We start from the raw sequence: 57671 nt of genomic DNA, 5'->3' as shown, positions 1-57671 counted from the left end.
CGAGGTGCGCACGATGCCCAGCGGGTCGCCGTCGTGAACGGCGGATGCACTCCAATCGGGGTCGAACCGCGGGTCGAGCGGGAAGGGGAACGTCTCGAAGAACTGGTACCGCATCCCGGCATCCTCGGCCAAGGAGTAGAAAGGTGACGGTCCGCCGCTCCAGTCTTCGTCGTCGAGCGCCTCGTCACGCGCATCGACGAGGCGCACGCCGGCCGACCGGAACTCCTGGTACAGATCTTTAACGCCATCGACGTACCAACCGATTGCGTTCAGGTGGCCGGTGTCGATATCGGGATACCGCTGGACCCCGCCCGTGAAATACCGCTTCGGCTCGAGGCTGTCGATGAGGACGTCTGCGACCATCGTGTAATTTGAGTAGTCGGTTGAATGGCCCGGAGCCGGCGGGGACGTCATGACGGTGCCGATGTTTGTGCTCGGCCGCCCGAAGACGCGGGTGAAGAAATCCTCCGCCGCGTCGAGGCTTGGCACGTGGATGGTCGGATGAAACACCGACTTCACGAGGAAGGCTTGGTCAATTCCGGTCATGCCGCTCTCCTTGAACTGGATGGTGCCTGCAGCGCTGCCACGGGGTTCAGCCGGCTGCCACTGTCTCGTGGGCCGAGGAAAGCGCGCCTCCGTAGTTTTCCGTCGCCGTGACCCCGTCCAGGATCTCGTGCAGTTTCCCGCGGCCGCCCGGGTTGAGCAGGAACTTGCGCGGCTTGTTCTCGACGTTGGCACCGTAGTAGTGGCTGTGTTCGGCGGAGAAGATCGACAGGGGTGCGAGCGTCTCCACCATCGTCATCCAGATCGCCTCCTGCGCGGCCGTCGGCTCGAAGCTGTGATAGCCCTGTTCGCGTGCGTAAATGATCGTGTCGAGGATCCAATCGACCTGGTCCTGCGAGTACCGCGGGTAGTTTCCGCCTCCCGCACCGTGCGGACCTCCCGGGAAAAAGAAGTTCGGCAGGCGGTTTGCGCTGAACCCGCAGAAATCGGACGGGCCCTCCGCCCAGTCGGTACTCAGGTCGAGTCCCTCGCGGCCCTTGACGCCCATCCGGGTGAGGGCGCCCGTGCCGAAGTCGAATCCGGTGGCGTACACGATGATGTCGTAGTCCCGGTGTCCCTCCGTGGTCTCGATCCCGGTCGCGTCGACCCGCACGATCGGCGTTTCCTTGAGCGAGATGAGTCCGGCGTTCGGATTGTTGAACGACTCGAAGTAATTTGTCACGAAGGGCGGACGCTTCGCGCCGAACAGGTGATCCTTCGGAATGAGGCGGTCGGCCGTGACGGGGTCCTGTACGATGCCGCGGATCTTGGTGGCCAGGAACTCGCAGAACTCGAGGTTTACTTCCCGGTTGGTGGTCATGTCGTAGTAGTTCGAGGTCAGCTTCGCGAAGCCGGGGCTCGTCCAGATCTTCTCGTAGAACTCCTGGCGGGCTTCCGCGGAGTCCTCGGTGGAGAACTTCCCGGCAGGTTCGTGGAGGAACCCCGACGGCGACGTGCTGAGCACCTTCACGATGTCCTCGAAGTTATCGTGGAGCCATTCGTACCGTTCGCTGGTGATGGGGGCGTTGTTCAGGGGTGAGGTCCACGTCGGGGTGCGCTGGTAGAGGTCGACAGATTCGACGACGTCGACAATTGCCGGCAGCAGCTGGGCGCCGCTGGGGCCGTTGCCAATGATCGCCACGCGCTTGCCGGTGAAATCGATCGGCGTGTGCGGCCACGCGCCGGTGTGGTGTCCTTCCCCCTGGAAGTCGTCCAGGCCCTCGATCTCGGGGAGGTGCGGCACCGAGAGGCCGCCGGTGGCGGAGATGACCCAGCGTGCGCGAGTGATCTCGCCCGCTTCAGTGGTTACAACCCAGATGGCGTCTGTCTCGTCGTACACCGCCGAAACGACGCGCTGCCCAGTGCTGATGTTCTTGCGCAGGTCGAAGCGGTCGACGACAAAGTTGAGGTAGTCCTCGATTTCGGGCTGCGTCGCGAATTCTTCCTGCCAGCGCCACTCGCTGAACAGCTCCTTCGAGAAGATGTATCCGTAGGTGTAGCTCTCCGAGTCGAAGCGTGCCTCCGGGTAGCGGTTCCAGTACCAGACGCCGCCTACGCCGTCGCCGGCTTCCAAGGTGCGTGCGGTGAATCCCGCATCGATTGCCCGGTAGAGGGCGTAGATTCCGACGACTCCAGCGCCGATCACCAGTACGTCTACATCGACTTCGTTGTCTGACTTCACTGTCATTCTTCTTGCTCCCACTCCATCATGAGGATACTCTTGGGCTATCTGCAATATATAAGCACTAGTGCTGAAAAAAGACAATACACCCCGAATTTGCTGGCCATCAATGATTGCGGAATATGAGCACGTGTGATGATATCTGCTCAGGATCACTTCAAAGGAGAATGATGAACGCTATCCATGACCTTCGGTATGACGGACGAGTTGCCATAGTGACCGGAGCGGGACGCGGTCTTGGTCGAGCCCACGCGCTGCTGCTCGCCGAACGAGGCGCGAAGGTAGTAGTCAATGACCTGGGCGGCAGCAAGGAGGGCGAGGGGAACGACGCTGGCCCCGCCAACGACGTTGTCCAGGAGATCATCGCCGCCGGCGGTGAAGCGGTTGCCGACACCAATGACGTCGGCAGCGAAGGCGGCTGCCACTCGATCGTTGAGACCGCGGTGAAGGAGTTCGGCCGCATCGACATTGTGGTCAACAACGCCGGTATTTCACGGTGGGCCACCTTCCCGGAAGCAGATGCGGACAACCTCGAGCGCACACTTGATGTGCACCTTCGGGGTACGTGGCACACCACCCGCGCTGCCTGGCCGTACATGGAGGAACAGGGCTACGGGCGCGTCATTACCACCACGTCCACGGGCATGCTGGGCCTGGCCGACAACCTCGCCTACGCGACGGCGAAGGGGGCCCTCATTGGGTTTACCCGCAGCCTCGCTGTGGCCGGCGCCCCAAAGGGAATCCTCGTCAACTGCATCGCACCGAATGCGGTGACGAGGCCGAGCGAGTCGGCGAAGAAGCCCAACATCGTTACCACAGCAGCTGTGGACAAGGCGCGCATGCAGGCCATGGACACCGCCCACGTCGCGCCCATGGTGGCCTATCTTGCGCATGAGTCGTGCCAGGTGAACGGCGAGATACTCGTCGCCGGAGGCGGCCGGTTCGCGCGGTGGTTCCTCGGCATAACGCCGGGGTGGGTCCACGAAGGTGACGGTGTAGCCCCACTGGAGGACGTCGTCGAGCACTGGGATGAAATCAATGACAACGCGGACTACTACATCCCCGCCAGCCTCCACGACTGGGCCTCGAAGTTCATGGGGCACCTCAGCGCCTGAGCGCCAAGGGCCTGATCAGTGGGCGCGCGGGTCGGTGTCCGCAAGCGGGGCGATGAGTCCCGCTGACAGGAATGCCACCAGGTCATCGATCAGTACTTCGATCTTTGCGGGCAAGTGCTCGCGTTTCTGCTGTGCAGACTGGTACCGGGCGAGCGCGTGCACCGCGCTCGTCCGGGCCAGCGACCAGCGCTCGTCCAGCACTGCGGGCGGCAGTTCTGTCACAAGGCGGCCGAGCAGCGTGCCCAGAGTGATTACCGACGCACCCGTGTGAATGTCGCGGTTATTTAGCCCCTCGTAACCGCCCTGCCCTGTGATCAACAGGGAGAGGAACGCCAGGTAGTGATTGTTGGGCTTTATGTGGATGGCGAGAGGGCGAACGAAGGCGTCGACGACGTCCGAGATGGTTGGCGTTCGGTTGCCCATCATCAGACTGGTTACAACCTGCACGCGGTGCGCTTCGCTTTCGGCGCCACGTGACTCCATGATCGCCTTTACCAGCTCGTCGCGGTCACCAAAGTGGTACTGCACCGCCGCATGGTTGCGCTGACCAGCGGCGATACCGATATCGCGGAGCGGCACTGCCGTGATGCCGCGTTCGGCGAAAAGGCGTTCGGCAGCCGCGAGAATCACCTGGCGGGTTGCCTCACCACGCACGTTGTTGCGCTCCGTGGGTGGTCGACGGTCGCTTTGGATCGGCCGCGGTTCGGGCGCATTTCGGGACATAACTACGAATCTATCGTGATCCGGATACCGAGGGGTGCCATTGGAGTACCGGCGGGGTACACCGTGCCGAACATGTCGACCGCGGAGCCGAGCAATTTGGAGGGCACGGCATCCCAGACCAGCAAGTCGCCGTCCTCGGTGGGTGTCGCGGCTCCCAACTCAACGATGGAGGTGAGTTCAGCGGTGTCCACATGGGTGCGGGCGAGCAGGGCTCCGCTTGTCGGCCGGACGACGATCTCGGGGTCGATGATCCGGATGTCGAGGAGGCCATGGTGCGCTGTGAAATGGATGGAGCCGGAGAACAACAGGCGCCAGCCGTCGTCCGTGGGCACCGCGCGGACTAGCGGGAACGTGAACACCCCGCTGCCGTCGACTGAGGCCGGTCCGTCGATTTCATATGAGCCGCCCGCGATCACCGTGACATAACGCATCAGGGAGTCTCGCACTGCCCAGGTCAGTGAGCCGATCGAGTTCGCGTTCGTTGTCGACATCGTCAGTCCCGGCTTTCCGTGCTGTGGCTCTGAGGGAATCCTTGCATGCCTGGCTCAAGCTGCAAGCCGAGGGTAGCAAACGCCATGGCGTGCATGTCGTAGGTTCCCACCGTAAACACGAGGTCGAGGAGCTGCGGCCGCGTGAACTGTGCCTCCAGTTCGGCCCACACCGCTGCCTGGACGTTCTTGGACTGGACCATTTCGTCGATCGCCCGCACCACGGCGGCATCGTTGGGCGACCATTCCAGAGCGTCCGGACCGACGGACAGTGCTTCGAGTTCGGGTTCAGTTAGCCAGCCGTTCGCGCGGCTCATGCGTACATGTTGTGCCCACTCGTACTCCCCATGGCTGAGCCACGCCGTTCGGATAATGGCGATCTCGCGGATGCGGTCGCTGAGCGACGAGCGGCGCAGATGGTTGGAAAAGGGCATCCACCCACGGATGAGATCCGGATGCCACGCATAGATACCGATGATGTGCGAGGTTGTCCGCTGCGGCTGGCCGGATGGCGAGCCGTGGCCCTGCACGGAGAGTATCGACAATGCCTGGTCGACCTCGTCGTCCCACTCGTCGACGGGACGCGGGGGGATTCGGGGCTGGTTCGCGGTCATCCGATGAACGACCCGCCGTTGACGCTGATGGTCTGGCCGGTCACGTACGAGGCCCCGTCCGACACCAGGTACCCGACGGCTGCGGCAATGTCGTCGCCGGTTCCGACCCGACCTACCGGGATGTACTTCGCCATGTCGGCCGCCGAAGGCATTTTGCCGGCGTCGCGCTTCTTCTGCACGCTGGGCGTGTCGATGGACGATGGCGCAACCGTGTTCACGGTGATATTCGACTTGGCGAACTCCATCGCGAGCGCCTTGGTGAGGGCCATCTGTCCACCTTTCGAGGCGGCGTAGTGGGCCATGTTGGGCGCCCCGCGTTGGGCACTCGAGGAGGAGATGAGCACGATCCGCCCCCAGCCGTCCGCAACGAGATCAGGGAGCGCAGACTGGACGACATTGAACGTGCCGGTCAGGTTGATCGCCAGGGTGCGGTTCCACTGCTCCAGGGTCATGTCGAGGAACGGCTGCTGGATCGCCACGGCGGCGTTCGCAATAATGGCGGAGATGGGCCCGAGCTCATCGCGTGCAGCGTCTATCGCCGCATCCACCTCTCCGCGGTCGCTCACGTCGGCGCGATATCCCCGGGCAACTCCGCCCGCTTCGGTGATCGACTGCGCGGCACTCTCAGCCGAGCCCTCGCCGATGTCGAGGATAACCACAGCGAATTCGGCCTCGGACAGTCTCTGCGCGATCGCGAGCCCAATTCCTGCGCCGCCCCCGCTGACGACGGCGACACGCTTGCCGGCGCTCAATTGGCAACTCGTCTGTTGAATTTCTGCTGCGCCGTGATCATGACCCGTGTCCTCTGTTCTTTGCGACGGGGCGGCGACTGTCGCATTGCTATCGGCCCTGTCGACATTATGGTGGTGGTGAACTAACGTCGTACACAACGGAACAGTCGTTCTGTTATGTAACCCAAGATTGCTGGCACCGCCGAGGAAAGTCAAGCGGCAGGGCCGGCGCCAGCGGGAGTAGTGAATGATGAACCCACAGTCTGATGGCCAGCAGCGCGTCGCCGTAGACGAGCAGCGGCTCCGCCACCCCCTTGCGCGCGGCATTGAGTTGCTCACGCTCATGGTCGACAGCAACCAGGAGGTGCATGGCGTGCGCGAACTGGCCGGTCGCCTGGGGGTGAGTCCGAGTACCGTGCACCGGCTCGTTACCGACCTTGAACGAATCGGCCTGGTGAGTCGCACCTCGCATGGGTCGTATCGGCTCGGTCTCGAATTTCTCCGGATCGCCTGGACGACGACGGCCCGTTTTCCCCTTCATGAAGTTGCCAATGACACTCTGCGCGAACTCGCGGAGGAGTCCGGTGAATCGTCCTTTTTTGGCGTTTACGGGGAGCGGCGGCGGGAAATGATGTTTACCCTCACCGTCGAATCACCCCATCCGCTCCGCTACACGCTGCCGGAAAATATCTGGCTTTCCCTGCATGCCGGCGCGAGCGGGCTGGCGATTCTCGCGTTCCTGCCGGAGGGTGTGCGGGATGAAATCGCGCGCGGCCCGCTCGGTGCGGCCACCAGCCGCACGGTAGTCGACGCCGAAACGCTCCTCGTGCGCCTGGACAAGATTCGCGAAGAGGGCTACGCCATCACCCATGGGGAGCGCATTGAGGGCGCGATCGCAATCGCGGCGCCGGTTTTCGGACCCTCGGGGGCGGTGGTGGGCGCCACCGGCATCACCATCCCCGAGGCGCGGTTCAACGCTGCGCACTCCTCGTCGCTTGCTGCGGCCGTCCGAGAGGCCGCAAAGCGGCTCACGGGATACATCAGCGGCACAAGCAAGCCTGGTTCGGCCATCGCCCGCTGACCGCCGTCGGCCGCTTGGGTTGACACTGCTCTCCCGCAGGATCAATACTAGGGATGTTGCGTTATAGCGACTCAGCGTTCCGTTCAACGGTTCGAACCGAGTTGTCTACGCCTCGCGAAGGTGCCCGGCGTGCCGGCCTCGCGAACTCGATGAAGAGGAGAAGGACTCGGATATGGCCACAACAGTTGACCGTCACGTCGTTATAGTCGGGGCTTCGCTCGCGGGAACCCGTTCCGCGCAGGGCCTCCGAACGCTCGGCCACACCGGGCCGATCACCCTGATCGGCGCCGAGAAGGATCTCCCTTACGACCGGCCGCCGCTGTCGAAGCACCTCCTGGCCTCCGACTGGTCTGACGAGGTGATCGAGGGCAACCTCCTGATCACACGCGCCGAACTCGACGAGCTCGCCATCGACATCCGGCTCGGCACCACCGCCGTCGCGCTCAATGCGGCGGCCCGCACCGTGGCCCTCGCCGACGGCTCGAGTGTGCAGTACGACGTGCTGATCATCGCCACCGGAGCGGCCGCCCGGCCATCGCCGTGGAATCCGCCGTCGGGCGTGCTGCAGCTCCGTACCCTTGACGACTCACGCGCCATCTCCGCGCGTCTCGCTCTCAAGGAGCCCGTCGTCGTCGTCGGCGGTGGCTTCATCGGCACTGAGATCGCCGCGGCGGCGCTCAAGGCCGGCTGCCAGGTCACCGTCGTCGACCCCGTAGCGGAGCCCATGGCACGCCTGGTCGGCCCCGAGATCGCCGACATCCTCGTCGACCTTCACCTGCGTAACGGTGCAGAGACACGATTTGGGGTTGGGGTCGTCGACATCCAGGGCGAGGCGGGCGCGCTCACTGTGGTCCTCGACGACGGCACACGGCTTGAAGCCTCCACCGCAGTGGTCGGTATCGGTTCAATCCCATCGACCGGCTGGCTCGTCGGCTCCGGCCTCACCGTTGACAACGGAGTCCTGACCGACCCTTTTCTTCGTGCGATCGGGGCCGACGACGTCTATGCGATCGGCGACGTGGCCCGGTGGCCCCATCCCGGCCGGGGCCTGGATCACCGCGCCGAACACTGGACCAACGCGAGTGACCAGGCGCGGTACGTTGCGACGACGATCACCGGCGGCGACATGCAACCGTATGACTCGAACGACTACGTGTGGTCCGACCAGTATGACTGGAAAGTGCATTCCGTAGGCTGGCGCGACTCCGCGGGCAGCTCGATCGTTCTCGGCGACCTGGTCGAAGACGGACGCGTCGCCGTTATCCACGCGAACGCCGATGGCATCGCCTGCGGCGCCGTCACTGTGAACTGGGTGCGCGCACTCAACCAGGCTCGGCGACTGCTCGCTGGCCGCGGAACGGCCACCGCACTGGTCGAAGAACTGCAGCAACGGGCCTGACGCCCGGCCACAACGAGAAGTGGCCACTACGAGAAGTACAGAGAGGAAGTCATTATGGTCTACGTGGTTACCGAAGCTTGCGTCGACGTCCAGGACAAGAGCTGCATGGAGGAATGCCCGGCCGACTGTATCTTCGAGGGCGGCCGCATGACCTACATCAATCCGGACCTGTGCATCGATTGCGGGGCCTGCGTCAGTCTGTGCCCCGTCGAAGCGATCTATTACGACGCCGAGCTCCCCAGCGATCAGGAGCAGTACATCGAACTCAACGAACGCTTCTTCGCCGGGATCCAGACCCCCAAGAGTGGCCGTAAGGCCGGCAAGATCGCGTTCGATGTTGACGAGATCCTCGCCCTCTCCCGACGTGGGGGGCAATGACCATGGCTGCACTCAGGGTCGCCGTCATCGGCTCGGGTCCTTCGGGCTCGTACTCCGCCCAGCTCCTCACCGAGGAATCAGAATCTCCCATCGAGGTGGACGTCTTCGAGCGTCTCCCGGCGCCGTTCGGTCTGGTGCGCTATGGCGTGGCGCCGGACCACCCGCGCATCAAATCCATCACCACCTCGTTCGCCGAGGTGTTCGAAGAGACGCCTGGCGTTCGGTTCCTGGGCAACGTGCTGGTGGGCAGCGACATCACGCTCGACGAAATACGCGCCCACTACGACGCCGTGGTCTTCGCGACCGGGGCCCCGCTCGACAGGTCCCTGGGCATCCCCGGCGAAGACCTGGCAGGCGTCCATGCCGTGCGCGAATTCGTGTCATGGTACGGCGGACACCCGGACAGCGACCCGCAGTCGTTCACCCTCAGCGGTCAGCGCGCGGTGGTCATCGGCGTCGGCAACGTCGCCCTCGATGCGGCGCGGATGCTGATGCTCAACGTCGAGGAGCTTCGGGCCACCGACGTGCCCGAGCACATCGTCAACGCCTTCGCCGCGAGCAGTTTCCGGGAGGTGGTCATCGTCGGCCGCCGCGGCCCCGCCTTCGCCAAGTTCACCAACAAGGAATTCCTGGAGTTTCTCGAGGTGGAGAGCTGTGACGTTATCATCGACCCTGCAGATCTCCTGCTCACCTCCGAGGAGCAGGCGCACCTCGATTCGGATCCCGCCGCGAAGCGCCTGTTTAGTTCGTTCAGGAAGGCGGTGGACCGTGGAGTGCTCGGCCGCGACCGGCGCGTACGGTTCGTGTTCGACCGTTCACCGGTGGAGCTTCTCGGTGAAGACGGGACCGTCACGGCGATCCGTCTCGCCCAGACCAGCGACCCATCAGTCACCGAAACCCTTGACACCCAGCTCGTGCTCCGCTCGGTGGGGTATCGCGGAAAGGCCCTCGCCGGCTTGCCGTTCAACGAGATGACCCACACGGTGCCCCACGTCGAGTCCCGCGTCCACGACGGCGACGGCGTTGTGGACGGGGTGTACATCGCCGGGTGGATCAAGCGCGGGCCTACCGGCGTCGTGGGCACAAACCGGCGCTGCGCACTGGACACCGTGACATCGCTCCTCGAGGACGTCTCCGCGTCTGGGCGCGTCTCAACGGCCACAACAGCGGCCGACGTCGACGCTCTGCTCGAGTCCCGCGGCGTTCACGTGGTTGATTGGGCGGCCTGGAAAACGATCGACGCCGCCGAGGTCGCCGCAGGCGAATCGGTAGGGCGTGAGCGCGTGAAGCTCCACGACCGCGATGAGATGCTGCGTGTCGCCCTTGGGACCGGCGTGGACGCCTGATGACCCAGGCAGCCCAGTCCGGTACCGGCGAACAGATCGAGGTCGCCGTCCGCGCCGCCGCCGGCGGCGTCATCGACCCGGAGCTCCGCAGGCCGCTCGCCGACCTGGGCATGATCGACGCCGTCGCCGTGCGCGACGGCGTCGCAGCCGTCGTCGTCCTGCTCACGATCGTCGGCTGCCCGGCAGCTGACAGGATCAAGCACGATGTGCGCACCGCCGTGCTGGCAGTGCCCGGAGTCCATGACGTGAACGTCGAGCTCGGGGTCATGACGGACGAGCAGCGGGCCGACATGGTGACACGGCTTCGGAACGGCAAGCCGCGTGCCACCACCACCTTCACGGCCGACTCCCTCACCCGGGTCATCGCTGTCACGAGCGGCAAGGGCGGCGTCGGTAAGTCCACGGTCACCGCGAATCTGGCCGTTGCGTTGGCCCACCTTGGCCTGCGCGTGGGGCTCATCGACGCCGACGTGTACGGCTTCTCGATCCCCGGGCTTGTGGGTCTCGTGGCGCCGGATGGCCGGATCGCACGGCCCACGCGCGTCGGTGAACTCGTGCTGCCCCCGGTCGCTCACGGGGTAAAAGTAGTGTCGATCGGCATGTTCCTACGTGAAGGGGCCGAGGGCACCGCCATCTCGTGGCGTGGTCCGATGCTGCACAAAACACTTGAACAGTTCCTCACGGATGTGTTCTTCGGAGACCTCGACGTGCTGCTGGTCGATATGCCACCGGGTACGGGCGATGTGGCGATCTCGGTGGGGCATCTGCTTCCGCACGCCGACGTGCTCGTGGTCACCACACCACAGCCGGCGGCTGCCGGAGTGGCGGTACGCAGTGGCCAGCTCGCCCGGCAACTCGGCCAGCGCATCATCGGCGTCGTCGAGACGATGTCCCCGGTGGGTCTTGCCGACGGCTCGACCTTTGAGCCGTTCGGCGCAGGAGGTGCCGATGCCGTTGCCGCGGCGCTGTCCACCGAGGACGAGACGATCACACGGATCGCCTCCATCCCCTTCAGCACGGTGCTGCGGGCCCACGGCGACGAGGGCATCCCGGTGGCTATGGAACAGCAGAACGATCCCGCCGCGCTCGCATTTGCCGGGCTGGCGGATCTTATTGCCAAGCGACCGCGCGGGCTCGCCGGGCGCAAGCTGCCGCTTTCCGTGGGCTGAATGGTTCCGCCAGGCAACACACGCCGGTCCGGCAAATAATGCCTAAGCAAAGAAGTGGGGGCCCGTCATGGACGGGCCCCCACTTTGCATCTGGTGATGCGTCCTAGCTCACCCGTTCCACCACGGCCTTGGCTGCTCCCACAACTCCGTCGGCCACAAGTGAAGCAATGACTTCCTCGCTCAGCCTGAGTCGGTTGCGCAGGATGTCGAAGGTATCCGCGCCCAACTCGGGCGGGTACGTCGGCGCGATGTCGACGCCGTCAACGAAGCGGATAGGCGTCGCGACGTTCTCGAACGTGTGGAGGCCGTTGCTCACGGTGACGAGGGAGCCGTCGTCGGCATTCTGCGCGTCGGTGAGCGCCTCAAGCACGTTCTTGACGAGCGCCACCGGCACGGACTCCGAGGTCAGCAGGTCCACCCACTCCGCCGCGGGCTTCTCCGAGACCCGTTCTTCCAGGATGGCCCACAGAGCTTCCTTGTTCTGCAGCCTCCCCGCGGCGTCGACGAAGCGTTCGTCGATGATCAGATCGTCGAGCGCGAGGACGTGGCAGAGGCCCTCCCACATGCGCGGCGTGTTCGCGGTGACCACAAACTCCCGGCCGTCTCCGCCGCGGAACGAACGGTACGTCGCGATCGAGTCGTGTGCGGCACCCTGTGGTTCCGGAGCTACCTGGTTGATGAACGTATACAGGGCCTGGTAGGACAACATCGCGAGCTGGCCGCGCAGCATTGAAATGTCCACCATGCCGCCGCGGCCGGTGTCGTTCCGGGCGTGGAGGGCGGCGAGGATTCCGATGACCGCGTACAGCCCCGCCACCACGTCGCCGGCGGGGATGCCGAGGCGGGCGGCGGGGGAGCCCGGGTGCCCCGTGAGGCTCATGACGCCGCTCAGGGCCTGGACCACCATGTCGTAGGCGGGCCGGTCCCGCAGCGGGCCCTCTTGACCGAATCCGCTGATCGAGGCCCAGATCAAGGCAGGATGTTTCTCGAGGACGACTTCGGGCGCCAGCCCCAGCCGCTTCGTGACCCCTGGCCGGAAGTTCTCGATCACAACGTCGGCATCCGCGATGAGTGCGCGCATGACATCGAGCCCCCGCGGCGACTTGAGGTCGATGGCGATGCTGCGCTTGTTGCGGTTGTTGGACAGGAAGTAGGCACTCTCACCACCCAGTTTCGGGCCCGCGATAGCCCGGCTGGAGTCGCCTTCGAGGGATTCCACCTTGATGATCTCCGCCCCCAGGTCGCCCAGGAGCTGCGTGGCCGACGGGCCGGACAGGAATGTCGTGACGTCGACGACCCGGATTCCTTTGAGCGGCCGTTCTGTCATGGCGCTCATGCTGCTTCGAAGATGTGGATGGTGCAGGCGCCGTGGTCCAGGCCGGCGGTGCCACCGCCGGTCACGTGTGTCATCGCCCAGCGCGCATCGTCAATCTGCCTGCCGCCGGCCTGGCCGTTGAGCTGCCAGAATGCTTCGGCAACCTGGGCGACGCCGCTTGCCCCCACCGGGTGGCCCTTGGACAGCAGTCCGCCGCTGGGATTTACCACCACGTCACCGCCGAACGTGGTCTTGCCGTCACGAATCAGATCGGCCGCGTGGCCACGCTTCGCGAGCCCGAACGCCTCGTAGTAGACGAGCTCGGCGATGGAGAATGCATCGTGGAGCTCGATCATGTCGAGATCCTTCGGTTCGATGCCAGCGAGCTCGTACGCGTCCTGGGCGGATCGGGAACTGATGTCGGGCCTGGTCATGTCGCGGAAGCCTTCCTCAACATGACCGGAGTGCAGTACTGATGCCGCGATGCGCATCCCGCCGGAGGTGCCGAGCCGCTTCCGGGCACGTTCGGAAGCGAGGACGACGACGGCGGCGCCGTCGCCGGTGGGGCAGCACATTAACAGCGTGAGCGGGTCCGCCACTGCGCGGGAGGCCAGCACCTCTTCGACGGTTACTTCCTTGCGGAACTGCGCGAAGGGGTTCAGCGCCCCGTGCCTGCGGGCCTTGACGCTGACGAGCGCGAGGTCCTCGGCGGTCGCCTCTGTCTCATAGAGGTACCGGGTGGCCCGCATGGCGTAGACGGCGGGCATGATGATGCCCTGCTTCACCTCGCGGTCTTCCGGGGAGAGCGGCAACGCGCCGCCGCCGAACTGCGTCAGCTTTTCGACACCGATGACGACGGCGATGTCCACCAGCCCCTGGGCTATGGCTGTCGAGGCCTCGTGGATCGCGGTTGCACCGCTCGAGCAGGCGTTGTCGACGTTGACCGTGGGCACATCGCCGAGACCGATTTCCTTGCAGATCCGCTGCCCGGTCATCATGCCTCCGTAGGAGTGTCCGACGTAGACTGCATCGACATCGGACTTATCGACGCCCGCGCTGCGCAGTGCGTCGATGAGCGGCGGCACAGCGAGACCGACGTATGAGGATGTGCGATATTTCGCGAACGGAATCATCGCGGCTGAGATTACGAAAACTTTTTCAGTCATGGTGTTGCCCTTTCGTCTCGCCGGCTGCGCGTGCGAAGAACCAGGTGTCGCCCTCCACGCCGAGCTCGACGCGGATGCCCGGCTCAAGGGGTGTGTCGCCTTCGCGGATGTCGGCAAGCGTGCGCACGTCGTTGTCGAGGTCGACGTAGCCCATTGGGCGGACGCCTTCCCCGCCCACGTGCAAGCGGGTGAATGAGTATAGGGTTCCCGTCGAGGGGAGGGCTATGGTCCTGACGTTTGAACTGACGCACGTGCTGCAGACCACCCGTGTGCCGATCATTTCCCGGCCGCAATCACCGCAGCGGGTGCCCAGGAGCCTTGGCCCTTCGGGGAATGTGCTGAGCAGCTCATCGGTCTCCATGTCGGCGATGACCACTGACACCCTCGCTGCGGACTCCGTCTTCACGTGTGATCTCCTTCCCCATTGGCCCGCGCGATGGCACGCGTCGGACAGACCTCTATTGCCATCAGGATCTTGTCGTCGCCATCGCCGTGATCGTCGACGACGATGGCAATACTGTCATCGTCGAGATCGAAGGTGGCCGGGGCGTAGAAAGTGCACTGGCCTGACCCCATGCAGCGGTCCCGGTCAACGCTGAGCTTCGCGGACATCAGGACCCTGCCGGAGTATAGGTCAGGTGGAGCTTGGTGTGTCCACGGAACTTGTAGCTGCGGATCAGGTCCCACTCCCGCGCTCCAGCCGGTCCATGGTGCTCTTCGCTCACCTGGATGCTGCTCGTGCGCTCAAGGAGCCTTTGGATGGAGAAGACGGCCTCGGCCCGTGCCAGCGGCGCACCCGGACAGGTGTGGATTCCGCGGCCAAAAGCGAGATGCTGGCGCGCGTTGGCGCGCAGGATGTCGAAGTCCTCGGGGTTGTCGAATACCCGCGGGTCGCGGCCGGCCGCGCCATGCAGGAGCATGACGTTGGTGCCGGGCGGAAGATCGAGTCCGCCGAGGCTGGTCGCTGTCTTGGTGATGCGGAACGATCCCTTAATCGGCGCCTCGATGCGGAGCGTCTCCTCAAGGAACTTGGGGATGAGCGCGGGCTCGCTGCGCAGCAGGTTCTGGACCTCGGGGTTGTCTGCGATCCGTGCCACCGAGATGCCAAGCAGCTGAACGGTCGTTTCCTGGCCCGCGGAGAAGAGGTTCGCGGCGATGCGTGCCACCTCGATTGGCTCGGGGAGCGAGCCGTCGGGGAAGGTCGCCACGGCCATTCCGGTCAGGATGTCGTCCTTGGGGTCGTCGCGCCGCTCCACGATCTTCGCGATGAAGTAGTCGTACATCTTCTCGAGGCCGGTCTGGTGGTTGCTCATCTGGAGCTCGAGATTGCCGAGCACCGGTCCCGGTGCCGAGGCAAGCAGATCGAGCAGCATCTGGTGGTCTTCCACCGGGACGCCGAGGAGATCGGCGACGGCAAGGATCGTGTAGCCCTTCGCATAGTCCCAAATGAACTCTGCGTTCCCCCTGGGGATGAGCTCGTCTAGGAACCGGTCCGCGGTGTCCTTGAGGAACTGCTCGTTCTCCTTGAGCCGCTTGGGGGTGATGAGGCCCATGAGGATGGCGCGGTGGTCAGTGTGCACGGGCGGATCGAAGGTGACGATCTGGTCGCTGGCGCCGAAGTACTCGCGGTGTTTCTCCAGGATCTCGGTGATGTCGTCGCCTACGAGTTCGACCGGAAGGTCGATGACCGGACCGCCCACCCGGTTGATCGAGGAGTACACCTCGGGCTGGTGGTAGACCTGCAGGGCCTCTTCATAGCCGGTCACAATGACGACGCCATACTTGGGCTCCCGGAATACCGGGTGGTTCGCGAGCATGTGGTCGAAGTAGGGCTCGGCTTTGGATGCGACGTTGGGGTCGGTGAAAAAGTCGACCTCGGTGGGGTCGATCTCAGTGGTTGTCATAGGTCTGTCTTTCTGTCTGTGCGGGCAGCGCGGAGGGTCACTGGAAGCGTGAGGGGGCGCCGTCGAGCAGTACCGTCTTCGATTCCAGGTAGGGGAGAAGGCCCTGCAAGCCGCCTTCGCGGCCCACGCCGGACTGCTTGAAGCCACCGACGCCCATCAGCTGGTCCGTCTTGAAACCGTTGTGGCCAACCGTTCCGGAACGAAGCCGGCGGGCCGCGTAATATGCCCGGTCATTGTCGTTCGTGAACACGGCCGAGTTAAGTCCGTAGACGGTCGCGTTCGCGAGCTCAACCGCGTGCTCTTCGTTGTCGGCAGCGATGACCGACAGGACCGGGCCGAAGATCTCCTCCTGGGCGATCGTCGAGTTGTTGTCAACATTCGCGAAGACGGTGGGCTCAACGTAGAAGCCGCGCTCGAGGTGTGCAGGACGGTGACCGCCGGTGACCAGGTTCGCGCCCTCGTCGATGCCCTTCTGGATATACCCCAGCACGCGCTCCTGCTGGCGTCCGAGCGCCAGCGGACCAAGCTGGCTGTCCGCTTCAAACGGGTCTCCGACCCGCACCGAGCCGAAGATGGATCCGAGCGCTTCCGCCATCTCGTCGTGGCGCGCCTTCGAGACGATCACGCGGGTCAGCGACATGCACACCTGGCCGTTGAGCGAGCATTCCGCGGCGGAGAGGGTCTTGGCGGCGGTTTCAATGTCGTAGTCGTCGAAGATGACCGCCGCGGACTTTCCGCCGAGCTCCAGCGTGTACCGGGCCACCCGCTCGCCGGCCAACGAGGCGATCCGCCGGCCCACACCGCTGGACCCCGTAAACGAAATCTTGTCGACGCGCGGGTCACGCACGAGCTGCTCGGAAACTTCGCGGTCCGCGGTCACGACGTTGAGCACGCCGGGTGGCAGGCCGATTTCTTCGGCGATCTCTGCCAGCACGTACAACTCGCCCGGCGCCTCAGGGGGTGCCTTCAGGACAACGGTGCAGCCGGCGAGAAGGGCCGGGGCCAGCTTGTGGATCGCGAGCGACAGCGGCGTGTTCCAAGGCACGATCGCGCCGACGACGCCGATCGGTTCCTTCACGACGACGCCGAACGGGGCGAACTCCGGTGTCGCCAGGGCTTCGAACGGATACGTTGCCGCGAGGTCTGCGTGGTAGTCGAGGGTGTTCGATACCCGGGTGATGGCCATCTGCGACATGGAGAACAGCACGCCGGCCTGCCGTGACCAGAACGTCCCGGTCTCCGATGAACGCGCGCGCAGGCCCGCCCCGAGTTTGCGGAGGTACTCACCACGCACCTGCGGTTCGAGGAACGGCCATGGGGAGTGGTCGAACGCGTATCGGGCGGCGGTGATTGCCGCATCCATGTCCAGGGGCCCTGCCTCCGCGACACGGAAGAAAGCCTCCTCTGTGCCGGCGTCGATGATGTCGAAGCCGGAGTTGATCGTGGGAAGCACCCATTCCCCGTTGATGAAGAGGCGGTCAGCGTGCCGGATGTTGACCGGGGCGCCCCGCTCGACGAGTACGTCAGCCATGTTGGTCTCCTGTTTTCTGAAAGTCTTGTGAATTCTGTACCGAAAGGTGTCGGGTGCTGCGGGTGTGTGGTGCTCAGCTGCTCACGCCGACTGCTTGGAGAGGACTCCCCGCAGAGTCCACGTGGTCCGGTCCGGGGCGAGGCCGGCGAGTGCCATTGAGTTCATGCCGAAGTCGACCGAGAGGTGCGCGCCCGAGACGTAGCTCGCGAGATCGCCACCGAGGAAGACGAGTGCGCGCGCCATATCCACCGACTCCGCGAGGCGGCCGGCGGGCCCGAGATCGGCGTCCACTGCTTCCCGGCCGCCCTTCATCTCCGCGAACTCGTCGAACATGCCGGAGATGGTCATGGCGGGCAGCAGGGCATTGATGCGGATCTTCCGCAGGTCCGCGAACTTCACGGCTTCTTCCGCGACCCAGAGGTTCAGCATTCGCTTGGACAGGATGTAGCCCAGCGATCCGGGAATGCCACCGAGCTCGGCGTCGATTCCCTTCGCGAGACCGAGGAGCTCATCCCAGCTCGTTCCATGGATGAGTGCTGCCGTCTCCTCGCGCACGTCCGGACGATCCCACCGAAGGCCACCGTTCGAGGTGACGAACGTTAGCGATCCCTCAGCGACGACGCGGTCGACGAGGTACGTGTCGGCGATGTACTTGTTGGCGATGAAGTTGATCGTGACGGTCTCCAGGAAGTCCGTGTGGACGCCCGACACACCCGCGACGCCGAAGAACCGGTCGATGGATTTGGGAAGCCGTGCGAAGGCTGCGTCGATCGAGTCCTTGTCGCCGAGGTTCGTGACGATGGACGCGGACAAGCCTGCGACGGGCGATTCGACCCGGTCGAGGGCGTGCACTTCGGCGCCCAGGTCGACGAGGATCTCAGCCAGGGCCCTGCCCATGCCCGATGCTGCTCCCGTAACAACGCATGTCTTGCCGGAATATCCGAGGTAGTCGGTCACTGTGTGTACTCCTTCTTCTGGTGCGAGCCAGGTCGACATCATTGTCTGTCGTAATTGCTTCGAGAGGTTCTGTTCCCTACAAGAGAACGAAGAGTCTGTATTGCGAAACGCTAGCTCGAGTCTGCCATCAGTACGATGCTGCGTCAATGCGTCCTTCGCCTCGCTGTGCGCTGGTGCCGCAGCTATCCGGGGGAGGGTTGACAGCAGTGCTGTGAAACGTGCAGACTCACTCCCGAAACCATATTACGCAACGACTGTTCTGTCTAAGGCGACAAACTCGCGAGGACGGCGCAATCCCGGCGGCGCGGACTATCTCCAGACCCGATCCAAGGGCGTCCGGTGCTGCAATTCATGGAGTAAACGACGAAGGAGTCGAAATGAGCAATACGCGACCCGATCGCCAGGGTGGTGATACGCCCGCCTTGGAAAGCGGACGTACTTTCGGTAGACCGTCTCATGACTGATGTAATGCGCCGAGTGGGCTATGCGGCGCTCGTGATCGTGCTGGTCACCTTCGGGGTGAGCCTGCTCCTGCATTTCTCGCCAGGTTCCGTTGCCCAGATCGTGCTCGGCGAAGAGGCGACCCCCGAAAACATTGCTTCGCTTGAGCGCGAACTCGGGCTTGATCGCCCTTTCTTTATGCAGTACCTCGATTGGCTCGGGCATGCCGTCCGGGGTGACCTGGGAACGTCGCCCATTACGGGCCGCTCCGTAACGCAGTCCATTGCCGAGCGGTTGCCGGTCACATTGGAGATCGCCGCGCTGGCACTTATCATCTCGCTGTCGGTCGCCGTGGTCCTCGCCGTGTTGTCCGCGACCGCACCCAACAGCCCTCTCGACCGCGGAATCAATGCTGTCACGTCCGTGATTCTGTCGATACCCACCTTTGTTGCGGGCCCGCTCCTGATCTTTCTGTTCGCGATTACCTTCAAGGGATTCCCCGCGCTCGGCTGGACATCGATCGAGGCTGGCCTGGGGCCAAACCTCCGCGCAGCGTTCCTGCCCGCCCTGGCCGCAGGGCTCGTGGAGATCGCTTCGTTCCACCGCGTGCTCCGGGCAGACCTTATTGGGACGCTGCGCGAGGATTTCGTCGCGGCCGCAAGGGCCAAGGGGATGGGGCGCGCTTATGTGCTGTTCAGGCATGCATTCCGCCCGTCCTCCTTCTCGCTGCTGACCGTCTCCGGGCTCAGCCTCGCGCGGCTGATCGGCGGCACCATCATCGTTGAGGCCTTGTTCGTACTCCCGGGTCTCGGGCAACTCATCACCCAGTCGATTGCCCAACGAGACGTCATCACTGTGCAGGGGGTCGTGGCGTTCATAGCCATCGTGTTCGTGGTCATCAATACCCTCGTGGACGTCGGGTACGGCCTTATCGACCCACGCGTGCGGCGGGCCCCACGTGTCCAGAGAAGGCCGAAAGCGACTACCAAGAAGGAGGCCGCCGTATGACTGCCAGAGCCATCCCGCGCGAACGGGGCATCGAGACCGCGGCGCGCACGCCGGTAGCAACGCCCCGGGTTTCGATGCCCCGCAAGCGACTGTCCATCCTGGTGGTGTTTTCGTACGTATGGATCGCGCTCATCGTGCTGCTCGCCATGTTTGCCCCGGTTCTTCCCATCGCGCCGTATGACCAGTCAATAGGAGCGCCACGCCAGGCTCCGCGCCTCGGCGAGCTCAATACCCTCCTTGGCACTGACCAGGTGGGCAGGTCCCTCCTGTCCCGTGTCATCTACGGCGCCCAGGTCTCGCTGGTGGTCGGAGTCGTCGCAGGCTTGTCCGGCGCCATCCTGGGCACGGTGTTCGGGCTGCTCGCAGGATACTTCCGCAAGGGGACCGACTGGGTGACCACCCTGGTCGCCGACGTCTTGCTGTCGTTCCCCGTGCTCGTTCTCCTCCTGGCGATCACCGCCATTTTTTCGCCCAGCATTCCGGTACTGGTGGTGGGCCTCGCCATCGCCGGCACGCCCACGTTCATGCGCCTGGCGCGGGCCAACACCATGGCCTGGTCCAACCGGGAGTTCGTGCGTGCCGCGCGGAACATGGGCGCCTCGAGTGGCCGGATCCTCATCCGCGAGATCCTTCCGAACGTCGTGCCGTCACTCGCTGCCTACATGCCGCTCGTCATCGCCGCACTCATCGTCGCCGAGGGTTCCTTGAGCTTCCTTGGCCTCGGTGTTCCGCCGCCAACTCCCAGTTGGGGCGGGCTCATCAGCTCGGGTGCCGTCGACCTTCGCACGGCTCCCTACATGGTGTTCGTTCCAGCCACCGTGCTGTTCCTCACCGTCTTCGCCCTGAACCAAGGCGGAGAACACCTCCGCCACCGCTTCGACCGCACCTTGCAGGACTGAGGGCCGCGGCCCGCCGGCACAGTCTTCGTGTCGAGGTCCCAGCGGCGCTCGTTCCACCCAATAGCACCAAGAAAGAGGAAACATGATTTCAAAGGGGAGATCCATGTTCGTCGCACTCGCGACGGCAACTGCAGTCCTGCTGGCCGGATGCGCCGGCGCGGACACCGCCGGAAGCTCCGGTGCGCCCGCGGGCGCACCGGTATCGGGAGGCACGCTCCGGGCCCTCGAGTTTTCGCAGCCGAAAGGCTTCGACCCGGTCCAGGTCTTCAGCTCCACGTCGATGCCGCTCACCTACACGGCCCTGTACGGTCAGTTCCTGATCCCAAACACCGAAACGGGCGAGTACAACTGCGGACTCTGCAAGTCGTTCTCCACTCCTGACAAAGGGGCAACATGGGAAGTCGTCACTCGAAAGGGCCTGACGTTCTCGGACGGCACACCGTTCGACGCCGCCGCCCTCAAGTACAACTGGGATCGCATGAAGGATCCGAAGTTCGGCTCCGCGAGTGCGGGCATCGCAAGCCAGATTGACCACATCGAGATCGTCGATAAGCAAACAGCAAAGCTCGTGATGACCGTTCCAAACCCGGGTTTCAAGGGTCTGATGCCCATCTACGCGCTCCAGTGGATTGCGTCGCCCACCGCGCTGGAGAAGGGCCAGGCGCAATTCAACAAGAACCCGATCGGCGCCGGTCCGTTCCTCTTTGACAGCTGGGTCCCCAACGGAACGCTCAAGCTGAAGAAGAACCCGGGCTACTACGACGCGCCGAAGCCCTACCTGGACGCCCTCGAAATCCAGGGCGTTGCTGACAACGCACAGCGCCTCAACGCGCTCATCTCCGGCCAGGCGGACACCATCCTCAACAGCGAGGCCTCCATCTTCGCCGAGGGTGAGGCCGCAGGATTCAAGAAAGTCGAATACCAGTTCAACGGCGGCGTCGGGCTGATGCTCAACAACGCGAAAGCGCCCTTCAATGACGTACGTGCGCGTCAGGCACTGGCCTACGCGCTCGACCTGAATGCAATGTCGGATTCCATTACGCGCGGCTACCCCTCTGCCCCAAAAACGCTGTTCACGGAAAACTCACCGCTCTACGAGGACATCCCGCTTACTGCCCACGACCCTGAAAAGGCGCAGAAGCTCTTCGACGAGCTCGCCGCGGAAGGCAAGCCGGTGAACTTTTCCTACACTGTCTTCCCAGGCAGCGGGCAAATCGTCTTCGACGCGCTGCAGTCACAGCTCCAGAAGTACAAGAACGTCACCGTCACCCCCGACCAGCGGGACACATCGCAGCAGGGCGTCGTCGGCACCACGGGCGACTACCAGGCGCTCACCTCCTCTATGGCGTTCGTCGACCCCGGGTCCAGGCTCTGGGGACAGCTCAATGGCTCCGCCAACCGCACCAACTACTCCCGGTTCAACGACCCCGAGACGAACGCGGCGCTTGACGCTGGATTCTCGGACGATCCCAAAGCGCAGAAAGACGCGTACAAGATCGTGCAGGAGCGGCTCTCAGAGCTGCACCCGTACATCCTGTACACGTCCTACCTCAACGGGATGCTGTCTTCCGACAAGGTCCATGGCGGCACTGTCTTCGGCTACACCTCGCCGTCGGCCGCTGAACTCTGGCTCCAGCCCTGAGCCAACCGGGGCATCGCGGGTCCTCCTCGCGGTGCCCCGGCCTCTCTCCCTTATTTGAACTAGTGAAAGCTGCGACATGAGCGACGGAGCACTACTCGAGGTCACCGACCTCCATGCCTACATCGGCTCCCCCCGTGGAGTCGTCAGGGCTGTGGACGGCGTGTCCTTCACCCTTCAGCACGGCGAAGCGCTCGGCGTCGTCGGCGAATCCGGTTCGGGCAAGTCCGTGATGGCCCGGGCGGTGATGGGCCTGATGCCTGCCCGATCGGGGCGTACAGGCCAGGTCCTCTTCCAGGGGCGCGAAATGCTCACCATGAAGCCAAAGGAGCTCCAGGGCATTTGGGGCAAGCAGATCGCGATGGTGTTCCAGGATCCCGGACGCTCACTCAGCCCAGTGGTCCGCGTAGAGCGCCAGCTGACCGAGGGGATGCGCCGGCACCTGGGGATCTCCCGTTCGGAAGCGAATTCCCGCGCGCTGGACCTCCTCCAGGAAGTCGGTGTGCCCGACCCCGAGCGGCGGTTGCGCGCCTATCCGCACGAATTGTCCGGCGGAATGCGCCAGCGCGTGATGATTGCCGTCGCGCTGGCGTGCGAGCCGGACCTGCTGATCGCCGACGAGCCCACAACGGCCCTCGACGTGACCATCCAGCGGCAAGTACTGGATCTGCTGCGGCGGGTACAGGTGCAGCGTCGGATGTCGCTCATTCTCATCTCCCACGACCTGCACGTCGTTGCGGGAAGCACGGACCGCACCGCCGTCATGTACGCGGGCCGCATCGCTGAAATCGGTGCGAGCGGAACAGTGTTCCAGGACCCGCGCCATCGCTATACCGATGCGCTGCTCTCGGCAACTCCAACGATCAACCATGAGCGCCACGCGCCGCTCAACGTCATCCCCGGTTCGCTTCCCTCGCCGACCGCCCCGCCAGAGGGTTGCCGCTTTGCGCCCCGGTGCGCGGCATCAACGCCGGACTGTCTCGAAGTGCAGCCTCCCATGCTCTCGTTTGCCGATGACCATGAAGCCGCGTGCACCCACCCCGTGAACACGAAAGAAGGTGAGCTCGTTGGCCGGTAGCGGTAGCGCGCACCTGCGCGGCGACGCGGCAGTCCTGTCCGTCGAAAATCTTGAGGTCGAATATCACACATCGGGAGGGAGCTTCAAAGCAGTCGCCGGCGTCAGCTTCGATCTCCTGCCCGGCGAGACGCTCGGCATCGTCGGTGAGTCCGGGTGCGGGAAGTCGACGACGGGACGGGCCGTCCTGCGGCTCGATCCAATCGCCGGCGGGCACGTCCGGTTCCGCGACGAGACGATCGAAACCGCCACCCACAAGCGGATGCGGGAACTCCGGCGTGACATGCAGATGATCTTCCAGGATCCGGTGAGCTCGCTCAACCCGCGGCGCCTGGTGAAGGACATCGTCACCGAAGGCCTTGCCATCGGTGGGCAGGGCGCGAAGGAGCGGGCGGCCGTCGTCGACGAGCTGCTCGATCAGGTGGGCCTGCCGACGGAACGGTTCGCCGAGATGTCACCGCGCCAGCTATCAGGTGGTCAGGCGCAGCGTGTCGCCATTGGCCGGGCGCTCGCCGTCCGCCCCGGCCTGCTCATCTGCGATGAGCCGGTATCCGCGCTTGACGTATCGGTGCAGGCACAGATTCTGAACCTGCTGGAGGACCTGAAGAGCAAGTACGACCTCACGATCGTCTTTATCGCCCACGACCTTGGCGTGGTGCGCAGCTTCAGCGACAAAGTTCTCGTAATGTATCTCGGCAAGACCTGCGAGTTCGGTGATTCCGTCGAGGTCTACGAGCGGCCGGCCCACCCCTACACGCGGGGCCTGTTGGACTCGGTGCCGTCACCCGAAGTGGAAGGTGGATTTGTCGGACCCGCCCTCTACGGCGATCTGCCCTCGCCGCTCAACCCGCCGTCGGGCTGCCGTTTCCGCGCACGGTGCCCGAACAGCCAGGAGAAGTGCGCCGTTGAAGAGCCGTCCATGCGCGAGGTCCGCCCGGGCCAGTTCGCGGCCTGCCACTTCCCCCTCGTCTAGCTTCCCAGCCCCAGAAGTTTCGTTTCAAAGAATTGGAGTACCCACAATATGTCTGTTGACCTCGCCCCCGACCCGGTCGCCACCTGGCTGCGAGAGATCGGAGCAGTCCACGACGCGGCCCGCCATGTCGACGGAGTCCAATGCCGCGGCTCGGTGACGCTCATCGACGAGGCAGCCCGCCTACGCGGAATCGCTGCTGTGTCCCTCGGCAAGGCGATTTCGCTCGAGCGCGAGATCGAAACCCGGGCCAAGCAGCTTGAAGCCCTCGCCGCTGTGGCCGAGGAAGAAAAGCTGCAGTGGCAGGCACTCGCCGTCGCTGAGATCCCTGATGGTCACGGAAGCGTGGACCTAGATGTCAGGATCGGAATCCACGGCCGGTCAGCACACGGCGGTGACTTCATCCGCTACGACGCGCACGGCATCCACAACACGCACATGGACGGGCTCGCCCACCTGGGTGCCGATGAGAGCTGGCACGGTCCCATCCCGGCACGGTCCTCGGAGACCGACGAAGACACCATGGTCAACTGGGCCCAGCACGGAATCGCCACCCGGGCGGTACTGCTCGACATCCCGGCCGTGCGCGGCGTTGATTGGGTCACAGCTGAGTCACCGGTAACTGCGGTGGACCTCGATAATGCCCTTGACGCCACCGGAGTCACACTCAAGCCCGGCGACGCGCTCCTCATCTACCAGGGCCGGGATCGCTTCGAGGCCGCGGGCCACCGCTACACGCCGGGGGCCGTACTCCAGCCCCGTCCCGGGATCGGAAAATCCGGCGCGCAGTGGATAGCGTCGAAAGACCCGGGCCTGGTGTCGTGGGATTTCCATGACGCACGGTTCGACCCACCCCACGCGCTCGAAGTGCACGGACTCATTTATGCCATCGGCCTCTGCCTGATCGACAACAGCCTTCTCGGCCCCGCCGCAGCTGCGCTCAGGGCCGCAGGCACGTCCACCGGGTTCTTGGTTGCCGCTCCCACAGCGATTCATCGCTCAACGGGCGTCATCATCAACCCTCTCCTCATCTACTAAAGCGCTGAGCACCACAGTCCTGATCTGACCCCTACCCGAGGAGATGCCGATGCGAATCGGAATTATCGCCGAACGTGCGGATGGCGAAACACGCGTCGCCGGCACCCCGTCCACCGTCCCCCATTTAATGAAGCTCGGCTACGAGGTGGTGATCGAGCGCGGTGCAGGGGCCGGATCTGCCTTCCCTGACAGCGACTACGCGAATGCCGGAGCGGAGATCGTCGATCAAAGCACCGCCTGGAGCGCGGACGTCGTACTCACAGTGAATGCCCCGTCCGATGACCACCTCGCCCTGCTGGCCGAGGGCGCCACGCTGGTGTCCTGGCTTAGTCCGGGCCTGAACCCACACATCGTGGACAAGCTCGTCGCGCTGCCCATCACCGCACTCGCCGTGGACGCCGTTCCGCGTCTGTCGCGGGCGCAATCAATGGACGTCCTTTCCTCCACCGGCAACATCGCCGGGTACCGTGCCGTCGTCGAGGCGGCGAACCAATTCGGGCGGTTCTTCACCGGACAGGTCACGGCTGCGGGTAAGGTTCCGCCAGCGAAGGTCCTTGTGGCCGGTGCCGGAGTCGCCGGGCTTGCCGCGATCGGTACCGCATCGAGCCTTGGGGCAATCGTTCGTGCCACAGACCCGCGCCCCGAAGTAGCCGAACAGGTGAAATCGATCGGCGGCAGCTACCTAGCCGTCGAAGTCGCCGAGAGAATGGAGTCGACCGACGGCTACGCGAAGGCCACGAGTGAGGCGTACGACCGGCGGGCGGCCGAGATCTACTCGGAGCAGGCCCGGGATGTCGACATCATCATCACCACCGCCAACATCCCCGGACGCGCGGCCCCGAAGCTCATCACCGCTGCCGACGTCGCGTCGATGAAGTCAGGCAGCGTCATCGTCGACCTCGCGGCAGCCAACGGCGGCAACGTCGAGGGTACCGTGCCTGGTCAGCTTGTTGTCACCTCCAATGGTGTAACGATCATCGGCTACACCGACCTCGCGCGTCGGCTGCCGGCGCAGGCGTCGCAGCTCTACGGGCAGAACCTGGTCAACCTCCTGAAACTGCTCACGCCCGGGGAGGACGGCGTACTGGTCCTCGATCACGGCGACGTGGTGCAGCGCGCCATCACAGTGGCGCAGAATGGCCAGAAGCTGTGGCCACCGCCCCCCGTGCAGGTCTCGGCCGCGCCCAAGCAGATCACCACTGACGAAGTGTCGGCCACGCCAGTGAAGGCGGAGAAGAAGCTATCGAAGCTGGCGCGCGCCGCGCTCACGGTTGGCGGCATCGGTGCCCTGTTCGGGATCATTGCCATCGCTCCCGCGCCGTTGCCGCAGCACATCACCGTTCTGGTACTTGCAGTGGTGATCGGGTTCTACGTGATCGGCAAGGTACACCACGCGCTTCACACTCCGCTCATGTCAGTGACCAACGCCATCAGCGGCATCGTCGTGGTCGGTGCCATGCTGCAGCTCGCGATCGACGACCCCGTCACGAAGGTGCTCTCCGCCGCCGCCGTGCTCCTAGCCAGCATCAACGTCTTCGGCGGCTTCGCCGTCTCCCGCCGCATGCTCCGCATGTTCTCGAAGGACTGAACGCCATGACTCCCGATTCTCTCTCCGCGGTAACACTCGCGATTTCCGGCGCCGCCTACATTGTGGCCGCGCTTCTCTTCATCCTGAGCCTCGCCGGTCTCTCGAAGCACGAGACCGCCCGCGGCGGTCTCACCTACGGCATCGCGGGTATGGTCATCGCGATGGGCGCCACGTTTGGTCTTGTGGTCCGGGGCGCCGATCAGCTCGGCATCATTCTTCTCCTCGGCGCCGTGGCAACCGGCGCCGCCGTCGGTCTGTGGCGTGCGGCCAAGGTGGAGATGACCGGGATGCCCCAGTTCATTGCCCTCTTGCACTCCTTCGTCGGGCTGGCAGCGGTGCTCATCGGCTGGAGCGGCTTCCTCGATAGCGCCCACACCTCCTCCGACCTGGTCGGCATCCATCGCGGCGAGGTCTTCGTCGGCATCTTCATCGGTGGAGTAACGTTCACGGGCTCGATCGTGGCCTTCCTTAAACTGTCGGCGCGTATCAAGTCCGCTCCACTGGTGCTTCCGGGCCGCAACGCGCTGAACGTTGGTGCGCTCGTGGTCTTCATCGCGCTGACGGCATGGTTCGTCATCACGCCGTCCATCTGGCTGGTCGTTGCCGTCACGGCGCTGGCGCTGCTCCTGGGGTGGCACCTGGTCGCGTCGATCGGCGGCGGCGATATGCCCGTCGTCGTCTCGATGCTCAACAGCTATTCCGGCTGGGCCGCGGCAGCGAGCGGCTTCCTGCTGAACAACGACCTCCTCATCGTTACCGGTGCGCTCGTGGGATCCTCAGGCGCCTACCTCAGCTTCATCATGTGCAAGGCGATGAACAGGTCCTTCATCTCAGTGATCGCCGGCGGGTTCGGCATTGCCGCCCCGACCCAGGGCAGCGAGGAGACAGGGGAGCACCACGAGATTTCCGCGGAAGAAACGGCGCGGCTCCTCGCCGATGCCAAGTCGGTCATCATCACACCCGGTTTCGGCATGGCCGTTGCACAGGCGCAGTACCCGGTCGCGGAACTCGTGCGCTCACTCCGGGAACGGGGAGTGGACGTCAGGTTCGGCATTCACCCGGTTGCGGGCAGGCTCCCCGGACACATGAACGTGCTGCTCGCGGAGGCGAAAGTGCCTTACGACATCGTGCTTGAGATGGACGAGGTGAACGATGATTTCCCGGAGACGAGCGTTGTGCTGGTGATCGGCGCCAACGACACGGTGAATCCGTCTGCGGCGGAAGACCCGAGCAGCCCGATCGCCGGGATGCCGGTGCTGAAAGTGTGGGAGGCCGAGGAGGTCATCGTGTTCAAGCGGTCCATGGCGTCGGGCTACGCCGGCGTCCAGAACCCGCTGTTCTTCCGGGACAACACCCGGATGCTGTTCGGCGATGCGAAGGAACGGGTGGAGGACATTGTGCACGCCCTGAGCGGGGCACGCGTCTTCTGATCATGCAGACCGTGACCCTGAATAATGGCGTCGAGATGCCGGTCCTCGGCTTCGGTGTCCTGCAGATCCCCGACGACGAGACCGAGAAAGCAGTCCTGACCGCCCTGCAAGCCGGCTACCGCCTGATCGATACCGCCGCGCTCTACCGGAATGAGGAGGCCGTCGGCAGGGCTATTGCCAAAAGCGGTATCCCGCGGGACGAGCTGTTCGTCACCACCAAGGTCTGGGTGCAGAACTCGGGCGAGCACAACACGGTCCGGTCCTTCAACAGCTCGCTCCAGCGCCTGGGACTCGACTACGTGGACCTTTACCTGATCCACCAGCCTTACGGCGACTACTACAGCGAGTGGCGGGCCATGCAGGACCTCCATCAGGACGGCCACGCTAAGGCAATCGGCGTGTCCAACTTCCACCCGGACCGCCTCGTGGACCTCATCACGCACAACGAGATCACTCCGGCCGTCAACCAGATCGAAACCCACCCGTTCTACCAGCGCGCCGAAGACCAACGCATCATGAACGAACACGGCGTGCAGATCATGTCGTGGGGGCCCTTCGCCAGAGGGAAAAATGACCTGTTTACCCACCCTGGACTCACTCCGATTGCCGAGGCGCACGGCAGGTCCGTGGCACAGGTGGTTCTCCGCTGGCTCAACCAGCGCGACGTCGTCGTGATCCCCAAATCCGCGGACCCTGAACGCATCACGCAGAATATCCAGGTCTTCGACTTCACCCTCACCGGCGTCGAGATGGCCCAAATTGCACAGCTCGACGCCGGCAGGTCCCTGTTCTTTGACCACCGCGACCCCAGCATGACCGCCAAGATTGGATCAATTCGCTTCAGCTAACCCTGCCGCTGCAGTCCCGACGAACAGTTACACAAGGAGAACGCCCATGCCGGCAAACGTGATTGACGAGCAAACCGCCCTGATCGTGATCGACTTGCAGGCCGGAACTGTCGCCGCCCCAACGGCGCATCCCATCGGTCAGGTCGTTTCCCGGGCAGGCGACCTGCTGTCCGCCTTTCGCCAACGCGATCTACTAGTGGTGCTTGCCGCCGTCGATGGAACGCCGCCCGGCCGCACGCACTACGGCGAAGGTGCGCGTCGCTTCCCGCCTGAATGGTGCGGACTCCTGCCCGAACTCGACCGGCAACCCCAAGACGTCGTCATCCTCCGACGGACCTGGAGCGCATTCGCAGGTACCAACCTCTCCTCGCTACTGACGGAACGCGGTGTTACCCAAATCGTCCTCGCAGGGATGGCCACCAGCTTTGGTGTGGAGTCGACTGCCCGTGACGCGTACGACCTCGGCTATACAGTGACGTTAGCGCTGGACGCAATGACGGATCCGAACCTGGATGCCCACCTTCACAGTGTCAGCCGGGTCTTCCCCGCTCTGGGACAGACTGGTTCAGCGTCGGAGATTATCGCCCTGCTTGAAGGTCGCTGAGCCCTTCCCGGACGTTCGCTACTGGCTCCCCGGCCAGCCACCGACCGCCGGTACGAACGCGGGGCAGATCCCTTAGGCCCCGCTACAACAACTCGTGCCTGTGGTGCAGGAGAAACTCATGCTTGTAGTGAAGGCCGATCCAAGGGGATGCAATAAGTTCGTCAATATTGATCACCTGGGGCGGCGCGGGTGCCTCTTCTGCACGTCTTGTCCAGTCCGGCGCACCTGATCCGAACGCCCACTGAGGAGTGCCGTCCAGAGGAAGTCGACGTCGGGGCATGGTCACTCCTCGTCTTTGTAGGTGACTAGCGATCTGTTTGCCGGGTGGAGTACCCATCAGCCGGCCCTGCCTGGGCACGAAGAGCCGGACCGGCCATCCGCATCAGCGCTGTGCACACGGCGGATGGCCGGGCGTCCTCGTGCCCGAAGACGCAGAAATAAGCATTAATGCTTAGTATTTGGCTTATTGAGTCGCTTTCGGAAGCTGCGCCACGTACTCGACGTCGTGATCGATGCGACCGAGCTTGCGGCCGCCCTTCGGCGGCTTCGCTTCCTGGAAGAACTGCTCGTTGAGCCCAAGGAACTTTTCGTCATCCCCTTCGAGTTCGTCGTCGAAGCGGATGGCTGAAACGGGGCAGGCGGGCTCGCAAGCGCCGCAATTTATGCATTGGTCGGAGTTGATGTACATCATCCGGTTGCCCTCATAAAGGCAGTCAACGGGGCACACTTGGATGCAGCTCTTGTCTTTGATATCAACGCAAGCTTCAGTAATAACGAAGGTCATGTGAGAGGCCCTTCCGGACGTCGGTGTTCGGAGCGTAATAGGGGTAGACGCGAAGATTTCAATGTGTACACTGAAACCTAAGCGTTGTATTTCAAAACTACCACGCAGAATGGTTACGTGACCAGTGCAGTTCGCCATAACCCAGAGGAGACCCGATGACGGTTGACGCCATCCAGACCCGCCGAGTAGACCCATACAGCCCACCGGCCGAGCACCTCGAGCTGCAAGGCGACGAACCCGTCGCCTTCCTCGATTGGCGCGACGGGCGCAAGGCCTGGGCGATCACAAAGCATGCCGATGTCCGCACGATGCTCAGCGACGTACGCTTCAGCTCGGACCGGTCGTACCCTGATCACCCGGCGCATGGAGGCTACGTTCCTGGTGCGCATAAGGGAGCGATCATTGCGATCGATCCGCCCGAGCATTCGGCCATCCGCTCGCGCGTAATGAACGAGTTCACCGTCAAGAAGATCTCGCTCATGCGCCCACGCATCGAGGAGATTGTCAGCGAGGCCCTCGACGCGATGCTCGACGGGAAGTCTGAGGCGGAACTGGTGGAGGAGCTGTCCCTTCCCGTCCCCGCGATGGCGATTGCCGAGTTGCTCGGCGTGCCCTACGAAGACCACGACTTCTTCCAGCACAACACATCGCTTTTCTCCGATTCACACATCGACCCCAAGCGGAGGGGCGAAGCCATCGAAAAGCTCCGCGCCTACATCAGCGACCTTGTCGACGCGCGAGTCAATGAGCGTGGAAACGACATTCTCAGCCGACAGCTCGACGCTGGCTCGGACACCGAGGAGGCGGTGGGGCTCGGGTTCCTGTTGCTCATTGCGGGTCACGAAACCACAGCGAACATGATCTCGTTGAGCATCATGACACTGCTCGACAAGCCCGAGCTGCTTCAGCAGCTGCGCGACGACCCCTCGCTGATACCCGGCGCCGTCGAGGAGCTACTGCGCTATTTCACCATCGCTGAGGTTGGCGGGCTGCGACTCGCCACCGCCGATCTTGAAATTGGTGGGAAGCAGATCCACGCAGGCGATGCAGTATTCGGGCTGACGAACACCGCAAACCGCGATCCCGAGGTGTTTCCTGACCCTCATACGATTGACTTCAAACGCGGCGCTCGCAACCACATGGCGTTCGGTTTTGGCCCGCACCAATGCCTGGGACAGAACCTCGCCCGGCTTGAGCTGGTAGTGGTGCTCGAACAGGTCATCCAACGCGTACCCACCCTCCGGCTCCTCGATCCGCTCTCCGCGATTGCGTTCAAGGAGTGGGGGCCGAACTACGGCATCAGCGAGCTTCGGGTGGCATGGTGAGCACGCAAATAGTTGCGAAACGTGAAACGTGCATTGGTGCGGGCCAATGCGTATTTGCTGACCCGGACGCCTTCGACCAGGACGACGACGGTTTGGTGCTCGTGCTGCAGGCCGATCCTGCCTCGCCGGACGCGCTCGCCCGTGCGAAGGAAGCGGTGAACGTCTGTCCGAGCCGATCGATTACCCTCCGCGCCTGACCGGAGCCGAGGGTAACTGACAAGGCCCTAGTTGCGAGGCTTTCACCAGTGGGTGACGCAGCGAAACATATTGGAAGGGCGGGTGGCGGTCATCGGGCTGGCAATCTCCGTCGTGCGCTGGCCGGTTACGCAGGAGTTGCGTGACCGGCTCGTGGCCGCAGGTATTCGGGCCGCCCAAGATGTCCTAGCTTGCGCCGAGGGCGCCGCCCATACGTTCACTGAGGACCGCCGCAGAATGCTTGACGATGTCCGACAGCTCTGATTCAACAGCAGCGTCAAACCGAGACTCAGGGATCATTAGACCGGACGTTCCAACGACTTCCCGTCCCGGTCCAAACACTGGTGCTGCAAGCGCAATCGCGCCTGTAACCCGCTCACCGAGCGAGACTGCGTAGCCCTGATGCCGGATGTCCTCGATGCGTTTCAAGAGGACCTCAGGATCGATGATGGTGTTCTCGGTGACCTTCGTCAGGTTGCCATTCAAAATTGCGTTGCGTGTCTCCTCGGGGAGGAAGGCAAGTATTGAAAGCCCGCTGGCTCCACTATGCAAAGGGAGCCATTTTTGCAGCGGGATCATGTATCGAAGTGGATGGGGAGAGTCGATCGAGTGGGCGAACATCATTTCGTGCCGTTGATCATTGTAGATCCCGAGAAATGAAGACTCACCGCTACGATCTGTCATGTCCTGGAGGAGGTCGTTAGCCATATCCCGCAGCGGAAACCGTGTCATTAACTTCCACGAGAGCCGCAGGAACTCAAGGCCAAGCTGGTAGCCGCCGTCTTGGGTCCGGCGGACCATGCCAAGCTTTTCCAGGTCCGCGAGCAGCCTATGAGCAGTGCTCGGGCTGACGCCAAGCTGCGTCCCTAATTCGCGGACGCCGTAGGACTGCTCTCCGGTTTCCACCATCAAGGTTAGGATTTCGAAACCTCTTGCCAACGGATCCCTCTGCCGATCGGTGGAGGAACCCTCCTGCTGCTTCTTTGGTGTGCTTGGCACCTTCTGGTTTCTCCTCCAAGAATCGCGGGCTGAGACAGTGACCCGTAAAGCCTTTAGGGGCCATGCTAGCGCACCCTAAAACCGAACGCATTTTCTGTTGGATGAATCGCCGCCAACAGAAAAGCGGTCCCGCGCTCCTCCAATCCGTATGTATTTGTTGCAGACAGCAGCCGCTAGGAGCGTTGCTGTGACAGCGTCCCAGGCCTCACCGCTCCGCTCCTGTATTGGCGGCACTGAGCGCGGCGCCCATTGGCCGCGAACCCGTGTAGCACTCCTGCGCCATCGAGCCGGCGCCAGGTTACCCGTTCGCGTTGTCGATCATCGCCCGCTACCGGCCGGACGGGGACGGCTGGCACGCGACCGTTACGGCAGCCAATATGGGGGAGCCAGCGGCGACCAACGGGGTCTGCCCGCACCCGTACCTGCTGGCAGGGCCGGCGCCACTGGATACGGAAACGTCTGAAGGGACTCGGGTCGAGCCACGCATTCAGACAGGGCGTCTGATGCTGCGGCCGACCGGAATTCCGTTCCGGAAGTCTCCTGGCGCAGAATACGGAACAGCCGCACCCTGGCTTGGGGAATGGGGCCCGAATGCTCTGAGCAGGCCAACCTGGCCTGTGTACATTGTCCACACTTTGGGCTTCGGATGGGGTCGTATGTGGCGGACCGGGCCGGATTCCTCATGTTTCCGCGTGAGTCCAGTGTTTGCGGGGGAGGGAATGCAGTTCGAGTCCCACCTCGGGCACAGCATTTCCCCTCGTCAGAGGGGTTTTTGCTTTAACGTGTGTACATTGACCCTGCTCGGGTCCCTCTGACGCTTGTCGCGGCCTGTGGCCCATGAAGTCATGTGGATGACGGGTTCAGGGCCGTGTCCCCTACCTGGGATCGATGCTGAACCTGACCCCTGAGGTCAGTCAGCTCGACGAACCATTGACGCCCGCGCAGCTGGCTGCTGCAAGCCCAACCCCATTCGATCCGCGCTCCGTTCGCGCCCTTGATGTCGCCCGCAAGGGGTGGACGATCCGCGACATCCTCGGCCATGGCGTCATCGACTATCACCCCACCCCCGTCGGCCCCGCCTCGGTCACCGCGGATCACATGCAGGAAAAGTCTGCCGCGGGGTTTGCCGGTGTTGTTAGAGGCGGGAGGGGAATGCGGTGCGGCGTCCGTAGATGGTCAGCATGAGTGCGGCCAGGCCGGCTACGATCATCACGACCGTAAGGACCAGGCCGCTGAAATTCGTCAGCAGCGCGGCGCCGAGGATGCCGGCGGTGAAGATAGCGAGGTTGAACGCCACCGGCAGGAACGAGTTCGCCACGTCGGAGTCCGCGCCGCCGGTGGTGGTGAGGGCGGCTTGGAGCTGGGCGGCCGCCCCGCCGAACGTAATCCCCCACAGCACGGTCGCGGCGATGATCGCCGGGGCCGATGTGTGGCCGACCAGCAGCACCACCGCGGCCGCGATGAACAAGGTGACGCTTCCATGCAGCAACGGGCGGGGGTGGCGGTCCAGGAGCGCGCCGGTGATGATGATGCTGGCGATCGAGGCGACACCGAAGATGAAGAGTTCGACGTCGGCGGTGAGGCTGCTGCCGGTAATCCTCAGGTACGGGGCGATGTAGGTGTAGATGGTGTTGTGGGCCAGCATCCACGTGAAGATGACGGCCAGGATCACGGCTACGCCGGGGATGCGGAAGACCCGGACCAGGGGAAGCCGGGAGGTTCCGGGCTGCCCCTCGGCGTCGGGCGCGACACCAGCGATGAAGACACCGGCGATCACGGCGACCGCGGTGAGTCCGGCGAAGGCCCAGCGCCAGTCGAAGGTCGTTCCGAGCCAGGCCCCCAGTGGTGTGCCGAGAGCGAATCCGACGGGTGCCCCGACAGAGACGATCGCCAGCGACAGGCCTGCACGGGAGGGCGGGCTGATCTTCCGGCCGTAGGCGGCCAGCATCCCCCAGATGATTCCAGAGAACGCGCCGGCGACGAAACGCGATACCAGCGACAGGGTCACGTCGCTGGAGAGGGCGGTGGTGGTGTTGGCCAGGATGAGTCCGAGGATCGCGCCGAGGAGCAATGGCTTGCGGCGCATGCCCCGGGTAAAGGTGATGGCGGGGATCGTGATGAGCACCGTACCCAGGGCGTAGGCGCTCACGAACAGTCCGACGGTGCCTTCGCTGGTCCCCATGCTGGTGGCGATAACGGGCAGCAGGCCGGCCGGCATGGTCTCCATCGCGACGAGGACGAAGCCGATGACGGCAAGCGCCGACAGAGTGGCGAGCGGCAGCCGTTTCGGCTTCTCAGTCGATTCCGGGGTCGGAGCCGAAGCGGTGCTGAGGGTGGTCATTTTTCTCCTTGCCCTCGACGGGGTTGCGCGGTTACTTGCTGGTCGGGAACGGTTCGGCGTGATCGCGGAACGTGTCGCGTCGGGTGTGGTGCTCCCACAGCCGCTGCGCGAGGGCGCCGGGATCGTTATGCGGGTGTCCGGGGTCGATGGCGCCGGGGATGATCAGCTGTCCGACGTGAATGTTCTCGGCGCCGAGGGTGTCGTGGAGCATCGTCGCCAGCGCGGTTTCACCGGCGAAGGCGATGGACGTCCCGGCAACCAACGGGTTCGGGTGGACGGCTGAACCGCCATTGACGAACAGGACGGTTCCGCTTCCCAACGTGCGCATGCCGCTAAGGACCTGGTGCACGGCCGTGACGGGTCCGTAAATGGAGAACTCCACCGCTGCGGCCAGATCCTTCACCGTGGTTTCCAACACGGGGCGCAGGAATTCCTTCTGCGGCAGCGGACTGTATTCCAGGACCTCGATCGTGCCTAGCTCTTGTGCGGCCTGCTCCAGCGCCGCGGTGAGGGCTTCCGGGTCCCGGACACTGGCGGCGTAGCCGCGGGCGGATAAGCCTTCCGCGGCCAGTTCTTCTGCGAGCAGGTCGAGCTTGTTCTGGTTGCGGGAGATCAGGGCAATGGCGAAGCCTTCGGTTCCGAAGCGGCGGGCGATGGCTGCGCCGAGCCCTGTGCCGGCGCCGACGATGGCAATAGTGGTCATTACGTCCTTAGGGAGTGAGGCGGTGATCAGCGGGGGAGGATGAGGTTGAAAACTTTGCCCGGGTCGTACCGCTGGTCAGTTCTTATCCAGTCAAGACGCAAACCGTCCAGCGCGGGAGTCTCTGTCAAGGGGTGTACCAGCAGGGGACCCCAACGAAGTTCGCAGGGACGTATTCTCGTGGCATGGACAATAGAGCCGAGGTACGCGAGTTCCTGATGTCGCGCCGCGCAAAGATCACCCCCGAACAGGCCGGACTTCCCGCCGACCCGAACAGGCGAGTTGCCGGGCTTCGCCGCACAGAAGTGGCGGCACTCGCCGACGTCAGCGTCGAGTACTACGCCAAGCTCGAACGTGGTGCTATCGGCGGAGCCTCCTCGTCCGTGCTTGACGCCATCGCCCGCGCCCTTCTTCTCGATGACACGGAACGAACCCACCTCTTCGACCTTGCCCGCGCAGCCGACGGTATTCCGCTATCCGGGCGTCCCCGCCGACGATCCACGAAAAACGCCGTCAGTCGGCCCAGTCTGCACTGGGTACTCAACACAATTACCGACGGCGTTGCGTTCGTTCGCGACCAGCACCAGGACCTCCTTGCTACTAATGAGCTCGGCAGGGACTTCTATGCGCCCCTCATCGGCGACGGCGGTCGCACCCCGAACCTGGCCCGGTTCCAGTTCCTCGACCCTGCATCCCGGGACTTTTATCCTGACTGGGAGCTCTTCGCTGAGATGTGCGTGGCGATTATGCGGGCCGAAGCCGGCCGTGACCCCAATGACAAAGGGCTCCAGGACCTCGTTGGTGAGCTCTCCACGCGCAGCGACGTATTCCGGCGCCTGTGGGGCGCGCATGACGTTAGGACCCACGGGTCCGGCACAAAACGATTCAACCATCCCGTCGTCGGCGAATTAACCCTCGCCTACGAAGAACTCATTATCACTGCCGACCCGGGCTGCGTCCTTATGATCTACACCGCCGAGCCCGGCTCGCCCAGTGCTGAGCGACTGCGGCTACTCGCCAGCTGGGCAGCTACGGGATCAGGAACCGGGGCGGGTGCGGGAGCTGTTGGCCCAGCTAACCGGCAAGCCAGTTGACGCATCCGTGAGGGGGGTCGGTCGTCTTCGCGTGGGAGGCGTCGGCGCCTGCACCAGCCGGTTGGCTAATGGAATCGCGAACTTAGTACAGCATTGTGTGTTCGCGCATGATCGCATGATCGCATAGTCGCGCACGTTCTTCCTGGGCAAAAGGCACAGAATTGCAACGTCGCGGAATCGCCGTCGTCCCCCGGTCGGTCGGGGAATCGGTCCGGGCTCTAGGCTGCGGAGGCCGGTGCAAGGCCGCTTCGTTTGGCGGGCTTCCGCCCGATCGGGGCCAGATTGCCTGGCGGAGTGCCAGAAGTTCATGGCGGACGGCGCTCCGAGGAAGACCGTATATCCGCAGATTGCCCGTGAGTGATCGTCCATGACCGTGGTCAGCCAGGGCCGCACTGGCATCAGTTTGAGTCCACAACGAGGATGCCCAGTTCAGTATGTTTGCCATGTTCGCGCCGTCCGCCCGGGCCGGCGTCGGAACGCCGCTCCGCCGAGGGCGCTTACGCCAGCATGCGCCCGAAAAAGTTCTTACCGACGGCGTCAGCGAGACAGCAGCACGCCCACCTGAGTCCGGATGTCCTGCACAATCTCGTCGATGCTCAAGGCGGCGTTAACGCTCGCCGCCATGCTGAGGAACATGACGGCGGTGACGACGTGTGCCGTCGTTGCGGCATCACCAGCGCTGACCAGCCCGTGCCTGCCCAGGACCGTAGCGATGGCCTCCTCGGTCTGCGCGACGATGGAGAGGGCTTCAGCGTGTCGGGGCTCCGTGGGGTCGCCGAAGACCATCTCCCGCAGGTAGGTGCGACCGTTGTCAACCTGGACGCGGTTGCATTCCACGATCGGCCGTACGATTGCCAGCACCGCATCGAGGACATCCGGGGTGGTTTCTGCATCAGCCCGACCTAGCTGAAGCGCTTCGGCGTAGTGGGCGTTCTGCACGAGGAGGAGGAGTTCGCCTTTGGTCTTCGCGTAAAGGAACAGGGTCCCGGTGCCGATGTCCGCCTTGTCGGCGATCTGCTGGGTCGTGACGTCCTCGATGCCGTGATCGGCCAGTAGTTCGCTGGCCGCGGCCGTGATGCGGTCCAGCTTCTGCTGCTTGTTCCGCTCGCGCCGTCCGACCGGCTGGGAGGCGAGAGACATGATGATGGATCCTCCGGAATAGATTCTGACTGCAGTCAGTTATGAGTGTAGTCACTACTGTGTGGGTTCAAATGTTCCTTCGTTCATTCTCCCACGCAAGGGCAGAACCCCCAGTGTTCCGCCCTGCACAGTGGTGGCGCTAATACCCACGACGCAAAGGATCGCACGCATGACTTCCTCCCTCTGGCAGCCATTCATTCTCGGCAATGTGGAGCTGCCGCACCGGCTCGCGCTGGCACCGCTGACCCGGAGCCGTGCAAACCAGGACGGTACCCCAGGGGAACTGGCCGCGAAGTACTACGGCCAACGCGCCTCGCTCGGGCTGATCATCACCGAGGGCACACAGCCGTCCGAGGACGGACAGGGCTACCTGAACACCCCAGGCATCTACACTCCTGAACACATCGAGGGATGGCGAAAGATCGCCGACGCGGTGCACGCAGGCGGCGGAGCCCTGTTCATCCAACTGATGCACGTCGGCCGGATGTCGCACCCGGATAACACCCCGCACCACCGCCAGCCCGTTGGCCCGTCGGCGATCTCGGCCGAGCAGGACATGTTCACTCCAACGGGCCCGCAGAAGACCCCGATGCCGCGTGAGCTGACTGCCGAAGACATCCAGGCCACCATCGCCGGGTTCCGCCACGCCGCAGCCTCCGCTGTCGCAGCGGGAGCGGACGGCGTGGAGATCCACAGCGCGAACGGGTACCTGCTCCACCAGTTCCTCTCGCCGAACTCGAACCACCGCACGGACGAATACGGCGGATCGGTGGAGAATCGGTCCCGGTTCGTCGTCGCGGTCGCCCGCGCGGTGGCCGAGGAGATCGGGGCGCACCGGACCGGCATCCGCATTTCACCGGCGTTCCCGCTGGGCGGAATCAACGAAGGGGACCCCGCGGAAGTCCGGACACAGTACCGCCACCTGGTCGGCGAACTCGCCACCCTGAAACTTGCGTACCTGCACGTACACCACCTCGGTGACGACGAACTGCTTCGGTCCTTCCGCGACACGTGGCCTGCTGCCCTCCTCGTCGTCCGGTATGGGCGCGAACGCGAGCATATCGCCGACGACATCGACGCCGGGCTCGCGGACATCGCGCCACTGGGCCGATTCGCCCTGGCGAACCCCGACATTGTTGAGCGCCTGCGCACCGGCGCACCGCTGAACGAGCTGGACCCGGGCACCCTGTACGGCGGCGGCGCTGCCGGGTACACCGACTACCCCGCCCTGGCAGACGCCTAATCGTCTGCCGCGAGCCGTCCGCCACCGACCTCACCCAACCCACACCCCTCAGAAAGAAGAAAACAGCCATGCCATCACTCAACGGAGCAGTAGTCCTCATCACCGGAGCCAACGGCGGAATCGGAACCCAGTTCGTGCACGAAGCCCTCGCCCGGGGAGCTGCAAAGGTTTATGCCTCCGCCCGCACCCCCCGCACTTGGAACGACGAACGCATCGTTCCGCTCGCCCTGGACGTCACCGACTCGGCCTCCATCCAGGCAGCGGTCGAGGCGGCACCGGACGTGACCGTGTTGATCAACAACGCCGGCGCGTCGGTTCCCAGTGCCGGGATCCTCACCCACACGGACGAGGAGATCCGCCGGAACGTCGAGACGAACTTCCTCGGCCCTCTCTTCGTCGCCCGCGCGTTCGCTCCAGTCCTGTCGACGAAGGACGAAGCGACGATCATCGACATCCACTCGGCCCTGAGCTGGTACGCCGTCGCCGGCATCTACAGCGCCACCAAAGCCGCCCTCTGGTCCGCGACCAACTCCCTCCGCCTCGAACTCGCCCCCGCCGGCGTGCACGTCGTCGGCGTCCACGTCGCATACGTCGACACCGCGATGGCCGCGCACGCCACCGACCCGAAGCTTGACCCGGCCGTGCTGGTGCGCACCGTGTTCGACGCCACCGAGGCAGGGGAGTACGAAGTCCTCGCCGATGACACGTCAGTCCAGCTCAAGGCCGGACTCAGCGCCCCCCTCGAAGCGGTCTACCCACAGTTGGTGGACGCGAACGCATAAGCGAACAACCGGCGCCACCGCGTTCACCAAAAGTGAGCGCGGTGGCACCAAACCTGCCAAGGACGCAGCGGCCCCCGATGCCTCCAACAAGAGACGACGGAACGGGTGGGGAGTGTCTGAACAACGGTGGATCCGGGGTTGGCCTGACCCGCCGGGGAAGTCACGAGCCAGGGGTCGCGTCAGGGGTGGCGATACGTTTGATCACCCTGCTGACGCGTTTGTGCGGGTCCTGTTCGAGCTGGCCAGCGCGACGAGGCCCCGCGCCAATGGCACTGCCCGTATTCACGTGCGGGCAGCGCCACACTGCCTCTCTGCTCTGTTAACGGGATCTTGTCAGGTACGTGCTGGTCAGTGGGCGAGGAATTCTACGGCGACGGGGGAGAATCGGTCGTGGAACTGGAAGATGCTGCCGTGGCCCGAGTCGGGGTAGATGATCAGCTCGGATCCCTTGATGCGCCGGTGCAGGTCCTCGGACAGGATCGACGGCACCATGCGGTCGTTGTCGCCGTTGGCGATGAGGGGGGGTGAGTGAGCTTCGACAGGTCCGACGGCGCGGAGCGGCCGAACTTCTGGATTGCCTTCAGCTGCGTCTGGAAGGCTTTGGTGCTGATCGGCTTGTCGCGGTCGACCGTGCGCTCCTGCAGGCGCTTGATAAACGCCTTCGCGGCCGGCTTGCCAGTGGCGTTGCGGTTAAAGAACAGGAACTCCTTCGGGTCCGTGCGCGTCAGGGTCGCGCGGAGGATGTCCCAGCAGGTGGTGCCGACGACCTTGTCCATGTCCTTGCCGCCGCGCGGCCCGGTGCCGGTCAGAACGAGCTTGTGGACGAGGTCGGGATGTTTGAGGAGCAGGTCCTGGGCGATCATGCCACCCATTGAGAAGGAGAAGATGTCGATCGTGTCGAACCCGAGGGCCTTGATGAAGGCATAGGCGTCATCGGCCATTGCCTCGATGCTGTCAGGAACCTGCCCGGTGGAGGCGCCGACACCGCGCTGGTCGAAGGTGATGACGTGGCGGTTCTTCGCGATGGGCTCGATGATGCAGGGGTCCCAGTTGTCCAGGGTCGCGGCGAGGTGCACGAAGAATACGACGGGGATGCCGCCCTTGGGCCCCAGCTCGCGGTAAGCGTAAGTAACGCCACCGGCGTTGAGGGTGCGTGTGTCCGCCTTAGCGTACGAGGTGACGACAGAGCCGTTCGCGGTGTCAAAGCTGCTCATGCTGGTTGTCCTCCTGAGTGGTCTGTGAGGTGAGTGGCTGCCGGCGGCTCAGGAGGGAAGGGTGACGACGGCTTTGCCGCGGAGGCCGCCCTTGGCCAGCGACTCGAGCGCCTGTGGGGTCTGGGCGAAGTCGAAGACCTGCCCCACGACCGGGCGCAGCACGCCGTCGTCAATCAGGGCGGTGATCTGGCGCAACTGGTCGCCGCTGGCACGCATGAAGAGGAACTCGTAGCTGACGCCGAGCTTCTTCGCCTGCCGCCGGATCCTGCTGCTGAGCCCCGCGATGGCCAGGCGCAGAACAGGGTTCAGGCCGGCTTTGCGCGCGAACGCCGAGTCCGGCGGGCCGGCGATTCCGATCGCTTTCCCGCCGGGCTTCAGGATGCGCAGAGACTTCACGAGGTTCTCCCCGCCGAGGCTGTCGAGCACCAGATCGTACCCGGCGAGGAGCTGCTCGAAGTCCTGCGTACGGTAGTCGATCACCGTGTCCGCGCCGAGGTCGCGCACGAAGTCGGCGTTAGAGGCACTTGCGGTGGTCGCGACCGTGGCGCCGAGGTGCTTGGCGAGTTGGATCGCGATCGACCCGACCCCGCCGGCCCCGGCGTGAATGAGAACTTTCTGCCCCGGCAGTACGTTGCCTTGCTCAACGAGGGCCTGCCACGCCGTAAGTGCAACCAGCGGTAGCGAGCCGGCCTCCTCCATGCTGATCGAAGCAGGTTTCAGTGCCAGATCGGCCTCGGTGATGGCGATGCGCTCGGCGAACGTGCCGATGCGGTCTTTGTCGGGGCGGGCGTAGACCTCGTCACCGGGTTTGAATCCGCGCACCTTCGCCCCGACACGGATGACTGTGCCGGCGACATCGTTGCCGAGGACCAGCTGGAGCTTGTACGGGAGGATCTGCTTGAACTCACCCAGGCGGATCTTTTCGTCCAATTGGTTGAGGCCAGCTGCCTGGACCTGGACCAGCACATCGCGGTCGCCGACGGTCGGCTCAGAGACGTCTGCTGCGCGCAGCGGGTCCTTGTACTTGGTGACGACGAATGCCCTCATGGCGTGCTGCTCCTCTAAGACGTGCGTAAGCTAAAAATGAGTTGAATCAATTTTGAGCGTACTCATAAATCTTGTCAAGTAGGACAGTTGGGTTTTAAAGACACGAACGAGCCAATTGGCGCATCCCAGTTAGTTCCGCAATTCCGTGATCCCGCGGGACGGGTCGATATGGCGTAACAAGGCGGCGGCGAGTTGAACTGCCGACCGCCTGGCACGTTCTGGTCCTCCGTCGCCCACCGGTTCATGCCCTTCTGGTATGGCATTCTTCGGAGTTTGGTCTTAGACAGCATCCGACGTGGATCCGAGAATGGATGGATACTCATGGCTGAAAGGAATCCCATGTCCGTACCAGTGGAATCTTCCGCAGGCGCTGCCCACACTCCCGCAGCCACCGGCGCTAATGTCCAGTGCTCCCCACAGGCCCTCGCGCAGCGCACCCTTGCCGCCCGCCCCTCAGAGGTCCGCAAAGTGTTCAGGGCAGCCCAGCGGCCGGGCATGATCTCCTTTGCCAACGGGGCGCCATACCTCGGCGCGCTCCCGTTCGAGCGGATTGCGCTGGATGCCCAGCGGATTCTGCTTGAGAACGGTGAGCGCTCGTTCCAGTACGGGTCCAGCGACGGCATTCCCGAGCTGCGCGCGCACATCGTCGAACTCATGAGATTCGAGGGCATCACGGCCGGACGGGACCAGGTCATTGTGACCTCGGGAAGCCAGCAGGCGTTAGACGTCGCCGCGCGCGTGCTGGTCAACCCCGGGGACGTCATTTTTGCTGAGGCACCCTCGTACGCCGGCGGCATGGCCGTCTTCACCAGCTACGAGGCCGAAATCGTGCACGTCCCGATGGATGCCGACGGTTTGATCCCGGAGGAGCTTGAGCGGCTCATTAGTGAGGTCCGGGCCGCGGGCAAGACGGCCAAGGGACTGTACACAATCCCCAACTTCCAGAATCCCGGGGGCGTGAACCTCTCGGCGGAACGCCGCCACCGGGTTGGAGAACTTTGCCGCAGTAACGATCTCCTGATCTTCGAGGACAACCCATACGGACTTCTCGGTTTCGACGGCGAAACCATGCGCGCGATCCAGCCCGATTTCGAAGACATCACCTTGTATTTCGGCTCTTTCTCCAAGATGATCGCTCCGGGCCTGCGCGTGGGCTGGGTCCTGCCGCCCGCAACGCTGTATGGGCACCTGGTCAACGCCAGCGAGACCTCCCAGCTCAATCCCTCGGTGTTCTCCCAGCAGCTCATCAGCGCCTACCTCGACGATCCGACCTGGCCGGACAAGCTCGCCGAATACCGCGGGATCTACCGTGAGAAGTTCACCGCTCTCGTGGAAACGCTGGAACAGGTCATGCCGGCTGGCACCACCTGGAACCGGCCTACCGGCGGCTTCTACTTGTGGGTGAGCCTCACCGCGGGTATCGACACCGAAGCACTGGTCTACGAATGCATCAAACGCGGCGTCGTGTACGTTCCGGGCACCGCGTTCTACACGGACGGAAGAGGCCACAGCGAACTCCGGATGTCCTTCTGTCTGCCGACGCTGGACGATATCCGCAAGGGCGCCGCCATCCTCGGCGACGTGTTCCGCGACGCAGCCGCCAAGGTGTCCGCTAAGCCTGACACCGCCGGTTCCCGAACGGACTAGGGCCAATCGACTAAAGTCCTGCCGAAACCGCCACGTCGCCCATATGGCGGCAGGCGGGCTACGTGCGGGGCGGCACTACTAGCCTGGCAACGGACTTCATCGCCCCTGAGATGGCGAAGCAGTTCGTTGCCGGGCTTGTGGCGTGCCGTGGCCAGCCGGCCGATGGCGGAACAGGTCCTGACGAACGGCTTGGAAGCAGCGGCCACCGCGGCTTGTCTCGTCGCCCTGACGAGTGCAACACCCCGGAACTCGTTCCGGGGTGTTGCAACGGCCGCTGTATGCGAAACGGGTTCGAGCCGGTAGGCCGGGAACCTTGTCTACTTTCCGGTGCGGATCAGCTTGCGGTTGATGAACTCGTCCATGCCGTACTTGCCCAGTTCGCGTCCGACGCCGGAGCGCTTGATGCCGCCGAAGGGCAGTTCGGCGGCAGTGCCGGGGGCCTCGTTGATGTAGACCATGCCGGTGTCCAGGCGGTCTGCGATCTCCTGGGCCTTGGCCGGATCAGTGGACTGGATGACGGCGCCGAGGCCGTAAACGGAGTTGTTGGCCAGTTCCACAGCTTCGTTTTCGGACGAAACACGGTACAGGACAGCAACCGGTCCGAAGAGTTCCTCGGAGAAGGCGCGCATGTCCTCGGTCACTCCGGCGAGGACCGTCGGCTCGAACCAGGCACCGGGCTGGTCCATCCGGCTGCCGCCGGTGAGCACGATGGCGCCCTTGGCGACGGCGTCGTCCACCTGCGCGGCCAGACCGTCGAGGGCGGCGGCGGATGACAGCGGCCCCATGAACGTGTCTGCCTCCGTGGGGTCGCCCACCTTCACAGCGGAGACGGCGCGGACGAACTTCTCGACGAATTCGTCGTAGACGGCGTCGGCGACGATGATGCGTTTGGCGGCGTTGCAGGCCTGGCCGGTGTTGCCGAAGCGGCCGAACAGCGCGTGGGTAGCCGCCTGTTCCAGGTTGGCGGAGTCGAGCACCAGGAACGGGTCCGAGCCGCCGAGTTCCAGCACCACCTTCTTGAGGTTGCGGCCGGCGATTTCGGCGACGGCGGATCCCGCGCGTTCGGATCCCGTGAGGGAGACACCCTGGACGCGGGGATCCGCGATGATGCCGGCGACTTGCTCGTTGGTGGCGAAGATGTTGACGTACGCACCTTCGGGTGCGCCGGCATCGAGGAAGATCTGTTCCATGGCCAGGGCGGACTCCGGGCACTGCGGGGCGTGCTTGAGCAGGATGGTGTTGCCGTTCATCAGGTTGGGGGCGGCGAACCTGGCCACCTGGTAGTACGGGAAGTTCCACGGCATGATGCCCAAGAGCACGCCCAGGCCGTCCTTGCGGACGATCGCCTTTCCACCGGCGGCAACCTCGAGCTCTTCATCTTCGAGGAACGAGGGACCGTTCTGGGCGTAGTACCGGTAGATTGACGCGACGATGTCCACTTCGATCCGCGCCTGGAAAACGGGTTTTCCCATTTCCCGCGTGACGATCGCGGCGAGTTCGTCTCGGCGCTCGGTGTAGAGCTCGGCCACGCGGCCTAGGAGTTTCACCCGGTCCGCCAGCGCTGTCTTGTTCCATGCCCTGAAGGCGGCGTCAGCGGTGGCTACTGCGGTGTGGATCTGCGCGTCGGTGGCGGTGGGGTAGGCCTTGACGGGTTCCCCGGTGGCCGGGTTGGTGACGGCATAGAGGCTCATGCTGTGCTCCTTCAATTGGTTCGGATCGTTCAGGGGAGGGCAATCTGCGGGTCGGTGATGACGTGGATGATGGCCGGGATCCGTTGGTCCTGCACGGCCTTGAGGGAACGTTCGACGGCGATCGCGGCGTGGTCGTCGCTGGTCACCGTTTCGCCGTGGCCTCCGAAGGCGCGGGCAAATGCGGCAAAATCAGGGTTCGTCAGCTGTGTGCCGCTGACGCGGCCCGGGAAGTGGTGCTCCTGGTGGTCGCGGATGGTGCCGTACTGGCCGTTGTCCATCACGATGATGAGCATGGCGGCGCCGTGCTGCACTGCCGTTGCGAACTCCTGGCCGTTCATCAGGAATTCCCCGTCGCCGGCGATCGCTACCGCCAGGCGATCCGGGCTCTGCAGGGATGCTGCCACCGCTGCCGGCACGCTGTATCCCATGGAACCGTTGCGCATGCTCAGCTGCGACGGGAACACATTCGTGGGCAGGTACCGCTGGGCCCAGGCGCAGTGGTTGCCTGCGCCGAAGCTGTAGACGGCGTCCTGCGGCAGACGCGTCACCAGTTCGGAAATCACGGCACTCATGTGGCCGGTTCCTTCCCGGGTGGCAGGGAGGGCGGTCAGGTCCGGGAGTGCGCTGAACGCGCGTTGCGCGGCGCGGCCGGCGGCGCGCCAGGAGTCCCACTGTGCGGCCCTTCCCAGCCGGATGCCCTTGACTGCGTTGGCGAACGCGACCGGGCTGGCGAGGATGTGCGCGGTGACGGCGCCGGAACGTCCGCGGAGGGAGCTGTCGATGTTGACGAGGATATTCGCGGCCTGAGCCGACTGCCGCAGGGTGTAGCCGTCCGTTGGAACGTCAGTGGGTACGGCGCCGATGGCCAAGAGCACGTCGGCTTCGGCGAAGATCCGTGCCGTGTCTCCGGTGCGGCCGTAGCCTAAGGCGCCGACGAAGACCTCGGAGTGGAAGGGGATGCGGTCCGAGGCGCGCCAGTCCTGGACCACCGGGATGCCGTTGGCCTCTGCAAAGGCCGTCACGGCGGCCGCAGCTGCGGGCGTCCAGCGCTGGCCGCCGACGAAGATGGCGGGCTTTTCGGCACCGGAAAGGGCCGTGGTGATGAGCTCCAGCTCCGCGGAGGATACTGCCCCTTCGGCAACCGTGATCACCGGGTGCAGGTCGCCGACAAATTCGTGGGTGATGACGTCTTCCGGCAGGCCGACGACGACAGGGCCGGGACGGCCGGACTTGGCGGCGAAAAACGCCTCGGCCACCACCTCCGACGCCCGGGAGGCCTCGTCGAGGACAAAAACACGCTTGGCCTGGGTGCCGAACCAGGCATTGGGATCGAACTCCTGGAAGGACTCGCGCATGCGGTCCGCGACCGGGATCAAGCCCACGAACAGGACCATCGGTGTAGCGTCCTGCCACGCGGCGTGAATGGCAACGTAGGCATTCGCGGCTCCCGGGCCGCGGGTCACCATGGCCACGCCCGGCTCGCCGGTGAACTTGCCGTGCGCTTCCGCCATGTACGTGGCACCGCCTTCCTGGCGGCACACGATGGTCTCGATATCGGCTCCGTGGAGCCCGTCGAGCACGGCAAGGTAGCTTTCGCCCGGGACCGCGAATACACGGTTGACGCCGTGCAGGGCCAGGGAATCGACGATCGCCTGGCCGGCGTGGGTGTTCTTCTCCAACGTAGTGCTCCTCAACAGGGGTTTGAGCCAGGGAACTGGCAGACAACTGGGGTGCTGGCCAGGGTGGCCGGCATGTGGGTTTCCCTCAAGTATTGGCAAACCAGGTTCATGCTGTCTAATACATAAAAAGTTCAAAATATATAACTAAAAAGCATGTAGGTGGCACTGGGTGGCCCATGGGCTTAGTGGCGGGCAGTGCTTGCTTAAAGGCTGCCGCAGGCCAACTTGCCGTCGACGACCGTGGCCGTGACCCGAACGTCGCAGATGGCGTCGGCCGGAACCTCATAGATGTCCTCGGACAGGGCAACGAAGTCCGCGAGCATGCCGTGGGAGAGCGTGCCCTTGTAGTGGTCCTCATGTGCGGCGTGCGCGCTGCCCACGGTGTAGGCGCGCACGGCCTGGGCGACGGTGATGCGCTCCTCGGGCACAAATTCCGCGCCGGAGGAGGTCCGGCGGTTCACGAGGTCATGGACGTTCAGGATGGGATCCCCGGAGACCACGGGCGCGTCGGTGCTGGCAGGGATCTCGATCCCGGCGTCAAGCAGGGCCTTCACGCGGTAGGACAGTCGCGTCCTTTCGGGCCCCAGCGCCCGCGCTGCGCCGTCGCCGAGTTCATTGATGAAGCGGCCCTGCGGCACGGGGATGAGGCCCAATGAAGCCAGCCGCCGGATCTGCGCATCGCTGGCAACGTTCACGTGCTCGATTCGGTGCCGTGCGTCCGGCCGCGGGTACAGGCCCTGGGCCTCCGCGAAAATGTCCAGCACAACGTCCAGTGCGGCGTCGCCGATGGCGTGGGTGGCCACCTGCCAGCCGGCACGGTGCGCGCCGATGATCCGCCGCCGCAGTTCCACGGCGGGGAACTGGAGCAGCCCACGGTTGCCCTTCTCCGCCCCGGCGTCGTGCTGGTAGTCGCAGCACATAAAGGCGCTGCGGCCGATCAGCGAGCCGTCGGACAGGATCTTGGCCGGGCCCAGCCGGAGCCATTCGTCGCCGAACCCCGTCCGCATGCCCAGATCCAGGCCCATGCGGGCAACAGGGCCCGCGCCAGCCTGACCGACCGGACCGGACTCGTCGCCCAGCCCGTGAAGGGTGGTGAGGTAGGGCATCACCGTGGCGCGCACGCCCAGCATCCCGGCATCGCGCGCAGCCTGGTAGCCGGCCAGGTCGGACAGGCTGTGGCCGATGTGCTGCGGGGCGCCCAGCCCCGGCTCGGTGATGCTGGTGACCCCCAGTTTCAGCAGCGCGGCGCTGCCCGCGCCAACCATCGCGGCGACGTCGTCCACGCTTGGCGCGGGAATGGCGTCCATGACCAGGGCCCGGGCCGTCTCCTGAAGCAGCCCGACGGCCCTGCCGTCGGCAGCGGCGGGTGCGGCCCCGCCGTCGGGCGCGGTGACGTTGCGGCGGCCGGGGTAGCCGGCCCGCTCGAAGGCGGCCGTATTGGCCACGCCCATGTGCCGGGAGTTGTGCATCAGCCACACGGGGTGGCCGTGGCTGACCGCGTCCAACTGCTCCGCAGTGGGGTGCTGGTTGCCGAGGTAGTTCTGGTCGTACCCTGCGCCCTGGACCCACGCTCCTGGCGGTGCTGCTGCGCAGGCGCGCCCCACCGCGGCCAGCAACTCGTCCATATTTATGCACACGGAGGAGCGGACATCGGCCTGGACCAGCGCCTCGCCCACATAGCTGAGGTGGCAGTGCGCGTCATTGAACCCCGGCACGACGGCGGCGCCCCCCAGATCGTGGACGTTGCGGAAGAGGGAACTGGGCAGTTCGTCATCGAGGCTGATGATGCGTCCATCATGGACGCCCACGCTGTGGGCCCGAGGACGCCGGGCATCCTGGGTGTAAAACGATCCGTTGGTGTAGAGCACGTCCAAGAGCATGCATTTCTCCCGATTCTATGGATGCATCATTGCGTTCCATCCAGTATCGGAATCCATTTTCATGCTGTCTAATGTCTATTTGGTTGATAGTCAATGCCAAACTGGCATCATTTTCTAGGCTTTCGACTCGTCCTCAATGATCGCGCCCTGTCTGTTCAGGAACCTCCGCAGACGGACGGCCACCGCCCGGATGGATTCCTCGGCGAAGTGCCCGGGGATCCAGGCCGTGTGCAGGGGCAGCCGGAGGGCATGTCCCGGCTGACCCTTACCGCCCGCCAGGATTCGAATCGGGTGGGTGCCATAGGCGGGCAGGTCGGTGGTCACCCCGATGCCGTGCCCGGCCGCCGCCAGTGCCATGATGGTCTGCCCGTCGTCACACTCGGAGACCCGGCGGAAGCTTAGGTGGGCCTGGTTGAGGGCGTCGTCGAGAATGTAGCGGCTGACGCTCTGGTGTGAGGGCAGGATGGCATGCTGGCCGCACAGAGCCGATAGCGGGAGCTCGGACACCCCGTCCCGCGCCCATTCGTGGTCCGCCGCGACGTAGGCGGTCAACGGGATGCTGCCCAGCGGCATGGTGGCCAGGCCCGGCTCCGGAGGCGCCGGGGAGACGGCGAAGTCGCTTCCGTGCAGGAGGGCCTCGGCAATGGCGAAGTGGCTGGTTTCGCGCGTGATAATCAGTGGATCCTCCGGGCCGGTGGTGGCGATGTAGGGTGCCAGGAAGCCCCGGACGGAGGCTGCGGTGGCGGCAGCCACGAGCGTGGCGACCCGTCCTGTCCGCAGTGCATCCGCGGCATCTTCCAGGCTCTGCGTCTCCAGCATGAGGCGGCGGGCGGCGGGAATGAAGGCCCGGCCGGCGGGCGTGAGCGCGAGCTTGTTGCCCTGCGCCTCGAACAGGCGCAGTTTGAGCTCATTTTCCAGGGTCTTGATCTGCCGGCTGAGGGCCGGCTGGGCAATGTGGATCCGTTCCGCCGCAGCAGTGACGGTACCGGCATCCACAACTGCCAGAAAGTACTGCAGGCGGCGTAGGTTCATGGGGAAAGCATGCCCTTTCGGCATACACAAATGCAAGAAGAAGTATTGGCGGGTATGCACTGGACCGCAGTACGGTCATGGTCAGAACCCATTGAACATTGAACTATCCAGCCGAGGGATCCACCCATGACAACTCCAACATCACAATCCACTGCCGCCCCGGCAGGTGCCGTTAAGGCAGCTATCGGGCCGGGACCGTCCAGCCCCGGAAAGGTTGTGGCCGCAGCCTTCATCGGCACCGCCCTTGAGTGGTATGACTTCTTCCTGTTCGGAACCACGGCCGCAATCGTCTTCGCACCGCTGTTCTTCCCCAGCGCCGACCCCGTGGCCTCCACCGTCTCGGCCTTCCTGAGTTTCAGCGCGGCCTTTGTTGCCCGGCCCATCGGTGCGATCATCTTTGGCCACGTCGGTGACAAGTACGGCCGGCGCGGCGCCCTGGTCGCGACCGTGATGCTCATGGGCGCTGCGTCCACCCTCATGGGCCTCTTGCCCACCTATGCGACCGCGGGGGTCGTCGCCCCGATCCTGCTGACGCTGCTGCGGGCGGTCCAGGGTGTTGCCACCGGCGGCGAATGGGGCGGCGCCACCCTCATGGCCATCGAATATGCACCCGCGAAGCGCCGCGGGCTGTACGCGGCCCTGGTGCAGCTTGGCTCGCCGGTTGGCACGTTGCTCTCCACCGGTGCCATCACCCTGGTTGCCCTGCTGCCCAGGGAAGACTTCATGGCGTGGGGCTGGCGGCTGCCGTTCATTGCCTCCATCATCCTGGTGGCCGTTGCGCTCTGGCTCCGCTGGAACGTGGAGGAAACTCCGGAGTTCCAGGAACTCAAGGCAAGTGACGGGACCAAGAAAGCTCCCGTCATTGAGCTGTTCCGCAAGTTCAAGGGGAGGCTGGCGATCGGTGTCTGCACCTATCTGGTGGGCAACGCCGGCTTCTTCATCCTGACCACCTTCATGATCAGCTACGTGACCCGGGTGCTAGGCCTGCCGTCCGCGGTGATCCTCACCGCCATGACCATCGGTGCCGTCGCCCAGATGGTCATGACAGTCGTTGCCGGACGCCTTGCCGACCGCTTCGGGGCCGCCCGCGTGGGCATCATCGGCTACTCCATTTTCATAGCCCTGGCGTTTCCCATCTTCTGGCTCGTTGACACCAGGGATCCCGGGCTGATCATCGTGGCCATGGTGCTGGCATTCGGTCCCTGTGCCATCACCTATGCCATCATCGGCGCCCTGATCGATCGGCTCTTCCAGGCGCACGTGAAGTACACGGGCATGGGGCTGTCGGCTAACCTGTCTGCGGTTGTCGCGGGATTCATGCCGGCGCTGGCCACGGTCTTCCTGTCCCTGTCCGGGAACGCGTCCTGGGGACCGGCCACACTCCTGGTGGTCATCGGCCTGATCTCACTCGGCGGCGCCATCGCGACGTCCAAGGTGCCCGCCAGCGGCAACTAGCCGCCCGCCGTCGGTCCACCCGTAACACAACACCCCCGCAGCCTGTTTGCGGGGGTGTTGTGTTGTCCTGAGGTTGTTGCTTCGGAGAGTACTGGCTTCCCGCACGGTCCTTTTCAGCGGCCTTTGGTCAGTCCTCGCTCCTGTACCGGACGAGCCCGTCGGTGACGGTCATCCGGACCTTCGTCGCCCTGATCTCGGCGGCACCTGCCGCGAAAATATCGGTGTCCAGCACGGCAAAGTCGGCCAGCATCCCGGGCCTTAGCGTTCCCTTGACGGTTTCCTCGCCCGAGGCGTAGGACGGGGCGACGCAGTACGCGTGGAGTGCCTCCTCCAGTGAGATCCGCTCCCGGGGTTCCCATCCGCCGTCGGGCTCCCCATCGGCCGTTGTCCGCGTGATGGCCGCATGAAGCCCGTAGAAGGGGTTGGGAAGTTCCACGGGGGAGTCCGAGCCGAAGGCGACGGTGGCCCCGGCATCCAGCAGGCTCCGCCAGGCGTAGGATGCCAGGCCCCGGCCCTCCACCATGCCGAGGATGGGCAGGTCGCTGGGGCAGTGCTGGGGCTGCATGGACGCCACGACGCCGAGGGTGGCCAGCCGCGGAACATCCGCGGGCTGCAGAAACTGGACGTGCTCGATCCGGTGACGCAGGCCGTGCCGGGCGGTGGTGTCCCGAATTTCGGCCAGCGCGTTCAGCACCAGGTGGTTGGCGCGGTCACCGATGGCGTGGACGGCGACGGCGATTCCCGCGGCGGCAGCCCGGTTGGCCAGTCCCAGCAGGTCGGGGTAGGCGGTCACCTCCATGCCGTGGCTGGTGCCGCCCGGAAACGGCTCGCTCATATGGCAGGTGTGGGAGCCGGCCGCGCCGTCGGCGAAAATCTTCACGGCGCCGTGCCGGATCCAGCGGTCGCCCTGTCCGGTCCGAATTCCGGCACCGATGGAGGCCTCCAGATCGTCCTGGGCCAGCAGTTTGTGGACGCGCAGGGCCAGTGCGCCCTCGGCGCGGAGGGCCCTGTAGGCGTCCAGGGCGTCAGCACCGTCGATGTCGTGGACGCCGGTCAGGCCCAGGGACAACAGGTACCGCTGGGCCTCCCGCAGTTGATCCGGGAGATTTCCCGAGACCCCCGATGCGGCGAGTTTTCGGACGGGGTATACGGCGCTCTCCCGCAGGATCCCGGTGGCTTCGCCGTGTTCGTCGTGGACGATTTCACCGCCCGCGGGATCCGGTGTCGTCCGGGTAATGCCCAATAGCTGCAGCGCCTGCGAGTTGGCCCACACCGTGTGGCCGTCCGCGCTGGTCAGGGCCACGGGGTTTCGCGGGCAGACGGCGTCCAGGCCGGTGCGGTCCGGCTGGACCGGGACCTGCCACTTGTTGAAGTCCCACCAGCCGCCGAAAATCCACTCGCCATCCCTGTAGCGCGGCCGCACGGCACCGACGCCGGCCAGGGCTTCCGCCAGGCTCCCGGCCTGCCGCAGGTCGACCTCGTGCATGGACCGGGCCAGGCTCGCCGTGTGGATGTGAGCATCCGTCAGCCCGGGAATGACTACGGCGTTGTCCAAATCGAGGGTCCTCGTACCCGCGGGTGCATGGGCTTGGAGTTCTGCTGCCGAGCCGGCTGCCACGATGACGCCGTCCTCCACCAGGAGGGCCCCGGCGCGTGGCTGCTTTGGATTGAGGGTATGGAACGTGGCGTTGGCGAAGAGGGTGGGGGTCACGCAATCAGGGTAAGTGCGCGTTTCCGGAATACCGCCCCGGCCCCCGCAACAATCGAGTCATATGAGGTGCCGGGGGAGCACATATGCCGACGCGCGCGGGCGCTCCGGCGTGGCCGCCCCGCGTCTGCCCGCAGAACGCCGCGGTCTATGCCGTAAAGGCATCGAATATCTACAAAATGAGTCTTAGACGTTCTGAGATATGGGTCACATACTCGATCAGCAGGTGTTCGCCTCAGTTCTTGCACGCAACACCCGCACCCGCATCGGACCAATCGAAGGACCACTCGTGACCCAGAACCACCAGTCAACGGCAGGCATCTCCGCCCGCCGCGGACGCAGGCTCGCTCCCTTGGCCGCCGCAGCTGCGGTTATCGCTGTCGCTGCCACCGGCTGTACCACTGGCGGCGGAACCGGCCCGGGCGCCGCCGCGGTCGGCCAGATCTCCACCGACACCATCCGTACGGTGCTGAGCGCCGACCCCACCAGCTTTGCGCCGGTCGAGGTCCGCAACGCTGACGACTACGCCGTCAACCGTCTCCTGTTCTCCACGCTGGTGCGCCGCGACGAGAACAACAAGATCGTCTCCGACCTGGCCAGCAAGTGGGACATCACCCCCACCCAGGGAACGTTCACCATTCGCGGCGGCGCCAGCTGCTCCGACGGCACCCCCATTACCGCCGGCGTCGTGGCCGAATCCCTCAAGGTGTTCGCTGCCCCGGACAGCAAGTCCAGCTTCCGCCCCCTCGTCCTCGGTGATGGCCCCGCCACAGTAACGGCCGACGACGCCGCCGGCACCGTCACCGTCAAGCTCGCCCAGCCGTGGACCGACCTCCTGCAGGGCATGAGCCTGCACGCCACCGGCATCGTCTGCCCTGCCGGACTCAAAGACCCCAAGGCCCTGACCACGGGGGACGTTGCCGGCGCGTTCTCGGGGCCGTACACCCTGAGTAAGAAGCAGCATGGCGTGGCCTACACGTTCGCGCTCCGGGACGACTACAAGACCTGGCCGGCATACGAAACCAAGATCGAGGGCACTCCCGCCAAGACCATCGAGGCCAGCGTCAACGCCAACGCCAGCGCCATCTCCAATGAGCTCCTGACGGGCACGAAGGATATCGCCAACATCCGCGGCAAAGACACCACCCGCTTCGACGGCAACAAGGACTTCAGCACCCAGGTCATCCCGCAGGGCAGCCTGTACATGATGTTCAATGAGCGGCCCGGCCATCCGTTCACCGATCCGGCCCTGCGCAGAGCCCTGGCCCAGGCGCTGAACGTCACGGCCTTCAACCAGGCAGCTTCGGGCGGTCTCGGCGAAATCTATTCCTCCTTCGCCCACCCGGGCGTGCCGTGCTCCAACAAGGACACCGACCTGCTCATCAAGACGGACCCTGCAGCTGCGCAGAAGTCCCTCGCCGGCGTCAAGATCCGCATGCTCGGCGCGCAGATCTTCGGCCCCAATGGTGCAGCCAACACCTATGTCGCCGAAGCCCTCCGGGCAGCCGGTGCTGACATTGAACTGCGCAACGTGGACCTCGCCACGTGGAGCACCGACCTGACCCAGAAGCTCGACACCTGGGACGTCACCGTTATGGGCGGTATCAACGCCGGGGGCACCATGTACGGCGCACTGTCCACTGTCATCGGCACACCGGTGGAAAAGGGCGGCCTCAACTGGGGCGGCCTGGAGAACCAGCCCGTCCTGGACCTCGTGGCCAAAGCCATGACCCAGACCGACGACGCCGAACGTTGCGGGACCTACCAGGAAGCCCAGAAGATCATGATCGGCGAAGCCCACGTGATCCCGCTGGCCAGCCTTCCCTCGCAGGTGACCATCCGGTCCGGTTTCGCCATGCACACCATGAATGGCCAGCCGGACGAGAGCACCATGCGGATCACGAAGTAGCGCGGAAAACAGCTCATGACTTCTTCAAGCATTGCTGAAGCTTCCCGCACTCCCGGTGTTAATGCCGGGAGTGCGGGACGCCGCCTCATCCGCCATCCGTGGGCCCGGTTCTCGCTGCGCCGGCTCAGCGGGCTGCTGCTCTCGTTCGCGGTACTCACTGTCGTGACGTTCCTGATCGTGCCGCTGATCCCGGGCGATCCGGCCGTGATCGCCGCCGGTGACGGCGCCAGCCCGGCGCAGATCGCGAATGTCCGGGCCGAACTCGGCCTGGACCTGCCGCTCCTCACCCAGTTCGTCAACTATGTCTCGGGCGTCCTCCGCCTGGACCTGGGAACCTCTTTCGTCAGTGGCGAGAGCGTCTCCACCCTGATCTTCAATCGATTCCCGTTCACCGCCGAGATCGCCCTGCTGGCCATTGCACTGGTCCTGCTCGTTTCCGTGCCGCTGGGCATGGCGGTGGCCATCCTCACCCGCGGCGGGCGGAACCGGTGGCTGGATGCCGGATTCAACTTCCTGACCAGCCTCATCTACTCGATTCCGCAGTACGTGGTGGCAACACTGCTCGTGGTGGTGTTTGCCGTGACCCTGCGATGGCTACCGGCCGCGGGGGCGGCGACCCTGAACTCGCTGGTGCTTCCCACCGCGGCCCTCATGTTGGGCCCGATCTGCGTCATCTCCCGGATTGTGCGGCGCGAAACCGCCGTGGTCCTGGACAAGGACTACATCCGGACCGCCCGCGGCTGGCGGCTGGGCGCCCTGCGCACGCATGCCCGCTACGTCCTGCCGAACCTGCTCACCACCACGCTGACGCTCTCGGGACTCATCCTCGCCGCACAGCTCGGCGGCGCCGTGGTCATCGAAACCGTCTTTGCGTGGCCCGGACTGGGGCAGGGGATCGTTAACGCGATCCTGCAGCGAGACTATCCCGTGATCCGCGGAATCATCCTCGTCCTCGGGCTTCTGGCCACCCTCATCATCATTCTGGTGGACCTGATCCTGGCCATCATCGACCCCCGCAACCTCGGAGGAACTTCCAATGACGTCTAGGTTTAGGAGCCGGGAGTTCTGGACTCCCGCCATGGCAACGGGCGCCGCGCTGATGCTCGCACTGATTCTCATCGCCGTCATTGCACCACTGACCTTGAAGCAGGCGGCCGAACAGCTGACCCCCGACGCCGCCCAGGGACCCAGCCCCGCACACTGGCTGGGCACCGATGACTTCGGCCGGGACCTGCTGGCACGCGCCCTCGTGGCGACCCGGCTGACCCTGCTCATGACCGCCGGTGCCGCGGCTATTACGGCGGTCTCCGGCATCCTGATCGGCCTGGCCATCTGGCTCTCGGGCCGGCGTGTCCGCGAGGCCGCCCTGCGCGTCCTCGAGACCGCCGTGGCGTACCCCAGCTTGATCTTCGCGCTGGTGATCGCCGCCGTGCTGGAGCCCGGTGTCTCTTCCGCCGTCGTCGCGATCGGCATCGCCGGCATTCCCGGTTTCGCCCGGATCACGGCCAATCTGGCCTCCTCGGTGTCCAGCAGCGACTATGTGGTCACAGCGCGCCTCCTCGGCGTCAGCCCGGTCCGTATCGCGGTACGACACATGCTGCCGAACATGGCCGAGCCCCTGCTGATCCTGTCCGCCACGGTGTTCGCGCTCTCCCTGGTAGAAATCTCCGCGTTGTCCTTCATCGGGCTCGGTGTGCAGTCCCCGGACTATGACTTCGGCCGGCTCCTGAACGACAGCCTCGGGGCCCTGTACACCCAGCCGGTCGAGGCCGTCGGCCCCTCTGTCATGATCGCCCTGACCGGGCTCTCGGTCATGCTGATCGGCGACGCGCTGGCTGCCGACGCCGATCCCCGCGCCAAGCGGAGCTTCTTCCGCCGTGTGGTCCACCAGAACCGCTCGGTGGCGGTCCCGGCGTCGGACCGTGCACTCGTGCGGGTCGAGAACCTGAAAATTGGTGTCCCCGGCGGTCCCGACCTCGTGAAGGGCGTTGCGTTGAGTATCGATCCCGGTGAAGTGCTGGCCCTGGTAGGCGAATCAGGTTCCGGGAAGTCCCTCACGGCCATGGCCATCGCAGGGCTGCCCACCGAAGGCTTGACGGTGGAGGCAGACCTGCTGCGTGTGGAC

At 64.7% G+C, this 57671-nt stretch carries 50 protein-coding genes and 1 pseudogene (1 of these 51 running past the window's edge); 26 read left to right on the top strand and 25 right to left on the bottom strand.

All coding sequences use genetic code 11. The features are described 5' to 3' along the window. Positions 1–546, bottom strand: partial view of a VOC family protein gene (locus tag AC1DEY_RS15680; protein ID WP_476868763.1) — the 5' portion only. The gene continues 384 nt to the left of window position 1, outside the view; only the first 546 of its 930 coding nucleotides appear in the window; it begins with the start codon at positions 544–546; the stop codon falls past the left edge of the window. A gap of 46 nt (positions 547–592) precedes the next feature. Continuing rightward, positions 593–2230 carry a flavin-containing monooxygenase gene (locus AC1DEY_RS15675; RefSeq protein ID WP_476868762.1) on the bottom strand — a complete coding sequence of 546 codons (1638 nt, stop codon included), beginning with the start codon at positions 2228–2230 and terminating at the stop codon, positions 593–595. 164 nt (positions 2231–2394) lie between these two features. Between AC1DEY_RS15675 and AC1DEY_RS15670 the strand changes: the two genes are divergently transcribed. Further along, positions 2395–3339, top strand: a complete 945-nt coding sequence (locus AC1DEY_RS15670) for an SDR family NAD(P)-dependent oxidoreductase (protein ID WP_476868761.1) — start codon at positions 2395–2397, stop codon at positions 3337–3339. 15 nt (positions 3340–3354) lie between these two features. Here the strand turns inward: AC1DEY_RS15670 and AC1DEY_RS15665 are convergent, their stop codons facing one another. Genes AC1DEY_RS15665 through AC1DEY_RS15650 form a run of 4 tightly spaced genes read right to left on the bottom strand, consistent with a single transcriptional unit; the run spans position 3355 to position 5916 of the window. Then, positions 3355–4062, bottom strand: coding sequence for a TetR/AcrR family transcriptional regulator (locus tag AC1DEY_RS15665; protein WP_476868760.1), 708 nt, complete (start codon positions 4060–4062; stop codon positions 3355–3357). Positions 4063–4064: 2 nt separating this feature from the next. Beyond that, the gene (locus AC1DEY_RS15660) at positions 4065–4553 is read right to left on the bottom strand and encodes an HtaA domain-containing protein (protein ID WP_476868759.1); all 489 of its coding nucleotides are present in this window, start codon (positions 4551–4553) and stop codon (positions 4065–4067) included. Positions 4554–4555: 2 nt separating this feature from the next. Further along, complete coding sequence (locus AC1DEY_RS15655; RefSeq protein WP_476868758.1) at positions 4556–5164, bottom strand: carboxymuconolactone decarboxylase family protein; 609 nt, start codon at positions 5162–5164, stop codon at positions 4556–4558. Beyond that, a complete protein-coding gene (locus AC1DEY_RS15650) occupies positions 5161–5916 on the bottom strand; it encodes an SDR family oxidoreductase (RefSeq protein WP_476868757.1) in 756 nt (251 codons plus the stop codon). Before AC1DEY_RS15650 ends, AC1DEY_RS15655 begins: the two co-directional genes overlap by 4 nt. A 226-nt stretch (positions 5917–6142) precedes the next feature. Here AC1DEY_RS15650 and AC1DEY_RS15645 point away from each other — a divergent pair, with 226 nt between their 5' ends. The 5 genes from AC1DEY_RS15645 (at position 6143) to AC1DEY_RS15625 (ending at position 11268) form a co-directional block, all read left to right on the top strand. Next, positions 6143–6976: an IclR family transcriptional regulator gene (locus AC1DEY_RS15645; protein WP_476868756.1), complete on the top strand. Its 834-nt coding sequence runs from the start codon at positions 6143–6145 to the stop codon at positions 6974–6976. 172 nt (positions 6977–7148) lie between these two features. Further along, complete coding sequence (locus AC1DEY_RS15640) at positions 7149–8375, top strand: NAD(P)/FAD-dependent oxidoreductase (RefSeq protein ID WP_476868755.1); 1227 nt, start codon at positions 7149–7151, stop codon at positions 8373–8375. Positions 8376–8429: 54 nt separating this feature from the next. Further along, on the top strand, positions 8430–8753 hold the full coding sequence (gene fdxA, locus AC1DEY_RS15635) for a ferredoxin (RefSeq protein ID WP_476868754.1): 324 nt from the start codon (positions 8430–8432) through the stop codon (positions 8751–8753). 2 nt (positions 8754–8755) lie between these two features. Then, on the top strand, positions 8756–10099 hold the full coding sequence (locus AC1DEY_RS15630; RefSeq protein WP_476868753.1) for an FAD-dependent oxidoreductase: 1344 nt from the start codon (positions 8756–8758) through the stop codon (positions 10097–10099). Then, positions 10099–11268, top strand: a complete 1170-nt coding sequence (locus tag AC1DEY_RS15625; RefSeq protein ID WP_476868752.1) for a P-loop NTPase — start codon at positions 10099–10101, stop codon at positions 11266–11268. The genes AC1DEY_RS15630 and AC1DEY_RS15625 overlap by 1 nt, the downstream gene beginning before the upstream one ends. A 103-nt stretch (positions 11269–11371) precedes the next feature. Here the strand turns inward: AC1DEY_RS15625 and AC1DEY_RS15620 are convergent, their stop codons facing one another. From AC1DEY_RS15620 to AC1DEY_RS15590, 7 genes are all read right to left on the bottom strand, one after another. Beyond that, complete coding sequence (locus tag AC1DEY_RS15620; RefSeq protein WP_476868751.1) at positions 11372–12595, bottom strand: CaiB/BaiF CoA transferase family protein; 1224 nt, start codon at positions 12593–12595, stop codon at positions 11372–11374. 5 nt (positions 12596–12600) lie between these two features. After that, positions 12601–13749, bottom strand: a complete 1149-nt coding sequence (locus AC1DEY_RS15615) for a thiolase family protein (protein ID WP_476868750.1) — start codon at positions 13747–13749, stop codon at positions 12601–12603. After that, complete coding sequence (locus AC1DEY_RS15610; RefSeq protein ID WP_476868749.1) at positions 13742–14155, bottom strand: Zn-ribbon domain-containing OB-fold protein; 414 nt, start codon at positions 14153–14155, stop codon at positions 13742–13744. The genes AC1DEY_RS15615 and AC1DEY_RS15610 overlap by 8 nt, the downstream gene beginning before the upstream one ends. Next, on the bottom strand, positions 14152–14361 hold the full coding sequence (locus AC1DEY_RS15605) for a ferredoxin (RefSeq protein WP_476868748.1): 210 nt from the start codon (positions 14359–14361) through the stop codon (positions 14152–14154). The genes AC1DEY_RS15610 and AC1DEY_RS15605 overlap by 4 nt, the downstream gene beginning before the upstream one ends. Further along, positions 14361–15653 (bottom strand): cytochrome P450, encoded by a 1293-nt coding sequence (locus AC1DEY_RS15600; protein ID WP_476868747.1) that lies wholly within the window; start codon positions 15651–15653, stop codon positions 14361–14363. The genes AC1DEY_RS15605 and AC1DEY_RS15600 overlap by 1 nt, the downstream gene beginning before the upstream one ends. A gap of 37 nt (positions 15654–15690) precedes the next feature. Beyond that, entirely contained in the window at positions 15691–17184 is a 1494-nt protein-coding gene (locus AC1DEY_RS15595) for an aldehyde dehydrogenase (RefSeq protein WP_476868746.1), read from the bottom strand. An 81-nt stretch (positions 17185–17265) separates the two neighbouring features. Then, positions 17266–18141, bottom strand: a complete 876-nt coding sequence (locus AC1DEY_RS15590) for an SDR family oxidoreductase (RefSeq protein ID WP_476868745.1) — start codon at positions 18139–18141, stop codon at positions 17266–17268. A 456-nt stretch (positions 18142–18597) separates the two neighbouring features. On the opposite strand from AC1DEY_RS15590, the gene AC1DEY_RS15585 reads away from it, so the two are divergent. The 10 genes from AC1DEY_RS15585 (at position 18598) to AC1DEY_RS15540 (ending at position 29681) form a co-directional block, all read left to right on the top strand. Beyond that, entirely contained in the window at positions 18598–19590 is a 993-nt protein-coding gene (locus tag AC1DEY_RS15585; RefSeq protein WP_476868744.1) for an ABC transporter permease, read from the top strand. Continuing rightward, positions 19587–20489, top strand: coding sequence for an ABC transporter permease (locus AC1DEY_RS15580; protein WP_476868743.1), 903 nt, complete (start codon positions 19587–19589; stop codon positions 20487–20489). The genes AC1DEY_RS15585 and AC1DEY_RS15580 overlap by 4 nt, the downstream gene beginning before the upstream one ends. Before the next feature lie 103 nt (positions 20490–20592). Beyond that, positions 20593–22131 carry an ABC transporter substrate-binding protein gene (locus AC1DEY_RS15575; protein ID WP_476868742.1) on the top strand — a complete coding sequence of 513 codons (1539 nt, stop codon included), beginning with the start codon at positions 20593–20595 and terminating at the stop codon, positions 22129–22131. Between the two features lie 76 nt (positions 22132–22207). Then, positions 22208–23206 (top strand): ABC transporter ATP-binding protein, encoded by a 999-nt coding sequence (locus AC1DEY_RS15570; protein ID WP_476868741.1) that lies wholly within the window; start codon positions 22208–22210, stop codon positions 23204–23206. Next, complete coding sequence (locus AC1DEY_RS15565) at positions 23196–24176, top strand: ABC transporter ATP-binding protein (RefSeq protein ID WP_476868740.1); 981 nt, start codon at positions 23196–23198, stop codon at positions 24174–24176. Before AC1DEY_RS15570 ends, AC1DEY_RS15565 begins: the two co-directional genes overlap by 11 nt. Positions 24177–24224: 48 nt before the next feature. Then, complete coding sequence (locus AC1DEY_RS15560) at positions 24225–25211, top strand: cyclase family protein (protein WP_476868739.1); 987 nt, start codon at positions 24225–24227, stop codon at positions 25209–25211. A 49-nt stretch (positions 25212–25260) separates the two neighbouring features. Continuing rightward, entirely contained in the window at positions 25261–26799 is a 1539-nt protein-coding gene (locus tag AC1DEY_RS15555; protein ID WP_476868738.1) for a Re/Si-specific NAD(P)(+) transhydrogenase subunit alpha, read from the top strand. Positions 26800–26804: 5 nt separating this feature from the next. Continuing rightward, positions 26805–28229, top strand: a complete 1425-nt coding sequence (gene pntB, locus AC1DEY_RS15550; RefSeq protein WP_476868737.1) for a Re/Si-specific NAD(P)(+) transhydrogenase subunit beta — start codon at positions 26805–26807, stop codon at positions 28227–28229. Between the two features lie 2 nt (positions 28230–28231). Further along, the gene (locus AC1DEY_RS15545; protein ID WP_476868736.1) at positions 28232–29077 is read left to right on the top strand and encodes an aldo/keto reductase; all 846 of its coding nucleotides are present in this window, start codon (positions 28232–28234) and stop codon (positions 29075–29077) included. Positions 29078–29123: 46 nt separating this feature from the next. Then, positions 29124–29681, top strand: a complete 558-nt coding sequence (locus AC1DEY_RS15540) for a cysteine hydrolase family protein (protein ID WP_476868735.1) — start codon at positions 29124–29126, stop codon at positions 29679–29681. Between the two features lie 463 nt (positions 29682–30144). On the opposite strand, the gene fdxA (AC1DEY_RS15535) is transcribed toward AC1DEY_RS15540, so the two are convergent. After that, complete coding sequence (fdxA, locus tag AC1DEY_RS15535) at positions 30145–30465, bottom strand: ferredoxin (RefSeq protein WP_476868734.1); 321 nt, start codon at positions 30463–30465, stop codon at positions 30145–30147. 155 nt (positions 30466–30620) lie between these two features. On the opposite strand from fdxA (AC1DEY_RS15535), the gene AC1DEY_RS15530 reads away from it, so the two are divergent. Both AC1DEY_RS15530 and AC1DEY_RS15525 read left to right on the top strand, forming a co-directional pair. Next, positions 30621–31790, top strand: coding sequence for a cytochrome P450 (locus tag AC1DEY_RS15530; RefSeq protein WP_476868733.1), 1170 nt, complete (start codon positions 30621–30623; stop codon positions 31788–31790). Next, a complete protein-coding gene (locus AC1DEY_RS15525; RefSeq protein ID WP_476868732.1) occupies positions 31787–31987 on the top strand; it encodes a ferredoxin in 201 nt (66 codons plus the stop codon). The genes AC1DEY_RS15530 and AC1DEY_RS15525 overlap by 4 nt, the downstream gene beginning before the upstream one ends. A gap of 184 nt (positions 31988–32171) precedes the next feature. Here the strand turns inward: AC1DEY_RS15525 and AC1DEY_RS15520 are convergent, their stop codons facing one another. The 3 genes from AC1DEY_RS15520 to AC1DEY_RS15510 form a co-directional block, all read right to left on the bottom strand. Continuing rightward, entirely contained in the window at positions 32172–32984 is an 813-nt protein-coding gene (locus AC1DEY_RS15520; RefSeq protein WP_476868731.1) for an IclR family transcriptional regulator, read from the bottom strand. A 1135-nt stretch (positions 32985–34119) separates the two neighbouring features. Next, positions 34120–35325 carry an MFS transporter gene (locus AC1DEY_RS15515; protein WP_476868730.1) on the bottom strand — a complete coding sequence of 402 codons (1206 nt, stop codon included), beginning with the start codon at positions 35323–35325 and terminating at the stop codon, positions 34120–34122. 31 nt (positions 35326–35356) lie between these two features. Further along, the gene (locus AC1DEY_RS15510) at positions 35357–36028 is read right to left on the bottom strand and encodes an SDR family NAD(P)-dependent oxidoreductase (RefSeq protein ID WP_476868729.1); all 672 of its coding nucleotides are present in this window, start codon (positions 36026–36028) and stop codon (positions 35357–35359) included. A gap of 182 nt (positions 36029–36210) precedes the next feature. Here AC1DEY_RS15510 and AC1DEY_RS15505 point away from each other — a divergent pair, with 182 nt between their 5' ends. Then, positions 36211–37119 carry a helix-turn-helix transcriptional regulator gene (locus tag AC1DEY_RS15505; protein WP_476868728.1) on the top strand — a complete coding sequence of 303 codons (909 nt, stop codon included), beginning with the start codon at positions 36211–36213 and terminating at the stop codon, positions 37117–37119. 537 nt (positions 37120–37656) lie between these two features. Here AC1DEY_RS15505 and AC1DEY_RS15500 read toward each other — a convergent pair. Next, complete coding sequence (locus AC1DEY_RS15500; RefSeq protein WP_476868727.1) at positions 37657–38259, bottom strand: TetR/AcrR family transcriptional regulator; 603 nt, start codon at positions 38257–38259, stop codon at positions 37657–37659. Between the two features lie 169 nt (positions 38260–38428). Here AC1DEY_RS15500 and AC1DEY_RS15495 point away from each other — a divergent pair, with 169 nt between their 5' ends. Both AC1DEY_RS15495 and AC1DEY_RS15490 read left to right on the top strand, forming a co-directional pair. Continuing rightward, positions 38429–39502 (top strand): alkene reductase, encoded by a 1074-nt coding sequence (locus tag AC1DEY_RS15495; protein WP_476868726.1) that lies wholly within the window; start codon positions 38429–38431, stop codon positions 39500–39502. 68 nt (positions 39503–39570) lie between these two features. Then, positions 39571–40284, top strand: a complete 714-nt coding sequence (locus AC1DEY_RS15490; protein WP_476868725.1) for an SDR family oxidoreductase — start codon at positions 39571–39573, stop codon at positions 40282–40284. 348 nt (positions 40285–40632) lie between these two features. Here the strand turns inward: AC1DEY_RS15490 and AC1DEY_RS15485 are convergent. Further along, positions 40633–41498: pseudogene (locus AC1DEY_RS15485) on the bottom strand (alpha/beta fold hydrolase). Between the two features lie 48 nt (positions 41499–41546). Then, entirely contained in the window at positions 41547–42545 is a 999-nt protein-coding gene (locus tag AC1DEY_RS15480) for an NADP-dependent oxidoreductase (RefSeq protein WP_476868724.1), read from the bottom strand. Between the two features lie 339 nt (positions 42546–42884). Here AC1DEY_RS15480 and AC1DEY_RS15475 point away from each other — a divergent pair, with 339 nt between their 5' ends. Next, positions 42885–44192, top strand: coding sequence for an aminotransferase-like domain-containing protein (locus tag AC1DEY_RS15475; RefSeq protein ID WP_476868723.1), 1308 nt, complete (start codon positions 42885–42887; stop codon positions 44190–44192). A 317-nt stretch (positions 44193–44509) separates the two neighbouring features. Here AC1DEY_RS15475 and AC1DEY_RS15470 read toward each other — a convergent pair whose 3' ends face one another. From AC1DEY_RS15470 to AC1DEY_RS15455, 4 genes are all read right to left on the bottom strand, one after another. Then, positions 44510–45883, bottom strand: coding sequence for an NAD-dependent succinate-semialdehyde dehydrogenase (locus AC1DEY_RS15470; protein WP_476868722.1), 1374 nt, complete (start codon positions 45881–45883; stop codon positions 44510–44512). 29 nt (positions 45884–45912) lie between these two features. After that, positions 45913–47562, bottom strand: coding sequence for a thiamine pyrophosphate-dependent enzyme (locus tag AC1DEY_RS15465; RefSeq protein ID WP_476868721.1), 1650 nt, complete (start codon positions 47560–47562; stop codon positions 45913–45915). A gap of 203 nt (positions 47563–47765) precedes the next feature. Further along, complete coding sequence (locus tag AC1DEY_RS15460) at positions 47766–49442, bottom strand: amidohydrolase (RefSeq protein WP_476868720.1); 1677 nt, start codon at positions 49440–49442, stop codon at positions 47766–47768. 114 nt (positions 49443–49556) lie between these two features. Beyond that, a complete protein-coding gene (locus AC1DEY_RS15455) occupies positions 49557–50474 on the bottom strand; it encodes a LysR family transcriptional regulator (protein WP_476868719.1) in 918 nt (305 codons plus the stop codon). A 126-nt stretch (positions 50475–50600) separates the two neighbouring features. Between AC1DEY_RS15455 and AC1DEY_RS15450 the strand changes: the two genes are divergently transcribed. Further along, complete coding sequence (locus AC1DEY_RS15450; RefSeq protein ID WP_476868718.1) at positions 50601–51929, top strand: MFS transporter; 1329 nt, start codon at positions 50601–50603, stop codon at positions 51927–51929. A 127-nt stretch (positions 51930–52056) separates the two neighbouring features. Here AC1DEY_RS15450 and AC1DEY_RS15445 read toward each other — a convergent pair whose 3' ends face one another. Next, on the bottom strand, positions 52057–53640 hold the full coding sequence (locus AC1DEY_RS15445) for an amidohydrolase (RefSeq protein WP_476868717.1): 1584 nt from the start codon (positions 53638–53640) through the stop codon (positions 52057–52059). Positions 53641–53926: 286 nt separating this feature from the next. Here AC1DEY_RS15445 and AC1DEY_RS15440 point away from each other — a divergent pair, with 286 nt between their 5' ends. The 3 genes from AC1DEY_RS15440 to AC1DEY_RS15430 all read left to right on the top strand — a co-directional run. Then, complete coding sequence (locus AC1DEY_RS15440; RefSeq protein ID WP_476868716.1) at positions 53927–55546, top strand: ABC transporter substrate-binding protein; 1620 nt, start codon at positions 53927–53929, stop codon at positions 55544–55546. 15 nt (positions 55547–55561) lie between these two features. After that, entirely contained in the window at positions 55562–56593 is a 1032-nt protein-coding gene (locus AC1DEY_RS15435) for an ABC transporter permease (RefSeq protein WP_476868715.1), read from the top strand. After that, positions 56583–57671 (top strand): ABC transporter permease (locus AC1DEY_RS15430; RefSeq protein ID WP_476868714.1); only part of this gene is annotated, 1089 nt, incomplete at its 3' end. The genes AC1DEY_RS15435 and AC1DEY_RS15430, both read left to right, overlap by 11 nt.

The sequence above is a fragment of the Arthrobacter sp. 05T47 genome, assembly GCF_056395825.1.
Note: the sequence above shows the minus strand (reverse complement) of the source record. Positions and strands in the feature narration are given on the sequence as shown.

What these genes read in the sequence shown, in the direction of transcription:
- AC1DEY_RS15675 (WP_476868762.1), bottom strand. Translation starts at nt 2,230, where the DNA reads ATGACAGTGAAGTCAGACAACGAAGTCGATGTAGACGTACTGGTGATC.
- AC1DEY_RS15670 (WP_476868761.1), top strand. Translation starts at nt 2,395, where the DNA reads ATGAACGCTATCCATGACCTTCGGTATGACGGACGAGTTGCCATAGTG.
- AC1DEY_RS15665 (WP_476868760.1), bottom strand. Translation starts at nt 4,062, where the DNA reads ATGTCCCGAAATGCGCCCGAACCGCGGCCGATCCAAAGCGACCGTCGA.
- AC1DEY_RS15660 (WP_476868759.1), bottom strand. Translation starts at nt 4,553, where the DNA reads ATGTCGACAACGAACGCGAACTCGATCGGCTCACTGACCTGGGCAGTG.
- AC1DEY_RS15655 (WP_476868758.1), bottom strand. Translation starts at nt 5,164, where the DNA reads ATGACCGCGAACCAGCCCCGAATCCCCCCGCGTCCCGTCGACGAGTGG.
- AC1DEY_RS15645 (WP_476868756.1), top strand. Translation starts at nt 6,143, where the DNA reads ATGATGAACCCACAGTCTGATGGCCAGCAGCGCGTCGCCGTAGACGAG.
- AC1DEY_RS15640 (WP_476868755.1), top strand. Translation starts at nt 7,149, where the DNA reads ATGGCCACAACAGTTGACCGTCACGTCGTTATAGTCGGGGCTTCGCTC.
- fdxA (WP_476868754.1), top strand. Translation starts at nt 8,430, where the DNA reads ATGGTCTACGTGGTTACCGAAGCTTGCGTCGACGTCCAGGACAAGAGC.
- AC1DEY_RS15630 (WP_476868753.1), top strand. Translation starts at nt 8,756, where the DNA reads ATGGCTGCACTCAGGGTCGCCGTCATCGGCTCGGGTCCTTCGGGCTCG.
- AC1DEY_RS15625 (WP_476868752.1), top strand. Translation starts at nt 10,099, where the DNA reads ATGACCCAGGCAGCCCAGTCCGGTACCGGCGAACAGATCGAGGTCGCC.
- AC1DEY_RS15620 (WP_476868751.1), bottom strand. Translation starts at nt 12,595, where the DNA reads ATGACAGAACGGCCGCTCAAAGGAATCCGGGTCGTCGACGTCACGACA.
- AC1DEY_RS15615 (WP_476868750.1), bottom strand. Translation starts at nt 13,749, where the DNA reads ATGACTGAAAAAGTTTTCGTAATCTCAGCCGCGATGATTCCGTTCGCG.
- AC1DEY_RS15605 (WP_476868748.1), bottom strand. Translation starts at nt 14,361, where the DNA reads ATGTCCGCGAAGCTCAGCGTTGACCGGGACCGCTGCATGGGGTCAGGC.
- AC1DEY_RS15600 (WP_476868747.1), bottom strand. Translation starts at nt 15,653, where the DNA reads ATGACAACCACTGAGATCGACCCCACCGAGGTCGACTTTTTCACCGAC.
- AC1DEY_RS15595 (WP_476868746.1), bottom strand. Translation starts at nt 17,184, where the DNA reads ATGGCTGACGTACTCGTCGAGCGGGGCGCCCCGGTCAACATCCGGCAC.
- AC1DEY_RS15585 (WP_476868744.1), top strand. Translation starts at nt 18,598, where the DNA reads ATGACTGATGTAATGCGCCGAGTGGGCTATGCGGCGCTCGTGATCGTG.
- AC1DEY_RS15580 (WP_476868743.1), top strand. Translation starts at nt 19,587, where the DNA reads ATGACTGCCAGAGCCATCCCGCGCGAACGGGGCATCGAGACCGCGGCG.
- AC1DEY_RS15575 (WP_476868742.1), top strand. Translation starts at nt 20,593, where the DNA reads ATGTTCGTCGCACTCGCGACGGCAACTGCAGTCCTGCTGGCCGGATGC.
- AC1DEY_RS15570 (WP_476868741.1), top strand. Translation starts at nt 22,208, where the DNA reads ATGAGCGACGGAGCACTACTCGAGGTCACCGACCTCCATGCCTACATC.
- AC1DEY_RS15560 (WP_476868739.1), top strand. Translation starts at nt 24,225, where the DNA reads ATGTCTGTTGACCTCGCCCCCGACCCGGTCGCCACCTGGCTGCGAGAG.
- AC1DEY_RS15555 (WP_476868738.1), top strand. Translation starts at nt 25,261, where the DNA reads ATGCGAATCGGAATTATCGCCGAACGTGCGGATGGCGAAACACGCGTC.
- pntB (WP_476868737.1), top strand. Translation starts at nt 26,805, where the DNA reads ATGACTCCCGATTCTCTCTCCGCGGTAACACTCGCGATTTCCGGCGCC.
- AC1DEY_RS15545 (WP_476868736.1), top strand. Translation starts at nt 28,232, where the DNA reads ATGCAGACCGTGACCCTGAATAATGGCGTCGAGATGCCGGTCCTCGGC.
- AC1DEY_RS15540 (WP_476868735.1), top strand. Translation starts at nt 29,124, where the DNA reads ATGCCGGCAAACGTGATTGACGAGCAAACCGCCCTGATCGTGATCGAC.
- fdxA (WP_476868734.1), bottom strand. Translation starts at nt 30,465, where the DNA reads ATGACCTTCGTTATTACTGAAGCTTGCGTTGATATCAAAGACAAGAGC.
- AC1DEY_RS15530 (WP_476868733.1), top strand. Translation starts at nt 30,621, where the DNA reads ATGACGGTTGACGCCATCCAGACCCGCCGAGTAGACCCATACAGCCCA.
- AC1DEY_RS15515 (WP_476868730.1), bottom strand. Translation starts at nt 35,325, where the DNA reads ATGACCACCCTCAGCACCGCTTCGGCTCCGACCCCGGAATCGACTGAG.
- AC1DEY_RS15510 (WP_476868729.1), bottom strand. Translation starts at nt 36,028, where the DNA reads ATGACCACTATTGCCATCGTCGGCGCCGGCACAGGGCTCGGCGCAGCC.
- AC1DEY_RS15505 (WP_476868728.1), top strand. Translation starts at nt 36,211, where the DNA reads ATGGACAATAGAGCCGAGGTACGCGAGTTCCTGATGTCGCGCCGCGCA.
- AC1DEY_RS15500 (WP_476868727.1), bottom strand. Translation starts at nt 38,259, where the DNA reads ATGTCTCTCGCCTCCCAGCCGGTCGGACGGCGCGAGCGGAACAAGCAG.
- AC1DEY_RS15495 (WP_476868726.1), top strand. Translation starts at nt 38,429, where the DNA reads ATGACTTCCTCCCTCTGGCAGCCATTCATTCTCGGCAATGTGGAGCTG.
- AC1DEY_RS15490 (WP_476868725.1), top strand. Translation starts at nt 39,571, where the DNA reads ATGCCATCACTCAACGGAGCAGTAGTCCTCATCACCGGAGCCAACGGC.
- AC1DEY_RS15480 (WP_476868724.1), bottom strand. Translation starts at nt 42,545, where the DNA reads ATGAGGGCATTCGTCGTCACCAAGTACAAGGACCCGCTGCGCGCAGCA.
- AC1DEY_RS15475 (WP_476868723.1), top strand. Translation starts at nt 42,885, where the DNA reads ATGTCCGTACCAGTGGAATCTTCCGCAGGCGCTGCCCACACTCCCGCA.
- AC1DEY_RS15470 (WP_476868722.1), bottom strand. Translation starts at nt 45,883, where the DNA reads ATGAGCCTCTATGCCGTCACCAACCCGGCCACCGGGGAACCCGTCAAG.
- AC1DEY_RS15460 (WP_476868720.1), bottom strand. Translation starts at nt 49,442, where the DNA reads ATGCTCTTGGACGTGCTCTACACCAACGGATCGTTTTACACCCAGGAT.
- AC1DEY_RS15455 (WP_476868719.1), bottom strand. Translation starts at nt 50,474, where the DNA reads ATGAACCTACGCCGCCTGCAGTACTTTCTGGCAGTTGTGGATGCCGGT.
- AC1DEY_RS15450 (WP_476868718.1), top strand. Translation starts at nt 50,601, where the DNA reads ATGACAACTCCAACATCACAATCCACTGCCGCCCCGGCAGGTGCCGTT.
- AC1DEY_RS15435 (WP_476868715.1), top strand. Translation starts at nt 55,562, where the DNA reads ATGACTTCTTCAAGCATTGCTGAAGCTTCCCGCACTCCCGGTGTTAAT.